Annotated in this window: 53 protein-coding genes and 1 tRNA gene (2 of these 54 cut by a window edge); 21 read left to right on the forward strand and 33 right to left on the reverse strand. The window is 57.9% G+C overall.

Features of this window, described 5'->3' with window-relative positions; translation table 11 throughout:
• The 6 genes from HP15_RS14870 to HP15_RS14895 all read right to left on the reverse strand — a co-directional run.
• Positions 1-647, reverse strand: the 5' portion of a protein-coding gene (locus HP15_RS14870) for a heme/hemin ABC transporter substrate-binding protein (RefSeq protein ID WP_081449844.1). Its footprint begins 208 nt before the window's first position; 647 of the gene's 855 nt are visible here — the first part of the coding sequence; its start codon is at positions 645-647; the stop codon falls past the left edge of the window.
• Positions 644-1,717 carry a hemin-degrading factor gene (locus HP15_RS14875; RefSeq protein WP_014578240.1) on the reverse strand — a complete coding sequence of 358 codons (1,074 nt, stop codon included), beginning with the start codon at positions 1,715-1,717 and terminating at the stop codon, positions 644-646. The genes HP15_RS14870 and HP15_RS14875 overlap by 4 nt, the downstream gene beginning before the upstream one ends.
• 4 nt (positions 1,718-1,721) lie before the next feature.
• On the reverse strand, positions 1,722-2,846 hold the full coding sequence (locus tag HP15_RS14880) for an HmuY family protein (RefSeq protein WP_041645574.1): 1,125 nt from the start codon (positions 2,844-2,846) through the stop codon (positions 1,722-1,724).
• Between the two features lie 37 nt (positions 2,847-2,883).
• A complete protein-coding gene (locus tag HP15_RS14885; RefSeq protein WP_014578242.1) occupies positions 2,884-4,893 on the reverse strand; it encodes a TonB-dependent receptor plug domain-containing protein in 2,010 nt (669 codons plus the stop codon).
• 143 nt (positions 4,894-5,036) lie between these two features.
• Positions 5,037-5,540, reverse strand: a complete 504-nt coding sequence (secB, locus tag HP15_RS14890; protein ID WP_008169324.1) for a protein-export chaperone SecB — start codon at positions 5,538-5,540, stop codon at positions 5,037-5,039.
• Between the two features lie 144 nt (positions 5,541-5,684).
• Positions 5,685-6,101, reverse strand: a complete 417-nt coding sequence (locus HP15_RS14895; protein WP_008169323.1) for a rhodanese-like domain-containing protein — start codon at positions 6,099-6,101, stop codon at positions 5,685-5,687.
• 147 nt (positions 6,102-6,248) lie between these two features.
• On the opposite strand from HP15_RS14895, the gene gpmM reads away from it, so the two are divergent.
• The 4 genes from gpmM (at position 6,249) to HP15_RS14915 (ending at position 11,266) form a co-directional block, all read left to right on the forward strand.
• Positions 6,249-7,796 carry a 2,3-bisphosphoglycerate-independent phosphoglycerate mutase gene (gpmM, locus tag HP15_RS14900; RefSeq protein WP_041645575.1) on the forward strand — a complete coding sequence of 516 codons (1,548 nt, stop codon included), beginning with the start codon at positions 6,249-6,251 and terminating at the stop codon, positions 7,794-7,796.
• A 20-nt stretch (positions 7,797-7,816) separates the two neighbouring features.
• Positions 7,817-8,950 carry a murein hydrolase activator EnvC family protein gene (locus HP15_RS14905; RefSeq protein ID WP_014578244.1) on the forward strand — a complete coding sequence of 378 codons (1,134 nt, stop codon included), beginning with the start codon at positions 7,817-7,819 and terminating at the stop codon, positions 8,948-8,950.
• Between the two features lie 97 nt (positions 8,951-9,047).
• A complete protein-coding gene (locus HP15_RS14910; protein WP_014578245.1) occupies positions 9,048-10,454 on the forward strand; it encodes a S41 family peptidase in 1,407 nt (468 codons plus the stop codon).
• Positions 10,451-11,266 (forward strand): divergent polysaccharide deacetylase family protein, encoded by an 816-nt coding sequence (locus tag HP15_RS14915; RefSeq protein ID WP_014578246.1) that lies wholly within the window; start codon positions 10,451-10,453, stop codon positions 11,264-11,266. Before HP15_RS14910 ends, HP15_RS14915 begins: the two co-directional genes overlap by 4 nt.
• On the opposite strand, the gene hisF is transcribed toward HP15_RS14915, so the two are convergent.
• The 5 genes from hisF to HP15_RS14940 form a co-directional block, all read right to left on the reverse strand.
• Entirely contained in the window at positions 11,263-12,036 is a 774-nt protein-coding gene (hisF, locus tag HP15_RS14920) for an imidazole glycerol phosphate synthase subunit HisF (protein ID WP_014578247.1), read from the reverse strand. The genes HP15_RS14915 and hisF overlap by 4 nt on opposite strands.
• A gap of 9 nt (positions 12,037-12,045) precedes the next feature.
• On the reverse strand, positions 12,046-12,783 hold the full coding sequence (gene hisA, locus HP15_RS14925; RefSeq protein WP_014578248.1) for a 1-(5-phosphoribosyl)-5-[(5-phosphoribosylamino)methylideneamino]imidazole-4-carboxamide isomerase: 738 nt from the start codon (positions 12,781-12,783) through the stop codon (positions 12,046-12,048).
• Positions 12,777-13,418 (reverse strand): imidazole glycerol phosphate synthase subunit HisH, encoded by a 642-nt coding sequence (gene hisH, locus HP15_RS14930; RefSeq protein WP_041646349.1) that lies wholly within the window; start codon positions 13,416-13,418, stop codon positions 12,777-12,779. Before hisH ends, hisA begins: the two co-directional genes overlap by 7 nt.
• Before the next feature lie 71 nt (positions 13,419-13,489).
• Positions 13,490-14,083: an imidazoleglycerol-phosphate dehydratase HisB gene (hisB, locus tag HP15_RS14935; RefSeq protein ID WP_014578250.1), complete on the reverse strand. Its 594-nt coding sequence runs from the start codon at positions 14,081-14,083 to the stop codon at positions 13,490-13,492.
• A gap of 138 nt (positions 14,084-14,221) precedes the next feature.
• Complete coding sequence (locus HP15_RS14940; protein ID WP_008169307.1) at positions 14,222-14,683, reverse strand: SRPBCC family protein; 462 nt, start codon at positions 14,681-14,683, stop codon at positions 14,222-14,224.
• A gap of 193 nt (positions 14,684-14,876) precedes the next feature.
• On the opposite strand from HP15_RS14940, the gene HP15_RS14945 reads away from it, so the two are divergent.
• The 6 genes from HP15_RS14945 (at position 14,877) to HP15_RS22770 (ending at position 19,892) form a co-directional block, all read left to right on the forward strand.
• Positions 14,877-17,042, forward strand: a complete 2,166-nt coding sequence (locus HP15_RS14945; protein WP_014578251.1) for an AsmA family protein — start codon at positions 14,877-14,879, stop codon at positions 17,040-17,042.
• Entirely contained in the window at positions 17,042-18,109 is a 1,068-nt protein-coding gene (gene mutY / locus HP15_RS14950) for an A/G-specific adenine glycosylase (protein ID WP_014578252.1), read from the forward strand. Before HP15_RS14945 ends, mutY begins: the two co-directional genes overlap by 1 nt.
• Before the next feature lie 75 nt (positions 18,110-18,184).
• Positions 18,185-18,457, forward strand: a complete 273-nt coding sequence (locus HP15_RS14955; RefSeq protein ID WP_008169302.1) for an oxidative damage protection protein — start codon at positions 18,185-18,187, stop codon at positions 18,455-18,457.
• Positions 18,458-18,578: 121 nt separating this feature from the next.
• A tRNA-Phe gene (locus tag HP15_RS14960) sits at positions 18,579-18,654 on the forward strand.
• 218 nt (positions 18,655-18,872) lie between these two features.
• Entirely contained in the window at positions 18,873-19,238 is a 366-nt protein-coding gene (locus HP15_RS21985; RefSeq protein ID WP_081449845.1) for an EF-hand domain-containing protein, read from the forward strand.
• Between the two features lie 225 nt (positions 19,239-19,463).
• Positions 19,464-19,892, forward strand: coding sequence for a TOBE domain-containing protein (locus HP15_RS22770; RefSeq protein WP_014578253.1), 429 nt, complete (start codon positions 19,464-19,466; stop codon positions 19,890-19,892).
• Between the two features lie 102 nt (positions 19,893-19,994).
• On the opposite strand, the gene HP15_RS14970 is transcribed toward HP15_RS22770, so the two are convergent.
• The gene (locus HP15_RS14970) at positions 19,995-20,435 is read right to left on the reverse strand and encodes a universal stress protein (RefSeq protein WP_041645579.1); all 441 of its coding nucleotides are present in this window, start codon (positions 20,433-20,435) and stop codon (positions 19,995-19,997) included.
• A gap of 189 nt (positions 20,436-20,624) precedes the next feature.
• On the opposite strand from HP15_RS14970, the gene HP15_RS14975 reads away from it, so the two are divergent.
• On the forward strand, positions 20,625-21,587 hold the full coding sequence (locus tag HP15_RS14975; protein ID WP_041645581.1) for a calcium/sodium antiporter: 963 nt from the start codon (positions 20,625-20,627) through the stop codon (positions 21,585-21,587).
• Between the two features lie 3 nt (positions 21,588-21,590).
• Positions 21,591-22,211, forward strand: coding sequence for a homoserine/homoserine lactone efflux protein (gene rhtB / locus HP15_RS14980; protein ID WP_008169293.1), 621 nt, complete (start codon positions 21,591-21,593; stop codon positions 22,209-22,211).
• Between the two features lie 12 nt (positions 22,212-22,223).
• Here rhtB and HP15_RS14985 read toward each other — a convergent pair whose 3' ends face one another.
• The 8 genes from HP15_RS14985 to dctP all read right to left on the reverse strand — a co-directional run bounded on the left by HP15_RS14985 (position 22,224) and on the right by dctP (position 30,394).
• Positions 22,224-22,664: a DUF4124 domain-containing protein gene (locus tag HP15_RS14985; protein WP_008169290.1), complete on the reverse strand. Its 441-nt coding sequence runs from the start codon at positions 22,662-22,664 to the stop codon at positions 22,224-22,226.
• 119 nt (positions 22,665-22,783) lie between these two features.
• Complete coding sequence (gene glcF, locus HP15_RS14990; protein ID WP_008169287.1) at positions 22,784-23,992, reverse strand: glycolate oxidase subunit GlcF; 1,209 nt, start codon at positions 23,990-23,992, stop codon at positions 22,784-22,786.
• 2 nt (positions 23,993-23,994) lie between these two features.
• Positions 23,995-25,062, reverse strand: coding sequence for a glycolate oxidase subunit GlcE (gene glcE, locus HP15_RS14995; protein ID WP_014578257.1), 1,068 nt, complete (start codon positions 25,060-25,062; stop codon positions 23,995-23,997).
• A complete protein-coding gene (locus HP15_RS15000) occupies positions 25,055-26,527 on the reverse strand; it encodes an FAD-linked oxidase C-terminal domain-containing protein (protein ID WP_008169283.1) in 1,473 nt (490 codons plus the stop codon). Before HP15_RS15000 ends, glcE begins: the two co-directional genes overlap by 8 nt.
• A gap of 39 nt (positions 26,528-26,566) precedes the next feature.
• Positions 26,567-26,992, reverse strand: coding sequence for a GlcG/HbpS family heme-binding protein (locus HP15_RS15005; RefSeq protein ID WP_008169282.1), 426 nt, complete (start codon positions 26,990-26,992; stop codon positions 26,567-26,569).
• A gap of 22 nt (positions 26,993-27,014) precedes the next feature.
• Positions 27,015-28,547 carry a TRAP transporter large permease gene (locus HP15_RS15010; protein WP_041645584.1) on the reverse strand — a complete coding sequence of 511 codons (1,533 nt, stop codon included), beginning with the start codon at positions 28,545-28,547 and terminating at the stop codon, positions 27,015-27,017.
• Positions 28,544-29,248: a TRAP transporter small permease subunit gene (locus HP15_RS15015; RefSeq protein ID WP_014578259.1), complete on the reverse strand. Its 705-nt coding sequence runs from the start codon at positions 29,246-29,248 to the stop codon at positions 28,544-28,546. Before HP15_RS15015 ends, HP15_RS15010 begins: the two co-directional genes overlap by 4 nt.
• Positions 29,249-29,347: 99 nt before the next feature.
• Positions 29,348-30,394: a TRAP transporter substrate-binding protein DctP gene (gene dctP, locus HP15_RS15020; protein ID WP_041645585.1), complete on the reverse strand. Its 1,047-nt coding sequence runs from the start codon at positions 30,392-30,394 to the stop codon at positions 29,348-29,350.
• Positions 30,395-30,738: 344 nt separating this feature from the next.
• Between dctP and HP15_RS15030 the strand changes: the two genes are divergently transcribed.
• The 6 genes from HP15_RS15030 to astE all read left to right on the forward strand — a co-directional run bounded on the left by HP15_RS15030 (position 30,739) and on the right by astE (position 35,972).
• A complete protein-coding gene (locus tag HP15_RS15030; RefSeq protein WP_008169272.1) occupies positions 30,739-31,497 on the forward strand; it encodes an FCD domain-containing protein in 759 nt (252 codons plus the stop codon).
• A gap of 154 nt (positions 31,498-31,651) precedes the next feature.
• Positions 31,652-32,422 carry an ABC transporter ATP-binding protein gene (locus tag HP15_RS15035; protein ID WP_014578261.1) on the forward strand — a complete coding sequence of 257 codons (771 nt, stop codon included), beginning with the start codon at positions 31,652-31,654 and terminating at the stop codon, positions 32,420-32,422.
• A 100-nt stretch (positions 32,423-32,522) separates the two neighbouring features.
• Positions 32,523-33,275 (forward strand): transporter substrate-binding domain-containing protein, encoded by a 753-nt coding sequence (locus HP15_RS15040; protein WP_014578262.1) that lies wholly within the window; start codon positions 32,523-32,525, stop codon positions 33,273-33,275.
• A gap of 51 nt (positions 33,276-33,326) precedes the next feature.
• Complete coding sequence (locus HP15_RS15045) at positions 33,327-34,031, forward strand: ABC transporter permease (RefSeq protein ID WP_041645587.1); 705 nt, start codon at positions 33,327-33,329, stop codon at positions 34,029-34,031.
• Positions 34,032-34,034: 3 nt separating this feature from the next.
• Complete coding sequence (locus HP15_RS15050; protein WP_008169264.1) at positions 34,035-34,757, forward strand: ABC transporter permease; 723 nt, start codon at positions 34,035-34,037, stop codon at positions 34,755-34,757.
• Positions 34,758-34,916: 159 nt separating this feature from the next.
• The gene (gene astE, locus HP15_RS15055) at positions 34,917-35,972 is read left to right on the forward strand and encodes a succinylglutamate desuccinylase (RefSeq protein WP_014578264.1); all 1,056 of its coding nucleotides are present in this window, start codon (positions 34,917-34,919) and stop codon (positions 35,970-35,972) included.
• A 16-nt stretch (positions 35,973-35,988) separates the two neighbouring features.
• Here astE and HP15_RS15060 read toward each other — a convergent pair whose 3' ends face one another.
• Complete coding sequence (locus tag HP15_RS15060; protein WP_014578265.1) at positions 35,989-39,015, reverse strand: efflux RND transporter permease subunit; 3,027 nt, start codon at positions 39,013-39,015, stop codon at positions 35,989-35,991.
• Complete coding sequence (locus tag HP15_RS15065; protein WP_008169257.1) at positions 39,015-40,094, reverse strand: efflux RND transporter periplasmic adaptor subunit; 1,080 nt, start codon at positions 40,092-40,094, stop codon at positions 39,015-39,017. Before HP15_RS15065 ends, HP15_RS15060 begins: the two co-directional genes overlap by 1 nt.
• 166 nt (positions 40,095-40,260) lie before the next feature.
• Between HP15_RS15065 and HP15_RS15070 the strand changes: the two genes are divergently transcribed.
• Positions 40,261-40,896: a TetR/AcrR family transcriptional regulator gene (locus HP15_RS15070; RefSeq protein ID WP_014578267.1), complete on the forward strand. Its 636-nt coding sequence runs from the start codon at positions 40,261-40,263 to the stop codon at positions 40,894-40,896.
• 22 nt (positions 40,897-40,918) lie between these two features.
• Here HP15_RS15070 and astB read toward each other — a convergent pair whose 3' ends face one another.
• The 6 genes from astB to HP15_RS15100 form a co-directional block, all read right to left on the reverse strand.
• Positions 40,919-42,259, reverse strand: coding sequence for an N-succinylarginine dihydrolase (gene astB / locus HP15_RS15075; protein ID WP_008169251.1), 1,341 nt, complete (start codon positions 42,257-42,259; stop codon positions 40,919-40,921).
• 14 nt (positions 42,260-42,273) lie between these two features.
• Positions 42,274-43,749, reverse strand: coding sequence for a succinylglutamate-semialdehyde dehydrogenase (gene astD / locus HP15_RS15080; RefSeq protein WP_014578268.1), 1,476 nt, complete (start codon positions 43,747-43,749; stop codon positions 42,274-42,276).
• Complete coding sequence (astA, locus tag HP15_RS15085) at positions 43,737-44,837, reverse strand: arginine N-succinyltransferase (protein WP_014578269.1); 1,101 nt, start codon at positions 44,835-44,837, stop codon at positions 43,737-43,739. The genes astD and astA overlap by 13 nt, the downstream gene beginning before the upstream one ends.
• Positions 44,838-44,898: 61 nt before the next feature.
• Positions 44,899-45,918, reverse strand: a complete 1,020-nt coding sequence (locus tag HP15_RS15090) for an arginine N-succinyltransferase (protein ID WP_014578270.1) — start codon at positions 45,916-45,918, stop codon at positions 44,899-44,901.
• Positions 45,919-45,927: 9 nt separating this feature from the next.
• On the reverse strand, positions 45,928-47,142 hold the full coding sequence (locus HP15_RS15095) for an aspartate aminotransferase family protein (protein ID WP_014578271.1): 1,215 nt from the start codon (positions 47,140-47,142) through the stop codon (positions 45,928-45,930).
• 99 nt (positions 47,143-47,241) lie between these two features.
• A complete protein-coding gene (locus HP15_RS15100; RefSeq protein ID WP_014578272.1) occupies positions 47,242-48,702 on the reverse strand; it encodes an exonuclease domain-containing protein in 1,461 nt (486 codons plus the stop codon).
• A 162-nt stretch (positions 48,703-48,864) separates the two neighbouring features.
• On the opposite strand from HP15_RS15100, the gene HP15_RS15105 reads away from it, so the two are divergent.
• A complete protein-coding gene (locus HP15_RS15105; protein WP_014578273.1) occupies positions 48,865-49,998 on the forward strand; it encodes a DcaP family trimeric outer membrane transporter in 1,134 nt (377 codons plus the stop codon).
• Positions 49,999-50,329: 331 nt separating this feature from the next.
• On the opposite strand, the gene aceF is transcribed toward HP15_RS15105, so the two are convergent.
• Positions 50,330-51,994 (reverse strand): dihydrolipoyllysine-residue acetyltransferase, encoded by a 1,665-nt coding sequence (gene aceF, locus HP15_RS15110; protein ID WP_014578274.1) that lies wholly within the window; start codon positions 51,992-51,994, stop codon positions 50,330-50,332.
• Between the two features lie 10 nt (positions 51,995-52,004).
• Positions 52,005-54,668 (reverse strand): pyruvate dehydrogenase (acetyl-transferring), homodimeric type, encoded by a 2,664-nt coding sequence (gene aceE / locus HP15_RS15115; protein ID WP_014578275.1) that lies wholly within the window; start codon positions 54,666-54,668, stop codon positions 52,005-52,007.
• A 660-nt stretch (positions 54,669-55,328) separates the two neighbouring features.
• Between aceE and HP15_RS15120 the strand changes: the two genes are divergently transcribed.
• Positions 55,329-56,693: a KamA family radical SAM protein gene (locus HP15_RS15120; RefSeq protein WP_014578276.1), complete on the forward strand. Its 1,365-nt coding sequence runs from the start codon at positions 55,329-55,331 to the stop codon at positions 56,691-56,693.
• Between the two features lie 56 nt (positions 56,694-56,749).
• On the opposite strand, the gene HP15_RS15125 is transcribed toward HP15_RS15120, so the two are convergent.
• The 3 genes from HP15_RS15125 to trxA all read right to left on the reverse strand — a co-directional run.
• Positions 56,750-56,983 (reverse strand): hypothetical protein, encoded by a 234-nt coding sequence (locus HP15_RS15125; protein ID WP_014578277.1) that lies wholly within the window; start codon positions 56,981-56,983, stop codon positions 56,750-56,752.
• Positions 56,984-57,046: 63 nt separating this feature from the next.
• Positions 57,047-57,373 carry a hypothetical protein gene (locus tag HP15_RS15130; protein ID WP_014578278.1) on the reverse strand — a complete coding sequence of 109 codons (327 nt, stop codon included), beginning with the start codon at positions 57,371-57,373 and terminating at the stop codon, positions 57,047-57,049.
• 85 nt (positions 57,374-57,458) lie between these two features.
• A protein-coding gene (gene trxA, locus HP15_RS15135) for a thioredoxin (RefSeq protein WP_014578279.1) crosses the window boundary here: on the reverse strand, positions 57,459-57,671 show its 3' end. Its footprint extends 651 nt past the window's final position; the window shows 213 of its 864 coding nt (coding positions 652-864); its start codon lies beyond the right edge, outside the window; it ends in the stop codon at positions 57,459-57,461.

The raw sequence follows: 57,671 nt of genomic DNA on the forward strand, positions 1-57,671 counted from the left end.
TCCGGTCGGGAAGCGAGGATGGCCTCCCGGTTCGCCGGCTTGTAGCCCTGGATCCCCGACACGGCATTGACCGCGCCGACAGCGTCCAGCAATGCTGAGGCAGAGGTCCCTTCCCCCGCCAGCATCACGGAATGATTTCCGGCAGCGAGAATGAATAGCACCGTGGGCGGCTTTTCCCGGTTTGCCGATGCCTGCTGAATACGGTCGATCTTCGACCGGAGTTCCGAGGCGAGGACTTCTGCCTTTTCCTCCTCACCTAGCAATTCCCCCACAGTCACAATCCGCTTCAGCGCAGCCTCCGGCGTCCGTGCCGACGGCAGCTTCTCGATCTGAACACCGGCCCTGGCCAGGCGCTCCAGATTTTCCTCCGGAGCGGCCTGCTCGGAGGTAATCAGCAGATCCGGCTTCAGGGCCAGCACCCCTTCAAAAGGCAATGCCCGCAGGTAGCCAATTTTGGGCAGGGACTCGGTCTGTGCCGGATACCCGCTGGTGGTGTCCACACCTACCAGCAGGGACTCCAGGCCCAGTCCGTACACAATCTCGGTGATTGCTCCGTCAGCCGTCACAACCCGCGGCGAATCCGCCGCCTGGGCGGTAGACGCGAAAGCGGTAGCCAACAGGAGGCACGCAAGAACCCTGGATATCATGACAAAGCCTCCAGGGTCGCCGCCTGCTCCCGCCAGAGTTCGGATTCGGGGATGCCGGGCTTGCGCTCGCCAAACACGGTCAACACCAGCTCACCGTCGGCATTGAAGGCCTCCACTGACGTGATAATGCCATCTGCGGAGGGACGCCGGACCAGCCACCAACACCGGATAGATTCGGTATTGGCATGGAGGTTGAAACCGCTGTCCAGAACGTTCATCCAGGGACCGGTGCGGCGCAGATTGGCCACCTTGCCTGTGAATATCTGCACGATGCCGGGATTGCCCACGAAGAACATGGCCGGGCATTGATTATCCCGAAGCAGCTCCAGTAGCCGGTCCAGCACGTCGCCTTCGGTACGCTCAAGCTCGGTAGCCCATTCGCCTCTCAGGAGCTCCAGCGCCGTCAGCCGATCGGTGCCGGCCCGTTTCAGAAGCGCACCGAAATGATGGACATCCTTGAGCTCACACCAGCCTTGGCGAAGAACCTCTGTTTTGACCGCCTCTGGCGCCACCCGCTGCGGAACTGGGCGCGCGCCCTGAGGCTTGAACGGCCTCAGCTCTTGATCGGCGAAGGAATGGATCAGGCGCTCCCATGCGTCGCCATCGGTATCGGCAACCCTGTAGATCTTGTGGACCGCAGCCCCGTACTGATCGAAGAACTGCAGACTCTCCCTTAACCCGGAGCGAACCTTTTCCTGCACCCGGTAGCCATAGGCCCAGTGTTTGAAAAAGACCCGGATATCGATTTCACCAACGGCCAGCCCCATGGCCCCGGACCTGCCACTGGTGAAATCCTTGAAGGTGCCGGTCACTTCATGAACCACCTCGTTGTTGCGGCTCAGAATCATCACCGGCCCGACGTCTTCAAGGGCCTTGAGAAGATCCGCGAAACTGTCCTTGAGAGGAATCAGTTCGTCGCCGCCACGCAGCAGAACCAGCTCCATTTCGCTGACACCCAGCTTATCCGCCATCTGGCGGATCCTCATGTTTGGCTCTGCTTCTTGCAGTGTCTGCCAGCGCGCTGCCAGTGAATCGGCTGCCGTGCCTGTTGCCATCGCTGTCTGTTGCATGGGTTTACTCCTGCGCCTGCTGGGGTTCAACGGGCAGCCAACTTACCGTAGGCTGGCCACTGGTTCCGTTCTGGTCGTAGTAGCCGACAATCTGCAGCGCCCAGACCGTGGACTGAGGATCATCGGTATCCGCTTTGATCAGGAAGGTCCGGAAGTTCGGCCAGATCTTGTGTTGATTGGTCAGGTTGTAGGCATACCAGGTGTTATCCGTGAATACGCCGCCGGTCGAGTCGGTGTTGTAGATCTGGGGAACGCCCGGATCGCTGTCATTGCCGGCAAGTTCGCTCCACGTCATCTGGTCAGAGGCGCCGCCACTGCCGTTACCGGATACCCCGCTGTTGGATTTCAGGTACCAGTCGCGACCGGAGAAACCGACCTGGACATCCCAGACCTCGCTGGAAGCGCAATCGACTGCGGATGCCGAGTCAAAATCGAAACATGCGTCGCCGCCGTCGTAGCCTGTGGGCGTCGTGAACGAAATGGGTGTGGGACTGAATTGCGACGCGCCTGAAGCCTGCACGTTAAACTCGAATGTGAAACCTTCGATGCCCTGGCCCTTGCGGGTGGGGAAATTGAAGTCGACAACCCGCATTCGGGCGTAGCTGTCGCCCTCGGCAGAGCGCACCAGGTAGCCCACATCAGCCTTTTCGGAGATGATCCCTGTAGCGGAATCGTACTGGGACCAGGCGTCAGAGGCGCCGAACGCGCTGGCGAATTCGTCTGCTTGCCAGCTTGCCGGTTCCTCAAGGATACCCAACAAATGCTCTTCCTCGGAAATGGCGGTCGCGTTGGTGAACACATTCGCGTCGGGATCACCGTTGCCGTCGTAGAAATCGTCCTGGGCAACGGACAGGGCGCCGACAACGCGGCCACTTCCGGAGGCACCGCTGTTCACCTTGAAGTTCAAACGGTTGGCAGCGATGTGCCAGTCGTCGTCTTCTTCCACCATCGCTCCGGTTTCCAGATTCAGGTAGACCGTCTCTGTTGCCGCGGGCATCAACTGCTCGGAAAAGCTGCTGACATCAGTCGCATCGTCCTCTGCAATGGAGTTGTCACTGCCTCCGCCACAGGCCGTCAAAGCCAGGGCAGCCAGCACAATGGCCGGGGGTCTGGTATCGAAAAGATCCATGGATATCTCCTTCATATGGTTTTTTGGTGGTCAGGCATCATTCGCCAAAGGAAACTGTGAGCCCGGCGTAGAGGAAGCGCCCGGCGACTGGTCTGAAATCTTCACTGGCATTGGAAAAGTCGCGCTGCTCGTCGGTGATGTTGTCGGCACCGGCAAACAGTCGGAGCTGGTCCGAGAACTGGTAATTCAGCTTCAGATCGGCCGTGGTATACCCCGGAGATTTGGTTCCTGCGGCAGCATCCACGAATTCTTCACTCTGGTAGCGAAGCCGCGCGCCCCAGGACAGGCCGGCCAGCAAAAGTGGTCCGTCCAGCCCAAGACGCGCCTGGTGCCTCGGGCGACGGTTCAGCTCATTGCCTGTTGCTACCTCTTCGGTTCGGGTCAGGGTATAGCCGGCGGTAAGCCGCCAGTGCTGGGAAGGCTCCCAGCCAGCCGTGGTTTCGAATCCCCAGGTCCTCGCCTCGGCGAGATTTTCGTAGGAGAAAACCTGAACGCCGTCGTTCCGCGCCCGGGTAGCCTCAGCATCCGGTGAGGTCTGGATCAGTTGCTCGATGTCATTAAGGAAGGCGTTCACTTCCAGCCATGCAGTCCGGTTCCAGGACAGCCCTCCCCCAAACTGGTAGCTGACGGATTCTTCCGGTTGCAGATCCGGCGTTCCTTGCACGATGTAGCCAAGCTGGCTGTGGTCAAAGGTGAAGTACCTTTCCTTCAGATTCGGCACCCGGTATCCGGCGCCAACGCCACCACGCAGGAAGCCCGTCAGCGAATCCGTCCGGACCAGGTCGTAGCGTGCATTGATCTTGGGTGCTGTGTAGGTTCCGAAGTCGGAGTCATTCTGGAACCGGACGCCGGGCACCAGCTCAAGATGTTCAGTGGGCATCCAGGTGTCCTGAACCCAGGCTTCCTGGCTTTCACGCTGCCGACGAGGTTCCGCGCCGAGTTCGGAAGCGCCATCTTTGGTCTGCTCGAGGGTTTCACGGTTGAAATCAACGCCACCCTGCAGGTGGTGAGTGAACCCCACCGGCTTGCCCAGATGAGCCGAAAAACGGGACAGCGTGGATTCGGCACGACGGTCATCAAAGACCCCGCTGCCGGTATACTTCAAGGTATCGTCGTTCAGGACCTCGTGGACGGCAGACCAACCGGCACGCAGATCCGAATTCCGACCATGATCCCCGGCCAACGTATAGCGGGTACGGGTGACTGTTTCATCCTTGCCCTGATTGATAACAAAAGGCGGATTGCGCTCGGTGAATCGTGACCCGGACTCCTCCTCGAACCGGGCGACCGCAGCGCTCAGTTGATGGTTGGCGTTCGGAGACCAGTCGGTGCGGAAGCTGAGATCGGTCCGATCGTATTCATCACCCGGCCGGGCCCAGGTGTCCGGCTCCGGATCGATGCCATCGGAATGCTGGTGAGATGCAGAAAGACGCAGGGCAAGCTGTTCACTACCTCCCTGGACCGTGGCTCGGGCCGAATATCGCGCAGGGTCGGCTTCATCGCCCGAGGGATTCTGCTCACCATAGGTACCACCATCCGTGGTAAATTGGCCGGAAAGCCCGGAAGCCGGCGGACGGGTGATGATATTAACCACGCCACCGATACCGGAGCTGCCATACTGGGCAGAGACAGCGCCCTTGACCACTTCCACCCGCTCGATATCGAGCACGGCCAACTGGCTGACGTCCACCGTCGATCCGGTGGTGGCCGTCATTGGCATACCATCGATCAGAACCAACACACGATCAGATTCAATTCCCTGGAGCCAGACCTCGTATCCGGGCTTGCCGTGGATTTCGCGAAGCTGCAATCCCGGGACGTTTTCCAGAGCCTCTTTCAGGTTGCGAGCGTGGGTTTTCTCAAGCTCTTCGACGGTAACCACTTCCGTTCGGACCGGCGTGTCCAGCAACTTTCGCTCGCTGCGGGTTCCGGTCACAACAAGTTCGTTCAAGTAGCCGGTTGGCTGGCTGTCAGCGATCGCGTCGCCAGAGGCCAGAACCGCCAGAGAAAGACAAAACAGAGACAGATGAGATTTTCGTGAATACATGGAGCAACCAAACGACAGATATTTAATGCGAACGATTATCGTTTGATTTTAGATTTATATCAATGCCTCACCCGGAATTTTTGTATAGGCACAAAAAAACCGGCCGGAGCCGGTTTTTCTATTTCTGCTTGATCTGCCGCAGATCAGTGAGTCTGCTGTTCTTCGCTTGCCTCACCAGCAGCTTCTTCCTGCTTGCGCTTGAGCGCCTGGGCATAGATGGCGTCGAAGTTCACCGGCGCCAGCATCAGGGCCGGGAAGCTGCCCTTGCTCACAATACCGTCGATCGCTTCGCGCGCATACGGGAACAGGATGGTCGGGCAGTAGGCGCCCAGCATCTGGCCCAGCTGCTGGCCTTCGATGCCCTGAACCAGGAACACGCCGCCCTGCTGGATCTCGACGATGTAGGCTACCTTTTCACCCACTTTCGCGGTGACGGTCAGGGAAAGCACAACTTCATACTGGTTGTCGCTGACCTTGTTGTGAGACGTATTCAGATCCAGATTCACCTGCGGCTTCCACTGCTCCTGAAATACCAGCGGAGAGTTGGGTGACTCAAAAGACAGGTCCTTCACATAGATGCGCTGAAGGGCAAACTGGGGTTGGTTCTGGTTGTCACTGCCTGCTGCGGCTTGCTGATTCTCAGCCATTTTCAATCCTTTCGTTCTCGATCATGGGCTCGGGGCCCGTTGTTATGGGATGTTATGAAGTGTGCTGCCGGGACATTCTACGTTGGCGCCGGGCCGGCTTATGTGAAACAGTGCGGCAGAATGATCTTCAGATCAAGGGCCGCTCTATTTCTTCACCAGCGGAAGATTGCTGGCTTTCCAGTCGGCAACACCGCCGTTCAGGCGAACCACATTGCTGAAGCCTTCCGCGTTCAGCTGTTTAACCGCCATGGCAGAATGCTGGCCCATCTTGTCGGCAACGATGATCTGTTTGTCCTTGAACTTGCTCAGCTCACCAACCCGGCTCTTCAGGCTGTTCAGGGGAATGTTGATCGAGCCGGTAATGCGGCCCTCACCAAACTCCTTGCGGTCCCGGATGTCGACTACAACGGCTTCATCCTTGTTGATCAGATTGACCGCACCCTGGGCCGAGATCTTGGCACCGCCACGACGGGACTCCAGAATGAGAATGGCAACCAGGAATGCCACGAACAGCGACACAAGAATGTAGTGGTTAACGACAAATTCAAACAACCGGTCCATGAATTTACCCTGATAATGAGTTTGGCGGAATTATACACAGCCTGCTCCCCGGACAGAAGGTGACGAAAGTGGCCAGTAAATGCGAAAATAGATAAACTTCGTTTTCGTTTTAGTAAATTTACTAACATTTTACTTCCGGACTTAATGATGACTGCAATGCGCAAGCCGACTGCACTGATTATCCTGGACGGCTGGGGCCATCGCGACCCGGCTGAAGACAATGCCATCAGCAACGCCAGCACCCCGTTCTGGGACAAACTCTGGCAAAACCAGCCCAAAACCCTGATCAATACATCGGGCATGTTTGTCGGGCTGCCGCAGGGGCAAATGGGTAACTCGGAAGTTGGCCACATGAACCTGGGCGCAGGGCGCGTGGTCTATCAAAGCCTTACTCGTATCGACAAAGATCTGGAAGAAGGCACTTTCCAGCAGAACGAAGTACTCTGCTCAGCGATCGACAAGGCTGTTCAGAGCGGCCGAGCCGTTCATCTCATGGGTCTGATGTCGCCCGGTGGTGTACACAGCCACGAAGACCACATTATTGCCGCTGCCGAACTTGCCGCCGCACGTGGCGCGAAGGAAGTTTACATCCACGCCTTCCTCGATGGCCGCGACATGCCGCCCCGCAGCGCAAAACCATCCCTGGAGAAGGCCGCGGCCAAACTGAAGAGCCTCGGCGTCGGCCGCGTTGCCTCGATTGTGGGCCGCTACTATGCCATGGATCGCGACAACCGCTGGGACCGCGTGGAAGCGGCCTATAATCTGATGACCCAGGGCACCGCGGAGTTCACTGCGGCCGATCCGATATCCGGGCTGGAACAGGCTTATGAGCGCGGGGAAAACGACGAGTTTGTAACGCCAACCCGGATCCACGCTCCGGGCGAGCCCGAGGGAACGATCAACGATGGTGACACGGTGCTGTTCATGAATTTCCGTGCCGACCGTGCCCGGGAAATGACCCGCACCTTTGTGGAGAAGGACTTCGACGGATTCGAGCGCAAGAAGCACCCGGAACTGGCCGACTTCGTGATGCTGACCGAGTACGCGGCGGACATCAAAACTTCCTGCGCGTACCCGCCCGAGCAGCTCACCAATGGCCTTGGTGAATATATGGCGAAGCAGGGCAAGACCCAGTTGCGCATCGCCGAAACCGAGAAATACGCCCACGTAACCTTCTTTTTCAATGGCGGCCTGGAAACACCGTTCGACGGTGAAGAGCGCATTCTTGTGCCCTCGCCCAAGGTGGCGACCTACGATCTGCAGCCCGAAATGAGCGCACCAGAGGTAACCGACAAGCTGGTGGAAGCGATCAAGAGCGGCAAGTACGATCTGGTTGTTTGCAATTACGCCAACGGCGACATGGTTGGTCACACGGGCAAGCTGGACGCTGCAATCAAGGCGGCCGAATGCCTGGACGAATGCGTGAAACGCGTTGTCGAGGCCCTGGATGAGGTAGGCGGCGAAGCTCTGATCACGGCTGACCACGGCAACTGCGAACAGATGACCGATCCGAATTCAGGCCAGGTTCACACTGCCCACACCATCGGCCCGGTGCCGCTGGTATACACCGGCCACCGCAAAGTTGTGTTGAAGAACGACGGCAGCCTGAGCGACGTTGCACCCTCTTTGCTCGCCCTGATGGGAATGGAGCAACCGAAGGAAATGACCGGGCACAGCCTGGTTGAGATCGGCTGATCCGGGAACGGAACCAACCCTTGCAACTCCACGCGATTCTGGCGCTCGCCCTCCTTCTGGGCGCAGCGCCGGCAACAGCCCAGCAGGATGTAACCCCGGCTCAGATCGAGGAACTCAAGGAACGCATTGAGGACATCGACGACTGGCTGGAGGACGCCGAAGAGGACCGCTCCTCCCTGGAGCGGCAACTTGCCGCGACCGAAAAGAATATCAGCCGCCTGACCCGTGAACGCCGCTCCCTGCGCCAGCAGGCCGAACAGCAGCAGCAGAGGCTCCGTGAACTGGAAAGCGAGGCGCAGGAGCTCACCCAAACCCTTGACCGCCAGCGGGAGAGTCTCAAAAAGCAGATCCGCGCCGCCTGGATGGAAGGCGATGCGCCAGCCGTAAAGGTACTGCTTAACGAAATTGATCCGGACAAGATCGCCCGGACCATGACCTACTACGAATACCTCAGCAAGGACACAGTCGACCGCCTGGAGGCGTTCAGACAAAGCCTGCAAGAACTCAGAAGCACACAGGCTGCCGTGCAATCAACCCGGGTTGAACTGGCCAGAACTGAGGAAAACGTCGCCAAACGCCAGCAGGAACTGACAGCATCGAGGAAGGAGCGCCAACAGACACTGGCCGCCCTCAATGCCGACATCCAGAACCGGCGCAGCGAGCGGGAAGAACTGGAATCCGACCGCAAACGGCTTGAAAACCTGCTGGCAGAAGTGCAGCAGGCGATCAACAACATCCCCTCACCCAATGAATCCCAGCCCTTCGCCTCATTACGTAACAAACTGCCCTGGCCCGTAAAGGGACAGGTCCTGAGTCGCTACGGAGAGCGCTATGCCGACGGCAAACTCCGTCGCAACGGCCTGCTGATAGGCACCGGGGACGAAGCGGAGATCCGTGCCATACACTATGGCCGGGTGGTGTTTGCCAACTGGCTTCGGGGCTTTGGCCTGATCACCATCATCGACCACGGCGACGGCTACATGACCCTGTACGGCCACAGCAGCAGCCTGTTTACCAGCCCAGGCGACTGGGTGGCTGCCGGCGAACCCATTGCCCAGGCGGGCCGTACCGGCGGCACAGATTCCCCGGCGCTCTACTTTGAAGTCCGGCACAATGGTAAACCCGACAACCCTGGCCGATGGCTGGCAAACTGAGAGCCCCCGGGAGGGCTGACAAACGCCGCAGGTAACGCCATACTGTCCGGAGTCAGGGAAACCAGTCCAACTATCGGAATAAAAACGGGATATGTGAATGAAACGGGTCAGAAGTACACTCCACGCCTTGCCATTACGCAGCATTGCTCTCGCTACCTGTTTCGCAACCGCTTCCGGACTGGTCTGGGCCCAGGATAAAGACGCCGCCACCGAGCAGCTGCTGGAAGGCATCCAGAACGGCGAACGTGTGGAAATAAGCCTGCCGGATCCGGAGAAGCAGCTGCCACTGGAAGACCTCCGCAAGTTCACCGAGGTATTCAGCCGCATCAAGGATGCGTATGTCGAGGAAGTAAGCGATCGCAAACTCCTCGAAAGCGCCATTAAAGGCATGCTGTCAGACCTCGATCCTCACTCCACCTACCTGGCACCAAAGGACTACGAAGAGCTCGAAGAGAGCACCTCCGGCGAGTTCGGCGGGCTGGGCATTGAAGTGGGCATGGAAAACGGCTTTGTGAAAGTGATTGCCCCCATCGACGACACGCCAGCGCAGAAGGCAGGCGTTCAGGCGGGGGACCTGATCATCAAGCTGGATGAAAAACCGGTTAAAGGCATGAGCCTGGAAGAGGCTGTCCAGCTCATGCGGGGCAAACCCGGCTCGATCCTGACGCTCACCATTATGCGTGAGGGGGAAAGCGCTCCCATCGAAATCGAAGTGGAACGGGACGTTATCAAGGTCACCAGCGTGAAATCCCGAATGCTGGAAAATGGTTACGGTTATGTTCGCATTACCCAGTTCCAGGCGGATACCGGCTCGCAGTTCAAGGATGCCCTCAATGGACTGGAAGACGAACTCGGACGCGATCTTGACGGCCTTGTTATCGACCTGCGCAACAACCCGGGCGGGGTGCTGCAGGCGGCCGTAGAGACCGCAGATGCCCTGCTCGATGACGGACTGATCGTCTACACCGAGGGCCGCATCCAGAGTTCCCGCCTGCGCTTCAGCGCGCGATCGGGCGACATCATGGAAGGCACGCCTATTGTCGTGCTGATCAACGGCGGCTCCGCCTCTGCTTCAGAAATCCTCGCCGGCGCGCTTCAGGACCATGAACGCGCTGTGGTGATGGGCACCAAATCCTTTGGCAAGGGCAGTGTCCAGACGGTCATTCCGCTGGATGAGACCCACGCCATCAAGATGACTACCGCGCGCTATTACACACCGGATGGCCGCTCCATCCAGGCCACCGGCATCAAACCCGATATTGAAGTACGTCCGGCGGAACTCAAGGAGCTCGACAGCAAGCCGTTCTTCACCGAAGCGGATCTGAGCGGGCACCTTGAAGGGCAGAACGAGGGGCAGGACCAGGATGGAAACGATGATGCCCAGAACGCAACCGGTTCTCTTGCCGACCGTGATTATCAGCTACGCTCGGCACTGAACCTGCTCAAGGGAATCCGGATTCTGAACCCGAACAAGAGCGCCAACGCAGAAGGAAGCGATCAGTGAGGGTAGTCAGTACTCTGCTGGCCGTAGCATTCTGTTTTACCGCCGGCACGGTGTTCGCGGACCCGGCCCGAAAAGCACTGCCGCCCACCATTGCCATCATTATTGATGACATGGGCCACAGCCTTGTTGAAGGTGAGCGACTGGCAAACCTGGATCAGCCGCTGACACTCGCTTTTCTGCCCTACCGTCCACACACGGACAGCCTGGCCCGGCTCGCCTACAAGCAGCACAAGGAAATCATGCTGCACGCCCCCATGGCCAACACCCGAAACTATGGCCTGGGTCCAGGCGGCCTGACCCCCGAGATGGACGAACAGAGCATGGCGACCACCCTTCGCCGTGCCTTGCAGTCGATTCCCCATGTCCAGGGCGTGAACAACCACATGGGCAGCCTGCTGACCCAGCAACTGCAGCCCATGGACTGGGTCATGAAAGAGCTGTTCCGCTACCCGGTGTACTTTATCGACAGCCGCACCATCGCCTCATCCGTGGCCGGTGATGTCGCGGCGGCGTACCGCATTCCGACCATGACCCGGGACGTGTTTCTCGACCACGAACAGACCGAAGAGTTTGTGGATCGCCAGTTCAAACTGCTGATCAAGCGCGCCAAAGAAAACGGCAGCGCCATCGGCATTGGCCATCCTCACAAAGTCACCGTGGACTACCTGGAGAAGCACCTGCCCAAACTGGATGAGCAAGGCATCGCCATTGCCACCGTCAGCGGCCTTTGGGCCATGCGCAACGGCAATCGGGAGATGTTTGCGGAAGGAGAAAAGCAGGCCATTCGACCTGCTTTTGCAAAGAAGGATTAATCGCGGACTTCTATGCCCTGGGCCTTCATGAAGGCCTTCGCTTCAGGAATGGTGTGCTGTCCGAAGTGAAAGATTGACGCCGCCAATACCGCATCGGCACCGCCCTGAGTCACGCCATCGGCCAAGTGCTGCAGCTCTCCGACACCGCCTGAGGCAATCACCGGCACAATCACAGCATCGCTGATGGCTTTGGTCAGCCCGAGATCAAATCCGATCTTGGTGCCGTCCCGGTCCATGCTGGTCAGCAGTAACTCACCAGCGCCCATTTCCACCATCTTGCGGGCCCATTCCACGGCATCCAGCCCGGTGGGCTTGCGGCCACCGTGGGTAAAGATTTCCCACCGGGGCTCCTCGCCCTCTTCACTCACCCGCTTGGCATCAATGGCCACCACGATGCACTGGCTGCCAAAGCGATCCGCCGCTTCCCGGACAAACTCCGGGTTGAACACGGCTGCGGTATTGATCGACACCTTGTCTGCGCCAGCATTCAGGAGCTTGCGTATGTCATCCACGGTACGCACACCACCGCCGACAGTCAGCGGAATGAAGACTTCCGCCGCCATTCGTTCAACGGTCTCGTAGGTGGTGTCACGGCTCTCATGGCTGGCCGTGATGTCGAGGAAGGTGATTTCATCGGCTCCCTGCTCATTGTAACGACGGGCCACTTCCACCGGGTCGCCGGCATCACGGATATCAACGAAATTGACGCCCTTCACCACGCGGCCTTTATCGACATCGAGGCAGGGAATGATGCGTTTCGCCAGAGCCATAAGCCGCCCTTACCCCTTCAGACCGTCGCAGAAAGCCTGCGCTTCAGCGACATCCAGGGTGCCTTCATAGATCGCACGACCCGTGATGGCACCAAGGATGCCCTTGTCCGCCACGGTAGCCAGGCGTTTCAGATCATCCATATTGGTCACGCCACCAGAGGCGATAACCGGAATACCACCCTCTTCTGCCAGTGCAGCAGTCGCCTCCACATTGACGCCCTGCATCATGCCGTCTCGGCTGATATCGGTGTACACAATCGCGTCCACGCCGTCGTTGGCAAAGCGCTTGGCAAGATCGGTAGCCATCACTTCCGAGACTTCCGCCCAGCCATCGGTGGCCACGCGGCCGTCTTTGGCGTCCAGGCCGACGATGATGTGACCCGGGAATTTTTTGCACATCTCAGTTACAAATTCCGGCTCCTTCACCGCCTTGGTGCCAATGATGACCCACTGCACACCGGCCTTCAGGTAGGCTTCGATGGTTTCTGCCGACCGGATACCACCGCCGATCTGGATGGGCAGATCCGGGTATTTGCGGGCAATGGCCTGGACAATCTCGCCGTTGACCGGCTCACCGGCAAAGGCGCCATTCAGATCAACCAGGTGCAGGCGCCGCGCTCCGGCTTCCACCCAGCGGGTGGCCATATCGACAGGGTCGTCACCAAACACCGTGGAGTCGTCCATCCGGCCCTGACGAAGGCGTACGCACTTGCCGTCTTTGAGATCGATCGCGGGAATTATCAGCATGTTCCAGTCCAGTTTGTAAAATTCTCAAGCAACTGCAGGCCCGCCCGTGCACTTTTCTCCGGGTGGAATTGCACTGCAAAAATATTGTCTCGCGCGACTGCTGCCGCAAGGTCCACCCCATAGCGGGTGCGGCCAGCCATATCAGCGTTGCCCTCGGCTTCTGCGTAGAAGCTGTGCACGAAGTAGAAACGGTCACCCTCGGGAATGTTATGCCAAAGGGGGTGATCAATGGTCTGCTGCACCTGATTCCAGCCCATGTGGGGCACTTTCAGGCGCTCGCCGTTTTCCGTGAGGTGGTCACCGAAATAGCGTACTTGCGAAGGGAACAGGCCGATGCAGTCAACACCGCCGTTCTCTTCACTGCGGGACATCAGGGCCTGCATGCCCACGCAGATGCCAAGAAACGGGCGATCCTGAGAGACCTCACGAACCAGATCCACTACCCCGAGACGATGCATTTCGGCCATACAGTCGCGAATGGCACCAACGCCAGGGAGGATGACACGATCGGCTTCACGGATTTTTTCGGCGTTGTCGGTGACCAGCACGGTGGTGTCCGGGGCAACGTGCTCCACTGCTTTTTTGGCAGAGTGAAGATTGCCCATGCCGTAGTCGATAATGGCAACGGTTTTCATGGTTGTTGCGGTGTCCTTGATTGACCGGTCAAACATGACCGGTTAAAGCGAGCCTTCTGGCGACGAGGCGTTTACAGCGAACCCTTGGTAGACGGTGTAATACCGGCCATCCGCTCGTCCATTTCAATCGCCATACGCAGGGCACGGCCGAAGGCCTTGAACACGGTTTCAATCTGATGGTGGGTGTTTTTACCCTTCAGATTGTCGATGTGCAGGGTCACCATGGAATGGTTCACGAAGCCGTGGAAAAACTCCTCGAACAGGTCGACGTCAAAGCCACCCACGGCACCGCGAGTGTATGGCACATCCATCATCAGGCCCGGGCGACCGGACAGATCGATAACGACTCGGGAGAGCGCCTCATCCAGCGGGACATAAGCGTGGCCGTAGCGGCGAATGCCCTTTTTGTCGCCAACCGCCTGCTTGAAGGCCTGGCCAAGGGTGATGCCGATGTCTTCCACGGTGTGGTGGTCATCAATGTGCAGGTCGCCCCTGGAAACGATATTCAGATCCACCAGACCGTGGCGGGCGATCTGGTCCATCATGTGCTCCAGAAACGGCACGCCGGTATCGAAACTGGATTTACCGGTTCCGTCGAGATCAATCTCAACGGTGATCTGGGTTTCAAGGGTATTTCTCTCTACCCGAGCCTTGCGTTCGGCCATGGGGACTCCGTGACAATTGAGCGGCATAAAGCCGGAAAAATTCGATCCGGCGATTATACCTTTTATGTCGGCTGGAGTCCCACAACCGGTTTAATCGCTACGATAGCGAAGTGCAGGTAGATGGCAGAGAGGGCTGCGTCAGAACGCCTTCTTCAGATTGTTCATGTAAGTGTCTACGAGGCTGTTGAACTCGTGCTTGATAACCGGGCTGATGGCCAGCTTGAGCAGGCTGGGCAGGGGCACAGTCAACTCTGCGCTGGTCTGGAACTTCACGGCGGTGGCATTGTCGCCCTTGGACTTGATGGTCCAGGAACCACTCACGACGCCATTGCCCTCACCCTTCACCGGCTCCCAGGTAATCTTGCCGGCGTCTTTGTCCGAATGGTATTTGCAGGCGTACACCGACTGGATGGCGTGTTTGTCGACGCCCACTTTTTCCATTTCCCAACGGTAGGCGTTATCGCCGAGGTCGGTCAGTTTGTGGACTTTCGGGAAGTGACTGGCTGAACGTGGCACATCCGCCAGCAGATCGAACACTTCATCATAGCTGCCCGGAATCTCAAGTTCGCGGTTCAGCTCAATCGAAACGGTAATAGCCACGGCCAACTCCTTCTTGTGTTTATAGGTATCAATGTAGTCGGAAAATCAGGGTCGTGTATTTTGGCCCAACACTACCGCATTGTCATACTCCCGCGCTGTTAATTTGTTAACCCTGCGTTATCCTTTGGATCATTAGCGTCGGTATTCACAGCGAATACTGCAAGCTCCTAAAAATAGGAAGGAAGCCTGAATCATGAAAGCCGTCCGTTATGTGCTGATTGCCATCGTTGCACTGATCGTTCTTGCCGTGGCTGCCGTTGCCATCGCCATGGCCGTGATCAACCCCAACGATTACAAACCGCAGATTGAACAGGCCGTTGAGGATGCCACGAACCTGGATCTGGTCCTTGAAGGCGACATCGGCTGGTCTTTTATCCCACTTGGCCTTGAGCTGAATTCCGTAGAGGCCACCCTGGAAGGTGACCGCTTTGTTGCCCTTGAGCAACTGGTGGCCCAGATTGATTTCTGGTCACTGATTGCCATGTCCCCGAGGGTGAATACCTTCGTACTGGACGGGCTGGACGCCCGACTCGAAGTGGACGAACAGGGCAACGGCAACTGGACCCGCATCATGCCCGAGAAGGCTGCGGGAGCGGCAACCGAGGAAACGGCCGGAACCCAGGATGAACAGGCACAAGAGAGCGAGGGCGGCGGCGGCGAGCCTCTGAACTTCAACGTTGAAAACGTTCAGATCAGCAATGCCCAGGTGCACTACACCGACAAGAGCACCGGCCAGTCGGTCACGCTGGAGAATTTCACCGTCAACGCCAGCAACATTACTCTGGGCTCCGAGTTCCCGCTGGAAATCGGGTTCCGGGTAGCCACCACCCAGCCCACGTTTGAAGTGGATGGCAATATCAGCGCCCGCCTCGCCGCCAACGAGGCTCTCAACGAGTTCGCCGTATCCGGTCTGAATGCCGTGTTCGACATGACCGGAGAGCCGTTCGGTGGCAAAGAGGTCACGGCTGAACTGGCGGGCTCTGCCAGGGCGAACCTGGAAAACGAGACCGCTAACCTGAGCGGCTTTACCGCCAGCCTGGCCAACCTGAACCTGTCGACCGATCTTGACGTTACCGGATTCGGCGACAAGCCAACCCTGAGCGGCGAGATCTCCATCGCCGAGTTCTCGCTGAAGGATCTTCTGAACAACCTCGGCCAGCCCCCGGTGGAAACCAGCGATCCGGACGTACTTGAAGCCATCGCCTTCTCCACCGGTATTGGCGGTCCGGCCGGCAAGGTGGAGCTCACCGACCTGACCATCAAACTGGATGACACCACCTTCACTGGTTCCGGCAGTTACAACCTTGCCGACACAGGCGTTGTCTTCCAGCTCCAGGGCGACCAGTTGAATGCCGACCGATACCTGCCACCAAAAGCGGAAGGAGAGGCGGAGGAAGCACCCGCATCCCAGGAAACCGCTGCAGCCGGACCCGAAGGCGACCTTCTGCCCCTGGAAACCATTCGCAGCCTGCTGCTGGATATTGATCTGGGACTCGGCCAGCTGATCGTCAGCAACCTGACTATCAACGAAATCAAAGCCAGCACCACCGCGAAAAACGGCATGCTCAAGGTTGATGAGTTCAGCGGCAAACTGTACGAGGGCAGCTTTGGTGCCAACGTGACCATCGACGCCCGCAGCGACAATCCGAAATGGACCGTTGGCTCAGACGTAACCAATGTACAGACCCTGCCTTTGCTCACCGATCTGGCAGAAGTGGATATGCTCGCCGGCGGGGCAAATCTCAAAGTGAACGCCAACACCTCTGGCAACCGGATCTCGGCACTGCGCAGCAATGCTGACGGACAGATCAGCTTCAACCTCGCAGAGGGCGAGTTCCGCCGAATGAACCTCACACGCATGGCCTGCCAGGGCATCGCTCTGGTCAACCAGGATGAGCTGACGACCACCGACTGGGGCACTACCACACCGTTCAACGACATGCGCGGCACCCTGGAAATCAACGGCAACACCCTCAACAACACCGATCTCGTGGCGGCGCTGGCCGGCATGCGCCTCGAGGGCAATGGCACGGTGGATCTTGCCCAGAGCGAACTGGATTATGAGGTTGGGCTAAGAGTCGTTGGTGAGATCCACCGGGACAACGCCTGCCGCGTTACCGAATATGTAGAAAACGCGGTTATTCCCGTGGAGTGCCGTGGCAACTTCGCCGAGGACCCGGCAGGACTTTGCTCCTTTGACGGCTCCCGCTTCCGGGACACCCTGAAGACCATCGCCGAAAATGCCGCCAAGGCGAAAGCCCGGGAGGAAGTGGACAAGGCAAAAGCCAAGGCGGAAGAGAAGGTTAAAGAAAAGGTGCAGGAACAGATCGGCGACAAACTCAAAGGACTGTTCAACTGATGCCGGACAGCTTCGCCAACAAACTGCTCCAATGGTACGACTGCCACGGCCGGCATGACCTGCCGTGGCATCACAACCGGAACGCCTACCGTGTGTGGGTTTCCGAAATCATGCTGCAGCAGACACAGGTAACCACGGTTATCCCCTACTTCGAAGCGTTCATGAAACGCTTCCCGGACGTTCATGCCCTGGCCGAAGCCCCGGTGGATGATGTGCTCAGTCACTGGTCTGGCCTCGGTTACTACGCCAGGGCCCGCAACCTGCAGAAAGCCGCGCAGACGGTGGTACGCGAGTTCGATGGTGAGTTCCCGCAAACCCAGGAGAAGCTTGAATCCCTGACCGGCATTGGCCGCTCCACAGCCGCCGCCATATTGGCCCAGGCTTTCGGCATTCGCGCCGCCATACTGGATGGAAACGTTAAACGGGTGCTGGCACGCTACCATGCCATACCCGGCTGGCCCGGCCAGACAGCCGTGCTTAACCAGCTGTGGCAACGGGCCGAAGAGCACACTCCGAAACAGCGGGTGCGCGGCTACACCCAGGGCATTATGGATCTCGGCGCCATGGTGTGTACCCGCAGCCGCCCGGCCTGCGAGAGCTGCCCGCTGCAAGAGGGCTGCAGAGCCTACGCCCAGGGTGAAACCTCACTCTACCCCGGCTCCAAACCGAAAAAGGCCAAGCCGGAGAAATCCACCTGGATGGTGATTCTTGAGGACGGCGAGGGGCGAATTCTGCTTGAGCGTCGCCCGCCCAGTGGCATCTGGGGCGGCCTCTGGAGCCTGCCGGAACTGGACCCGGCCTACGGAGCCGATGAGCTTCAGGAAGCCTGCGAACAGAGCCTGGGGCTGGATTGCGCAGAACCAGAGCTTATCAGCGGCTTTCGACATACCTTTTCCCATTACCACCTGCACATACAGCCCGCCCGGCTGAACGTCACCGGCGGCGCCAACACCGTTGCAGACAAAGATCATCTGAAATGGCTACACCGCCATGAAGCCCTGAACCTCGGCCTGCCTGCTCCAATCCGGTCGCTGCTTACCGAACCGGAGCAAGCAGCTCTGCTTTGAACCAGTTCGCTGGCCCCCTCAGCCGCAACGATCTGTTATCATCACCGCCAGCAACATTTGCCAACAGGAGCCACCATGAGCCGTACTGTTTTCTGCCGCAAATACCAGAAAGAACTGGAAGGCCTGGACTTCCCGCCCATGCCCGGCGCCAAGGGCCAGGATATCTTCGAGAACATTTCGAAACAGGCCTGGGAAGAATGGCAGGCCCAGCAGACCATGCTGATCAACGAAAAACACCTGAGCCTGATGGACCCGAACACCCGCAAGTACCTGCAGGCGCAGATGGAACATTTCTTCAACAACGAACCGTTCGACAAGGCCGAGGGCTACGTTCCACCGGAACAATAACCCCGGATTGATCAAAGCCTGAGCACGCCTGAAAAGATTCAGAAATTTTTCAGGCCTAGCCTTGACTCAAAACATCGAAACCGGTTTAATAGCGCCCCGTTGCACAGCAGTAGCGCAACATGCCCGGATAGCTCAGTTGGTAGAGCAGGGGATTGAAAATCCCCGTGTCGGTGGTTCGATTCCGCCTCCGGGCACCATTAAGAATTCAGACAGAACCCGCCTTGTGCGGGTTTTGTTGTTTCCAGGCCACCCTACGGGACATCCACCACAAACACTTCATATTTCTCCCTGCCAACCACTGGTCTCTCAGCCCCGCATTTACAGCACAGGTATGTCTGGCGCCCCTAGCGACATTGGCCTATCCTTTGTTTTTGGCTCCCAACACCAGTAATGCAACGTTTCAGAGGGCATTACCATGAGAAATCTCCACCTGACCCTATCTTTAGCGGTTTCTCTTTTGGTAGCTGGATGCGTCAATAACAACATCGAACCAACGCTTAAAACTTCCAGCGCATCTGTGAGCTCCAAAGGGCTGTTTGAATGCATTAACCGCAATGGTAACGGTTACATCGACCGTTCTGAACACGTATACCTGCGCCCATGCGGAATCACCGAAGACCTCGCCTGCGGTAATGTTCCAGACTCATTTGACGAAAGCTCTAACACTGACACCGTGCAATTCGGATCGAGATTTCTTCAACTTGCCGACGCAGATGGTGATGGGAGGATAAGCAGTCTGGAGCTCCGCGCCCACTGCAATAACATGACCGTGAAGAAATAAATTCTGGGTTCGCCTGGGCGCAATTTGATGAGAAAAGAAAGTGGTGCCGCCTCCGGGCACCCAGATTCAACGACTTAGCCCGCCTTGTGCGGGTTTTGTCGTTTCTGGCATTCCTGAAATGAGACCAGAGGCTGCTACAGCCAGTGGCAGGAACATTGACGGCCATTTTTGGTCATTCCCCCATGTTATGATGCGGAAATTGAACCCAATCCCAGGAGGCGACCTATGAAAGTCAGTGCACGCAATGCGTTAAACGGCAAAGTGGTTAGCATCAAAGAAGGTCCGGTAAACTCCGAGGCCATCGTAGAGCTGGCCGGAGGCGAGCAGTTGGTTGCCGTTGTAACCAGCGAGAGCGCGAAACACCTTGGACTGGAATCAGGCAGTCAGGTTACTGCGCTGATCAAGGCACCCTGGGTCATGTTGATGACCGAATGCGACGATATTCGCCTGTCAGCACGCAACTGTCTCAAAGGTAAGGTGGTCAGCGTCAGTGATGGTGCGGTCAATGCCGAAGTTGTTCTTGAACTGGCCGGTGGTAGCCGACTATGCGCCATCGTGACACGCGATGCCGTCGAGGAATTGGGACTAGAATCCGGCGTGGATGCCTCGGCTGTTATCAAGGCATCAAACATTATTCTGGCCGTACCCGCCTGATCATTGACCATATCAGTCGTCGGCAGCAATCAGCGTTGCTGCCCGGACAACGCACAAAAAACCGCGACCATGATCGCGGTTTTTTTGACTTCAGAAATAATGTCACTCGCTTACGACAGTCACCGGCCGGTGAGCATGCCTGACGACCTTCTCGCTCACACTGCCAAGAGTGAGGCTTCTCAACGTAGAGTCGCCGCGCCGCCCCAGAAACATATGGGAGCCGGGATGTTCATCAAGGTATTCAACGATCTCCTTGGCCGGATCACCCTTTAGCAGGACTTCTTCCGCCGGCTCAACAATCCCGCTTACCGCCTGCTTCGCGGCATCAAATGCCTTGCGTCCGTATTCGCTGGCTTGTTCGTCAATGTCACTCTGCGGTATGCCACTTACGATCAGTCTCTCGAGCTTGGTGCCAGGGAAGACGGCAAGCAGTTTGAGTGGCTGGTTCGTCGCTTTGGCAAACTCCGCTGCCATTTTGGCGGCGTGCGATGAATGCTCCGAACCGTCACACGCGACTACGATGCTTTGATTTCCATTTGCCATGTCATCAACTCCTTTCCTGATCAATGTTTAACCAACCTAACATTGCTGCGGCCATACGAGGGTTGATTGAAATCAATTACAGCGGGATCGGTTTTATGGTCGAAGCGCATTTGTACCTATTGCCGGAACCTGTGACACCATTAATCCTTGCGCTGCCGAGACGGCAATTGACGACAAGGAGTGATTGAAATGCTGATGGCCATTGGGGCGATCATCGCGGGTCTGATTCTGTTGGTGTGGAGTGCGGACAAATTTGTGGAAGGCTCGGCTACCACCGCCAGCCATTTCGGAATGCCCCCGCTGCTTATTGGTATGGTTGTGGTGGGTTTTGGCACGTCTGCGCCAGAGATGGCCGTGTCTGCACTGGCGGCCTCGCAGGGTAATCCCGGTCTGGCTCTGGGCAACGCCTATGGCTCGAATATCACCAACATTGCGTTGATTCTGGGCATCACAGCCCTGCTGGCGCCGATCGCCGTTCACTCCCAGGTCATGCGAAAGGAGCTACCCATTCTCATTCTGGTCACCGCCTTTGCCGGCTGGCAACTGTGGGACGGGGATCTGAGCCGGATGGATGCCATCGGGCTGATGCTGGCGTTTGTTGCCCTGATTGGCTGGAGCATCTACCAGGGCCGTCGGCAGCCAGACGATGCTCTCGCTACAGAGATGACCGAAGAAGTGCACGCAATGCCAGTGCGCAAAGCCATTTTATGGCTGGTGGTCGGACTGCTGCTGCTGATTGTCAGCTCCCGCATACTGGTGTGGGGTGCGGTTGATCTGGCAACTACCTTTGGCATCAGCGATCTGGTTATCGGCCTGACCATCGTGGCCGTTGGCACATCACTTCCGGAACTTGCCTCATCCATCATTGCCGCCCGCAAAGGAGAGCATGATCTGGCCCTGGGCAACATTCTGGGTTCCAACCTGTTTAACACCCTTGCCGTCGTGGGGATTGCAGGACTGATTGCCCCCATGCCGGTGGCGCCAGAAGTGCTCACCCGTGACTTCCCGGTAATGGCTGCCCTCACCCTGGTTCTGTTTGCCATGTGCTATGGCTTCCGCGGGCCCGGACGTATCAACCGGTTTGAAGGGAGCGCCCTGCTACTTGCCTTCGTGGCTTATACCGTGTATCTCTTGGCTTTTTCGGGAGCGTAAATCATGTCACTTGCAGCCTGGCTGACCTTCCTTGTTGCAGCCGTTCTGATCAGTGTGTCCCCGGGTGCAGGGGCGATCAATACCATGAGTAATGGTATGCGTTACGGCGTTCGCCGATCGCTGCCGGCAATCATGGGGCTGCAGCTTGGTTTTGGCATCCAGATTCTGCTGGTGGGTGCCGGCCTCGGCGCCATCATCGCGTCCTCCAACATCGCCCTGTCGGTTATCAAATGGCTGGGTGTTGCCTACCTGATCTGGCTGGGCATTTCTAAATGGCGAGAGCCTGTGATGGAATCCATGGACGATGACCGTCAGCCCGTTAGCGGGTACAAGCGGTTCTGGAATGCCGTGTTCGTGAACCTCACCAACCCCAAGGCCACGGTCTTTCTGGTGGCCCTGTTTCCACAGTTTCTGGTAGCAGGCGCACCCCATGGCCCGCAGTTGCTCACCATGGGCATCACACTAATTCTGGTGGATTGCTTGGTAATGCTCGGCTACGCCCTGCTGGCAAGCCAGCTGTTCCGGTTTATGACCACAGCCCGGCGCCAGCGGCAGATGAACCGCGTATTTGGCGGCCTGTTTGTGACCGCCGCTGTCGCCCTGGCCAGCTTCAAGCGCGCCTGATATCAGCCTGAATCAGCGCAGGATGCACTCGCGGCTCAGCTTTTGGCTGAGCGTCCTGCGCTGCTGCCGGAGACTGTTCCCCCGGTCGTTGCTATAGCCCGCCCGCAGTTTAGACTGGATCCGCTCCAGTTTGCTTCTATAGGTTGCGCAGGTCTTCTCCAGCTCGGCATCGGCCTTTTCTTTTGCCGTTGCTCCGGAGCCCGTCGGGCGACCGGAGGCAAGCAGGCCTTCAACCTCTTTGCGGATTCCTGACACGCGTTTGCCTTGCCCGAGATTCTCGGACATCGGCACCGTGACAGGCGCCTGCACGTCAAGCTGCTTATGGGGAATTTCTCCCGGCGGGTAATCGGAAAAATGCGCTACGCCCCGGCTGTCTATCCAGGTGTATACCTCGGCACTGACTGCTGAAGTGAGAAATAAAGACAAAACAAGACCAGCCATCATCCTTGGCATACGGTTCCACTCCCTGTGGTTCGGTAATTTGGTGGGGCAGTATAGCGAAAAAAGCCCCGGGCTTGGGGGCAGATAGGCTAGGGGCCAGATGAACACCTCATCCGACCCCGATTTCGGTTTTACTGGTCGAGAAGCTCGATCCAGTGCTGCACCGGCACCGGCGACTTGGTTTCCAGGTGCATCTGGCAACCGATATTGGCGGTCACGATGCGGTCCGGATTGTCGACGGTCAAAGCCTTCAGTTTGTTACCAAGCAGCTTCTGGCTCATCTCCGGCTGGGTCACCGAATAGGTGCCCGCAGACCCACAGCAAAGGTGCTTGTCCTTGGTCGCAGCCAGGTTAACACCCGCCCGTGTCAGCACCTGCTCCACCACACCGTTCTGCTTCATTGCGTGCTGCAGGGTGCAGGGACAATGGAATGCCACCTTGCCCGGATCCTGCCGGACCTTGAGCTTTTCCAGATCCTGTTTCAGCAAAAAGGCGCCTAGATCGGTGCACAGTTCGCTCACCTTCTGGGCCTTGGCGGCATAGACCGGATCGTCCTTCAACAGATGACCGTAATCCTGAACCATCGCCCCGCAACCGGAAGCCGTCATGATGATTGCCTCAGCACCCGCCTCGATAGCGGGCCACCAGGCATCAATGTTCTGGCGCATTCTTTCCAGGCCTTTCTCGTGCTCGGAAAGGTGATAATTCACGGCACCACAGCAGCCAGCCTCCGGGGCTTCCACCATGGTAATGCCGAGCCGATCCAGAACCCGGGCGGCGGCTGCATTGGTATTCGGAGTGGCCGAAGGCTGCACGCAACCGGCCAGTGCCAGCACAATACGGCTGTGACTGGCTGCAGGCCAGGGGCTGGCCTGCTTTCTGGGCGGCACTTTGGTGCGCAGTTTTTCCGGCAATACCGGGCGGAAAACCTGCCCCAGGCGAAGCAGAACACCGAACAACTGGCGGTTGGGAATCACCCGCGCCAGGGCCCAGCGCAGCCACTTGTCTTTCGGCTCCCTGGGCATCTCCTTTTCCATCAGGCCGCGGCTGATGTCCACCAAGCGGCCATACTGGACACCGGACGGACAGGTGGTCTCACAGCTGCGGCAAGTCAGGCAGCGGTCCAGGTGCTCGCGGGTTTTCTCGGTAACTTCCGCCCCTTCCAGGAACATCTTCATCAGGTAGATCCGGCCACGAGGACCATCACGCTCGTCGTTCAGCTCCTGATAGGTCGGGCAGGTCGCGGTGCAAAAGCCACAATGCACACAGGCCCGCAGGATCGACTCGGCTTCCTGGCCTTCCTTGGTGTTAGCAAATTGTTGAACCAGATTCGTCTGCATAATTACAACCAGCTGTATAAACGTCCGGGATTGAAGATATTGTCCGGATCAAAGGCATTCTTGATGCGGCGCTGAATGCCCTTCAGGGCCTCCGGCTGGTGATGCATCACCTCACCGGTGCGATCGCCACCACGGAACAGGCTGACCTGGCCACCGGCAGCACGGGCCGCAGGCTCTAGATCTTTCAGCTCACCGGCGCCACGGAACCAGCGCTGGGAACCCGCCCAGTCGATAAACCAGTTACCTTCCAGTTTCGGTGTGGCAGCTGTCGAACCAACGGAGAAGCGCCACAAAGGCACGTCGTTACCGGCAAAAAATTCGTGGTGCATATCCTGCACCTGTCGCCAGAAGTGGTCGCCCTCTTCCATCACTTCGCCGGACCACTTTTCAGCGGTGGCTTCCACACCGGATTTCGCACCGGCCAGACGCAGGTAAACCTTGCCGTCAACCCAGCAGGCGGCAGTGATGGGCTTGGGCTCGGCTGCCCGGCTATTCATATAGTGAACCACCTCGTCCATGCCCATCTCCTGAACCAGCGTCAGGGAAGCGGCCGGTTTCGGCATCACTTTCATGCTGATTTCAGTGATTACGCCCAGGGTTCCCAGGGCACCGGCCTGAAGACGTGATACGTCATAGCCGGCCACGTTTTTCATTACCTGACCACCAAAGCGAAGATGTTCGCCCTTGCCATTGAGCAGCCGGATACCCAGCACCTGATCACGCACCGAGCCGGCCCAGGGGCGTCCCGGACCGGAAAGGTTACAGGCCAGGGTGCCGCCGATGGTGGAGGCGGCACCAAAATGGGGTGGCTCAAAATGCAGGCACTGACCTTCTTCAGCCAGAGTCGCCTCGATTTCGCTCAGCGGCGTGCCGGCACGGACGGTCAAAACCAGCTCCACCGGGTGATAGTCAACGATACCGGTATGCTCGCCCACGTTGAGGGTTCCGGCATCGGTGTCGGCTTCCCGGCCCATGAAGGCCTTGGTGCCACCGCCGACAATATTGAGTTTGTGCCCGCTGTCCCGGGCCTGGAGCACTTGCTCCTTCAACTGTTGGGAAATATCAGCCATGGGCGGCTTCCGTATGTTCGTGCGTGTGTTGTTTGTGCTCAAGGGAGCGGTATTCCTGACAGAACCGGAGGGCCGGTACGCCCTTGCCCGGGTTCAGGATACCGGCGGGATCAAACGCGGCCTTTACGTCGTGGAACTGCTGGAGCTCCTCATCGTTGAACTGCACCGCCATCTGGCGAATCTTTTCAACGCCAACGCCGTGCTCACCGGTAATGCAGCCACCTACCTCCACACACATTTCCAGGATGCGTGAACCGAAGGCCTCCGTGCGCTCGAATTCGCCGGGCACATTCGCATCAAACAGGATCAGCGGGTGCAGGTTGCCATCGCCGGCATGGAACACGTTGGCGACGCGAAGACCAAACTCCTCGGACATCTTCTCCATTTCCGTCAGAACATAAGCGATCTCGCGACGGGGAATGGTACCGTCCATGCAATAGTAGTCCGGTGAAATCCGGCCCACCGCCGGGAACGCAGACTTACGGCCTTTCCACAGCAGGGCTCGCTCTTCCTCGCTCTGAGAGGTCCGAACCGAAGTGGCACCCAGCTTGCGGAAGACTTCTTCGGCCTGGGCAATGTGTTCGTGAACTTCCTCCTCGGTGCCGTCCACTTCACACAACAACAACGCCTTGGCATCCCGCGGGTAACCGGCCTGGGCGAAGTCATCCGCTGCGATGATGGCGTGGCCATCCATCATTTCAAGGCCACCAGGGATAATGCCGTGGGAGATAATCCCGCCCACTGCATCACCGCCTTTCTGAACGTCATCAAACCCGGCCATGACAACCTGGGCTACTTCGGGTTTCGGCAACAGCTTCACTTTGACTTCCGTCACCACACCCAGCAGCCCCTCAGAGCCGGTCATCAGCGCAAGCAGGTCCATCCCACAGCCGTCCAGACCATCACTGCCCACGGTCACGACATCACCCTCGGCGGTGACCATTTCCACGCTCAGGATGTTGTGAACGGTCAGACCGTACTTGAGGCAATGCACGCCGCCCGAGTTCTCGGCCACGTTACCGCCAATGGTGCAGGCGATCTGCGAGGAAGGATCTGGCCCGTAATACAAACCATACTGGGCCGCTTCTTCGCTGATGGCGAGGTTACGCACCCCAGGCTGCAGTCTTGCCGTTCGGGCCAGCGGATCAATCTCCACGATGCGATTGAACTTGGCCAGCGACAGCACCACGCCCTCCTTGTTGGGCATGGCACCGGCACTGAGTCCCGTTCCGGCTCCACGGGCCACCACAGGTACCGCGTTCTCGTTACAGATGCGCATCACCCGCTGCACCTGTTCAACGGTTTCCGGCAGCACCACCAGCAACGGCATTTCGCAATACATCGACATGCCGTCGCATTCGTAGGGCTTCATGGTTTCGTCATCGGTGATGACGTAGTCCGGGTCGATAAACGCCCGGAACTGCTCCGCCAGCTCGGCTTTGCTGACTTTCGGCTTGGTAGTCATAGCACTCTCTGGGTTCGAATTACGTCAGTGTGACAGTCATCAACCGCGTTTTGTTTCAAAGTGGTCAAGACCGGCCTGGGCACAGTCCATATCCTGCTGGGGGGTACCGGAACTGATTCCGATACCACCCACCACTTCGCCGTCGACGATCACTGGCAGACCACCGCCAACAGAGCTGATGCGCCCGCCAACTTCGGTGTGGATACCGAAAGCGAGACTGCCGGGCACGTTCACCTTGTTGTAGTCATGGGTGGCTTTCTTGGCCGCAGCCGCCGTGAAGGCCTTGTCCTGGGCAATGGTCACGCTGGTGATCTTGCCGCCATCCATGCGCTCGAAGGCCACCAGATTGCCGGACTCGTCCACCACAGCGATGCACATAGGCACACCGATTTCACGGGCCTTTTCAGCCGCGCCCTCAATGAGGATGCGCGCCTCGGCAAGGTCCAGTCGTTTGATCGTCAACATAAAGCTTTACTCCTTGATTTGATTAACCGTAAACCAGCCCTGGCAGCCAGGTTACGATGCCGGGGATCAGGACACACATGAACAGTCCGAACGCCTGAATCGCCAGGAACACCAGGGAAGACTTGAAGATGGTACCCATGGAGATTTCCGGAGGACAAACGCCGCGGATGTAAAACAGTGCGTAACCAAACGGCGGACTCAGGAAAGACATCTGCATGTTCACCAGGTACAACACACCGAACCAGAGCACCACGTCGTCACCGGCAACCGGCGGGAAGCCGAACAAGCCAGGGAATTCCAGCGCCTTCACAATCGGAATGAAGATGGGCACTGCCAGCAGCAGGATACCAACCCAGTCAAGGAACATACCCAGAACCACCAGCAAGACCATCAGCAGGAACAGGATGCCGTACGCCGACATGCCGGTTCCAAGTATGGCGTCGGTGACAAACTGCTGACCACCCTGGAGGATGTAGAAACCGACGAATACCGATGCACCGAACATGATCCACAGAACCATGGCAGACGCCTTGGCCGTGGTCACGGAGGCTTCGCGAAGGCCGGCAATCGAGAACTTCTTGTGCATCATTGCAACAATAATGGCACCGAAAGAGCCGATACCAGCCGCTTCAACCGGCGTGGCAATACCACCGAAAAGCAGGCCCAGAACCAGACCAACCAGTGCAAGGGGTGCAATCAGGTTGCCCAGAAGCTTGAGCTTTTCTTTCAGACTGATCCGGTCTTCCACCGGAATGGGCGGGCCCAGCTTCGGATTCAGCCAGCTGCGCACCAGAACATAAGTCAGGTACAGACCGGAGAGCATCAGACCGGGCAACAGAGAGCCCAGATAAAGCTCGCCCACAGACTGCTGTGCAACAACGGCATACAGAATGGCCAGAATCGAGGGCGGAATGAGGATACCCAGGGTTCCACCCGCCATGATGGAGCCGATGGCAATCTTATGGTCGTAATGACGCTTCAACATGGCCGGCAGTGCGATGATGCCCATGGTTACAACGGCGGCACCGATAACACCGACCATCGCAGCCAGAATCGTAGAGGCGACAATGGTTGCAGCAGCAAGGCCGCCACTGATGCCACCCATCCACTTGTAAACCACGCTGAACATTTCTTCGATCAGGCCCGCGCGTTCAAGCATCGACGCCATGAAGATGAACAGAGGGATCGCAGCAATGTCCGGGTTTGCCATCAGCGGGAAGATCCGGCCGGGGACAATGTTCAACATCATGGCGTCACCCACCAGGTAGATGAACATGACACCAAGACCACCGGTCACGAAAGCAAGCGGCAGCCCCATCATCAGGGCCACAGCCAGAGATCCGAACATCAGGTAGGTCAGCGGCCCGATTTCGACGCCGGACAAGCTACCCGAGAGCTTGAAGAGGAATTTCTCATCACTCCATGGGTCATAAAAGAGAATGTTGATCAGTTCAACACAGATGACAAACGCCAGACCCACGGTGGCGATGATCATTAACCATGTACCCAGTTTTCCGGCCATGCCGCTGCTGGGCGCTGCAGTTGTTGTACTCATGATGTGCGCTCCTGACCGAGACGGATGAACAGTACGATGTCTTTAAGCAGCTTCGAAAAGCCGGCGAGCAGCAACAGGATTGCGCCCACAAACATCACGCCTTTCACGGGGTAATACTGGATACCCCAGGTCTCGACAGTGGTCTCTTGCATCATTATGGAGTCCTGGAAGAAGGTCCAGGATGTGGTGGCCAGAACGGCTGCAAATATGAAGAAGAACATGGAGGTGAAAATATCCATGCCCACGCGCCCGCGAACCGGCAGGAAGTTGTAGACGACGTCTACCCGAACGTGCGCTCCGTGCAACAGCGCAAAGGCACCGGCAAGGATGTACTGCATACCGAAGATCAGGAAGCTGGCCTCATGCACCCAGATCGTTGGCATGTTAAAGATGTATCGCATCACCACTTCAAAGAAATAGAAAAGCACGGCGTTGATGGTCCAGAACGCAACGAAAAGACCTGACTTCTCGCACATCCAGTCAACGATTTTCGTAAACCAGTTACCCTCGTACTCAAAGTGAGCAAGAGGATCATCTTCTTCAGACTGCAGCTCGGAAACCGTTTTCTCGGGCTCGGCGTCATCTCCGCCGTGCTTACTGCTCCACTTATCCCAAGCCATCATGAGCAATGGCATTACCGCAAGCCAGCCCCAGTAGAACCAGTGCGGCAAAACAAAGCCAAAGGAACTCAGATCAGACATGTTGTTACCACCCAGATCAAAGAGCGAGGAAGGGAGGGCTAATCCTTAGTCGGCTAACCCTGCCTTCCTCGTGTGTCGTTTTTATTTGAGCTTTGGAACTTAGAAGCCCTTGATGTCTTCTTCGGTTATGTAGCCAACCGTGTCGTTCATCATGTACTTCAGCTGGATATCCAGGATGGCGCGCGCGTCATCATTCTTGTTGGCCCAGTTGAACCAGATGGGGATCGCAGCTTTACGCCAGGTTTCCAGATCTTCCTGGCTCAGGCGGGTAACCGTGTCGCCATCCGCCTTGAACTTCTCCATCGCCTCGATGTTGCGCGCCTGGATGGCCAGGTAGTGCTTCTGGGAGTAAATCCGAACCTCATCCTCAACCAGCTGCTGAAGCTCAGGCGAGATAGAGTTCCAGGCACGCAGACTGACGGTCAGATCCATCAGGTCCACCGGCTGGTAGATAGACATGACGCCGGGAGGTCCAAAGATGATGTAGTCAGTAACCTGGGAGAAGCCCAGCTCGTAGTTGACCGCAGGACCTACAAAGTCCGCCGCGTCAATAGTGCCTTTCTCGAGAGCCGGGAAGATATCCGAGCCCGGCAGACTGACCGTGGACACGCCAAACTGCTGGAAAACCTCGGCAACCATGCCTCCGGGTACACGGATCTTCATACCTTTCAGGTCGTCAAGACTGTTTACCGGCTGCTTGGAATGGATGATGTTGGCGTCATGCTGGATCGGGCCAACGTAGAACAGGCCGAACTTCTTATAGATTTCCCGGGTCTTCTCCAACATACCCATGGAGTAGAACATGGTGTCCCACTGATGGGGCTGATCCGGACCCGCTGGGTAGGAAGACAGGAACACAGAGGCAGGGATCTTGCCCGCCCAGTACAGGGTGAACGGGTTCATGCCCTGCAGCACGCCGTTACGAACAGCGTCAAACAGCGCGTTGTTGTCAGCAGCAACCGCCTTGGCCGGGAAGCACTGGAACTTGAGCTCTCCGCCGGACTTGGCCTCAATACTCTTACACCACTCCTCGAAGAGCGTGTAGCCCACCGTACCCGCGTCCCAGGTCGACTGGATTTTCCACGTGGTAGCAGCTTGGGCCTGACCTGCGCCCATGAGCATTGCGCCTGCCAAAGTGGCGCCCATGGCGATTGTCTTGAGGAAACTTCTGCGAGGTGGGGTCTCGCCAGTGTCACAGCTATTTCGGATGTTATTCTTCGAATTCATCGAAACGTCTCCGTTGGCTTTGTTTTTATCAGCGTCTATGGCAACGCCGGCGCAGGCCGACATTAGAATGATATTCGTAGCCAATCCGGGTTTAGTCCAGTTCGGTGAGCACTGGTCTGACCAGTTTTTGAAGTATTAAAAATGGACGAAATACTCTGAATCGGCCATATTTAACGGGCTCGGACGCACATCAGCTGAGAACGGAAACACCTACAATCAGAAGCATTCACTGGTCAGACCAGAGAGCATAAACAGGCCCCCAAATGGCAATCTCCCAGGAAATCTCATATCGGCTGGAACGCCTTATTCTCGACGGCGGGCTGGCTCCGGAGCAGAAGATACCGTCCGAGCGCCAACTGGCGACCCGGCTGGGTGTTTCCCGCGCGGTGATCCGGGAAGCCCTGCATGAGCTTCAGGGCCGCGGCGTTATTGAGACCCGCCACGGCAAGGGGTCGTTTGTGGCCAGCATGGTGCCCGGCGCAAGCGAGCTGGGAGAACAGAGTCCGCTGATGCATCTTTTCGAGGGACATCCCCGCACACTTTTCGACCTTCTGGAAGTACGCGAACAACTGGAAGGCCAGGCCGCCTATCTCGCTGCCCTGCGGGCAACCCGGCTCGACCGGCATCGCATCACGAAGGCGTTCCGGGCGCTTGAGGATACCGACCCGCTTCGTAACGCCCGGCTCGACCATGGTTTCCATCTTGCGATTGTCGAGGCATCCCATAATCCGGTACTGGTGCATGTGCTCAACAGCCTGAAAAACATGATGTTGTTGACCGTTCAGGCCTCGGTTGCCAACCTGAACCCGAGAGAAGAAATGCGGAAGAAAATCGTCCGCCAGCACCGGCAGCTGTATGAGGCCGTCATCGCTGGCAAGCCGGCCAACGCCCAAAAGGTGGCGATGGCCCACGTACGGTTTGTCAGTGAGGCCATGAGAGACATGGAGAAAGACGGAGGCAAACTGATCAGGCTGCCCATTGAACAGGACAAAGCGAATGATCATTTGCGGGCAGAAGCCTAGCATGGCAAAAAGCTTGCATTGATCAATCATTCGACCACAATGTCATGCAGCGAACGGCGGTGAAATTCGGTAAAACGCTCCCTTAAAGGGATTGATTTCCGCATCCACAGTCCGTAAAACATGCGCCTTTGAATTACAGCCCCAGGAGTCACCCATGGCGGACCAATCGCCTTTGATCTGCAGGGACATTTACAAGACCTTTGACCAGCTTGAGGTGCTCAAAGGTATTTCACTGGAGACCCGCAAAGGCGACGTGGTTTCCCTCATTGGCAGCTCCGGCTCCGGCAAGAGTACTTTCCTGCGTTGCATCAACCTGCTGGAAACACCCACCTCCGGCGACATTATCGTGCACGGCGACCCAATAAGGTTCACAACCAACCGCAAGGGCGAACGTATTCCGGCCGATAACAAACAGGTTGAACTGATTCGCGCGAAACTTTCCATGGTCTTCCAGAGCTTCAATCTCTGGTCTCACATGACCGTTCTGGAAAATATCATTGAAGCCCCGGTTCACGTGCTGAAGGTACCCAAGAAGGAAGCCATCGAGCGCGCCGAAGCCTACCTGAACAAGGTGGGTATCTACGAGCGCAAGGACTACTACCCGGCCCAGATGTCCGGCGGCCAGCAGCAACGGGCGGCCATTGCGCGGGCACTGGCCATGGAACCGGAGGTCATGCTGTTTGACGAACCCACTTCGGCACTGGATCCGGAGCTGGTAGGCGAAGTGTTGAAGGTCATGCAAGGGCTGGCTGAGGAAGGCCGCACCATGATCGTGGTTACCCACGAGATGGCATTTGCAAGGGACGTGTCGAGTCAGGTCCTGTTTTTGCATCAGGGCGTGATCGAGGAACAGGGTACCCCCGAGAAAGTGTTTGATCATCCGGATTCGGAACGCATGAAGCAGTTCCTGACTCCCAACTTCTGACACTCGGTGCTATCTTGAACCGGTGAAGAAATAAAATGTTGGAACCAAAAACTTCCATCAAAAATAAAGCCCAAAAGGCAAACCACTGGAGAAGTGACACATGAAAAAAATGATTTTTGCAGCAAGCTGCGCACTCGCCCTGATTGCTGGTGGCGCACAGGCCCAGGAGCGGGATCTCCGCATCGCGTTCGACGTGCCTTACGAGCCGTTTGAGTACAAGGACGAGAATGGTGAACTGACCGGTTTCGAAGTGGAACTGGCCGAAGCCATGTGTGAAGAAATGAACGCCAACTGCGAATTCGTGATCCAGGCGTGGGACGGAATGATTCCGGGCCTGCTGGCGCGTAAATTCGATCTGATCATGTCTTCCATGTCCATTACGCCGGAGCGCGCAGAGCGGGTTCTGTTCTCAGAGCCGTACTACAACACCCCGGGTGGCTGGTTCGGCCCTGAGAGCTTCAACACCGACGTCACTGACATGAGTGCGATGGAAGGCAAGACCGTTGGCGTTCAGCGCGGCACCACCATGGACACCTACGTGACTGAAAACATGGGTGGCATTGTCACCATCAAACGCTACACCACTGCAGATGACATGGTTCTGGACCTTGAAGGCCAGCGCCTCGATGTCGTGTTCGTAGACTATCCGGTGGGCGAGCAGACTGTTCTCACCAAGGAAGGCTTCAAGGAAGTTGGTGAAGCGGTCAAGCTTGGCGAGGGCGTAGGTGTTGCCATGCGTCAGCGCGACACCGACCTTGCAGAAGAAGTGAATGCGGCCCTTCGCACCCTGAAGGAAGATGGTACCTACGACACCATCATGCAGAAGTACTTCGCTTACGACATCAAGATGTAAATCTGCCGAGGGGTGGCCCGTCAGGGCCGCCCCTGCTTACCGGACATTCCCATGCTTGATCTGAAAGGCTATGGCCCGGCCCTGATGGATGGGGCAATAGTCACCATTGAACTGGCCTTCCTGTCTCTTGCCCTCTCGGTTGCCCTGGGACTGATTGGCGCGTCTGCCAAACTGTCGCAAAGCCGGGTTGCCAAAGGTATCGCGACCACCTACACCACGCTGATTCGTGGCGTGCCAGACCTGGTCATGATGCTGCTGTTCTACTATGGCGGCCAGGTGGCAGTGAACATGCTTTCGGATTACATCTGGGAAGCTTACGAAATCGACTTTTTCTTTCAGTTCGACCCGTTCATCTCCGGCGTTGTAACGATCGGGCTGATTTTCGGCGCCTATATGACCGAAACTTTCCGCGGCGCTTTCCTGGCGGTTGAAACCGGTCAGATCGAGGCTGCCCGAGCCTATGGCTTTACCCGTTTTCATACCTTCCGCAGAATCATGCTGCCACAAATGATGCGCCATGCCCTGCCCGGTCTGGGCAACAACTGGCAGGTTCTGCTAAAGACCACCGCCCTGGTTTCCATTATCGGCCTGACCGACATGGTTCGTGTGGCGGAGGAAGCTGCCAAAGCGGAGCGCATGCCCTTCCACTTTTTCATTCCGGTGGCGTTTGTTTACCTGGCCCTCACGGCAGGGTCTGAATTGTTTATCAAGTGGCTCGATAAACGGGCCAATGTCGGCGTGGTTCAGGGGAGTTAACGTATGCCTGATTTCATTGCCGAGTGGCTGAACCAGAACGAAATCTTTACCGCCATGACCATCATGGAATACTGGGATGGCATGGTGACCACCGTGCATCTGGTGTTTCTGTCCCTGGTTATCGGTTTGCTGGTGGCGGTTCCGCTGGCCATCCTCCGGACGGTTCGCAACCCCTTCGTCTCCGGCCCGGTGTGGCTTTACACCTATCTGTTCCGCGGCACACCATTGCTGATCCAGCTTTACATCATTTATTACGGGCTGGCCCAGATTGAGGGCATCCAGGAGACCTTCTGGTGGGAGATTTTCCGGGAGCCTTTCTACCCGGCCCTGCTGGCTTTCACACTGAACACAGCGGCCTATACCACGGAGATTATCCGCGGTGCGATCATATCTACGCCCAACGGTGAAATTGAAGCAGCCAAAGCCTATGGCATGAACTGGTTTATGCGGATGCGGCGGATTGTGCTGCCAAGTGCAGCGCGGCGGGCGGTGCAGGCCTACTCCAACGAGGTGATCTTCATGCTGCACGCCAGTGCGATTGCGAGCGTAGTCACCATCGTGGATCTGACGGGGGCGGCCCGTAATATTTACTCCCGGTTTTATGCGCCGTTTGATGCGTTTATCTTTGTGGCACTTTGCTATATGGCGCTCACGTTTATACTGGTTTTTGCCTTCCGCAAACTCGAAACTCATCTTCTGAAGCACCAGCGGCCGGTGAACGGCTAAGCCCCCAGGCTTCCAGTTTGGTGCCGGGCCGGTTGGCGGGTGTCTTCCCGGGAGACGCTACGAGCACATCCATGTGCGCTTGACTGAGGCCATCCATGGCCTCAGACACTCCCGGGAAGACACCCGCCAACCGCCCTCTGACTTTTCCGTGGAGTCCCCATGACCGTTAGTTCGGATCTATTTGGCAGTTCCCATGATTGGCTCTCACACACCCTCGACAACGCGGATGCATCACTCCCAGAAACCAAAGCCTTCCTCCCTGACGGCACGCGTATCAGCCGCAAAGCCGTAGGCGTTCTGGACATTGTCCCCCCGGCGGCACGCAGCAATCCGAATGCCGAAGCCATCATCGTTTCTGCAGGTGTTCACGGGAACGAAACAGCGCCCATTGAGGTTCTTAACAGACTGGTTTCCGAACTGATTGAGGGCGAATGGGAGCTGGCTTGCCCGGTCTTGCTCATTATGGGTAACCCGCCCGCGATGGTCGCTGGGAAGCGCTTTCTGGAAGTGAACCTCAATCGGCTGTTCGATGGCGCGCATAGTCGGAACGAGTATGAGGGGCTGGCCGAGGCTGCGCGGGCGCAGGAACTTGAGGAGGCTTGCCGGCAGTTTGCCATGGCCAATCCCCAGGCGCTTTATCACTACGACCTGCACACCGCCATTCGGCCGTCGCACCGGGAGCGGTTTGCGCTGTATCCGTTTGTTGAGGGCCGGACGGTTCCGGTCGACCAGTGTGATTTTTTGCTGGAGGCAGAGGTGGAGACGCTTCTGCTGCAGCACAAGGCGGGCACCACGTTTTCGTCGTTTTCCTCGTCGCTGCTGAAAGCCGAGAGTTTTACCGTGGAGCTGGGTAAGGTGCGGCCGTTCGGGCAGAATGATCTGGGGCGTTTCTCGGGTATACGGGATGCATTGCGGCGGCGATTCAAGGGGCAACCCTCGCCTGCCCCGCAGCCGCCGTTTGATCACCTGACGGTGTTTGAGGTGGTGCATGAGATTCTGAACACCGGGAAGAACTTCCGGTTCCATATTCCGGACGATGTCGCCAATTTCACCGAGTATCAGCCCGGCACAGTCATCTGGGAGGACGACGAGACCAGTTATCGGGTGGGGCATTCACCAGAGGCGATTGTGTTCCCCAATCCGGAGGTTCCGGTGGGCCATCGAGTCGGGCTGATGATCCGGCCAGAAACGGGGTCAGATGAAAGTTTCATCTGACCCTCGTTCCGGCTGATCAGGCCGGGGCGTTTTCGGGTTCCGGCACGCTGACTTTGATCAACTGGGTGCAGACAGCCGGGATGACCAGCAGCGTCAGCACCGTTGAGGCCAGCAGGCCGGAGATGATGGCCCAGGCCATGGGTGGCCAGAGCGTGGAGCTTGAGAACGCCAATGGCAGCAGGCCGGCCACGGTGGTTGCTGTGGTCAGCAGGATCGGGCGGGTGCGCTGCTCTACCGCGTTGCGCATGGCGTCGCGGATGTCTCTTCCTTTCTCCAGTTCCCGATCCATCACGTCCAGCAGAACGATGGCGTTGTTCACCACGATTCCCACCAGGGCGATCACGCCGAGCAAAGACTGGAAACCGAAGGGTGAGCCAGAAAGCACCAATCCGGGGAAAATACCGACGGTAGCCAGCGGCACCGTCAGGAGGATAATGCCGACCCGGCGGAAGGAGTTGAACTGCAGCAGCAGGAAGAACAGCAGCAACAGCATCCCGATGGGGGCTGCGGTGAGCAATGCGGTGTTGGCTTCACCGGAACCCTCGGCATCACCGCCCATGGCCATGCGGGTACCCGGTGGTAACGGGTTTTTCTCAAGCCCTGCGTAAAGGCCGTCCAGAGCCTGGCTGAAGCTGTAACCGGTTTCGAGGTTAGCCGTGACAGTATTCATTCTTACGCCATCACGCAGGTATCGAGCCGCCGGTTCCCAGGTGGTATCCACTGTTGCCACTGCTGAGAGCGGTACGGCGTCGCCCCGATCGTTGTAGATGTTCACTGATAGCAACCGTGACAGCGACAGGGCCGTGCCCTCGCGGGAACGCAGCACCAGGGGGATGGGATCCTCTTCCTGGCGATAGCGCTCAGCCACCACACCAAAGCTCTGGCCATAGAGGCTTTGGGCCACATCGGCCCGGGTCAGGCCGTAGCGGGCCGCCGTGGCATCGTCGACGTTGATGGCAATACTGGGAACGCCAATATCCAGGTCATGGCGAACATCAACCGTGCCCTCAACGCCTCTCAGAATGCTGAAGATCCGCTCCACCGCTTCGATCCGGGCACCATCATTGACATGGTAGACACGGATTTCCACCGGTGCAGCCCTGGGCGGTCCCTGCCCGAGAATACCCACGGTCACATCCAGTTCCGGCATCTGCTCTTTCACGTGCGCGCGAATCCAGCGGATCATGCCGGTAGTGTCTTCCAGTGTGGGTGTGGTAACCACCAGCCGTGCCCGGTTCGGTGCCTGGGGGGCGCGCTGCAGGTTGTAATAAAATGAAGGTCCGGTGAAGCCTACGAACCGGTGGACCTTCAGGGCATCCGGCTGCGAACGGATAATTCGTTCCAGACTTTCCGTGGCCTCTGCCGTGCGGGCCTGGTCGGTGCCCTCGGGCATGTAGACTTCGACAATCACCCTCGGGCGATCGGCATTCGGAAAGAACTGCTGGGCCATAAAGGGGGTCATCGCAAGACTGATGCCCACAAGTATGGCGCCGGCGGTAATCAGCCGTCCGGGGTAACGGGATACCAGGCCACCCAGAAAACGGGCTACTCCGATCAATCGGTCCTGGCCCGCCTTGCGGCGGGGCTTCAGGAATCTGGCCGCCAGCAAGGGAACGGCGGAGATAGCCAACAGATAGCTGACGGACAGTGTCAGCATGATCATAACCGGCACGCCACGGGTGAAATCCGCAGCACCGCCCTTGGCCAGAAGCAGGGGTGCGAAGGCCGCCAGTGTCGTTCCCGTTGAGGCACCCAGCGGGCCGGCCAGCTCGCTGACGGCCTGGCGCAGGGCATCCAGCCGCCGCATGCCCTCATCCAGGTGCCCCTGGATGTTTTCGACGATCACGATGGCGTTGTCGATCAGGATGCCCAATGAGATCACCATGCCAATGACGGCGATCTGATGCAGCACGCCCCCACCGAGGTCATAGAGCCCGACACTGATCAGGGCAACCATGGGCAGAATGGACGCGACCAGCAGCCCCATACGAATGCCCATGCCGGTAAAGACCACCGCCACGATGATCAGCACTGAAAGCACCAGGCTCCAGGCCAGGTTATCGAGCCGTTCCTGCACCTTGTCCGGCTGGAAGAACATCTCCCGGATCTCGTAGGGTTCAAAGTCTCCGCGAATCTGCTCCATGCGTTCGCGCACCCGCTGACCAAAGCGGATCGCATCGGTGGTGCCCTCTTCCATAATGATGGAGACCAGCACCACCCGTTCGCCGTCGTACCAGGTTTCCGGCTGTCTGGGTTCTACTGGTCCACGCCAGACATCCGCTGCCGCGGCCAGGGGCACCTGTGAGCCATCCGGAAGTTCAATGGGCGTGGCGCGGATGGCGTCAATATCGGCAAACTCGCTGTTGGGAAGGACCGACAGGCGGCGGCCATTGACCACCACGAAGCCGCCGGGAATGGTCTGGTTTCGCCGCGCCAGCGTGTCCAGCACCCGCGCCGGTGAGATACCAAGCCGGAAGAGCGCGGCATCGTCCAGTGCCAGGGTAATCTGCTCGTCTGCATCACCTTCCAGCTCAATCCGGGAAACCCCCGGCAAATCCGAGAGGTTCTGCTTCAACCGTTCAGCAACGTCGGATAGTTCCGTTACCGAGGGCGAGCCACCTACGGCCATGACGATGGCAGGAATATCGATTAGACGGTCATCAAGTACCATCCGGCCCACATCGTCCGGGAAGTCCTGCTTCGCGCGCTCCATGGCCTGGCGCACTCGGTCCCAGGCGGGGTCGGTGTCGTAGATGTCGTCATTCAGGCGCAGGCGCACGATGGCAACGCCGGTACGGGCGGTGGACTGGGTATAATCCACCCCCTCCACCTGCCGAAGTTCATCCACCAGGGGCCTGAGTACGAGCCGTTCAACGGCCTCGGCGCTGGCACCCGGATAGTTGATGCTGATCAGGCCGGCCCGGTAGGGAAACGACGGGTCTTCCTGGCGTGGCATGGTGCTGTAAGCCGCGATACCCAACAGGCAGAGCATGGTCACCACCATGCCCAGCAGGCGCTGGCAGTTCAGAAGCCGGCGGGTCATCAGCGCACCTCCACGGCATCACCGTCCGCCAGACGCGTCATGCCGGCATAAACCACCAGGTCACCCGGGGACAGATCGCCGGAGGTAACCACCACCCGCTCGCCCACGACCCGGTCGACTTCCACCGCAACACGGGAGGCCACATTATCCCGGACCCGGAACACACTGACGCCCTCGGCATTGCGGATCACCGACAGCAGGGGCACTGTGATGGCAGATTCCCGAACAGGCGTGATGCCCACTTCTACCGGCTGGCCGGGCTCCAGGGTGTTTACCGGCAGGCTCACCAGAACCGGATGCAGCTCGCCGCGAATGGCGCTGGCCTGGGCAATCTCGACCACCGAACCGGACTGTGGCGGGCGGCTGCGGTCCTGGACGGACCAGACAGGCAAGGTTTGCTCCAGCTCAACATGATCCAGCAGATACGCCGGTACCCGCACCTCTACCTCACGGCCCTCGGGCGAGGAAAGCCGCATCACCGGCTGTCCGGCCGCCACGAATTCGTCCCGCTCCACCAGCAGGGCTTCAACCCGTCCGGAAAAGGGCGCCCGAAGTGTACTCTCCTCGAGCAGCTGGGTTGCCTCCGCCAGGGAGGCCCGCGCCGTTGCGACGCTCGCCTCCAGGGAGTCCCGCCGAGCTGCGAGCTGCTCCAGCGTCTGTTCGGATACCACACCGCGCTCGTGCAATCGGCTGGAGCGCTCCCACTCCCGCTGAGCCTGCTGATACTGGGTTCTCAACTCTTCCAGGCGGGCCCTGGCAGAATCCCGGGCCGGCTCCAGGCCAGGATTGTAGACACGGGCAAGCAGATCACCGGCCTGCACCTTCTGCCCGAGCTCCACCGCCTGCTCCTTGAGGGTGCCACTGACCTGGAAGGTCAGTGTCGCTCGCTGGGTAGCACGAACAATTCCGGAAAACCGCAGCGGCATATCCTGGCTCTCGCCGCCGGAAACTTCAGACACACGCACTGAAACCTTCTGCTGCCCGGGCTCCGGGGCTACGTCACTGGCTTTACAGCCCGACAGAAACAGTGAAAAAACCGCAAGAGAAACGATGGCAACGGGGATTCGAAGTGGTGTCATGACTCTTCCTTTCATCCTTGCTTGTGTAGTTGGCGGGGTCCTGTCCCTGGAGAAACCCGATGATTGATTTAGACATCATGTCATTCTTTGACATTTTGTCAATAATCGGGTTTGATTCGATTTCAGGTATCCTATGCGTGCTTTTGCCAACTAACCGGATGATTGAATGAGCGAACCGCTGAAAACCCGTCGCGAGCGTGAGAAACAGGCCCGTTACGACACCATCCTGGACGCCGCCGAACTGGTGTTCTCGGAAAAGGGCTACGAACGCACGTCCATGGACGACATCGCCCGTACCGCCAGCCTCAGCCGGGCCTTGCTGTACGTGTACTTCAAGGACAAGGCTGCGATACAGAGGGGCATTATGCTCAGGGCGGGCCATAGCCTGTTCCGTCGATTTGAAGAGGCAAGACAGACCGCGGATAACGGGCTGGGCCAGATCCGGGCGATGGGAGAATCCTATTATCGCTTTTATCTGGAGGAACCGGATTACTTCTCGGCTTTGACCAAGGCGTCCACGGCCATGGCGGAGGCAGACGAAAGCCAGGCAGAGGAAATGTTGTGCTCCAAATCAGACCTGATGGAGCTGATGGTGGGGGCCATCGAACTGGGGCTACGAGACGGCACCATGAACCGCGACCGGATCAACGACCCCGTACAGACTGCACTGTACCTGCGCGGGGCCCTGCACGGGGTGATCTTGCTATGCCAGTCGGAAATGGGCGAGGGTAACCCGGCGTTTCCGGCCGAGCAGCTGATCCGGCACACCATGGATATGCTGACGTCGTCGATTTCTGCCTGACAACTCGCAGCCCGGCAGGCTGCTAGAGCTGGAAATCGTAGATGGAGCCTAAGCCCATGATCCCGGTGAGTTCGTCCAGGGCTTTGCGAACCTCTTCGAGCAACATCGGATCGCCAAGCTCGTTCTGGCTGAGTTCATCCCGGTAATGGGCTTCCACCCAGGTGGTCAGGCGCTCATAGAGTTCATCGGTGAGCAACACACCCCGGTTGATGGCTTTCAGCTCATCGTCGTTGAGCACCACCCTCAACCGCAGACAGGCCGGGCCACCGCCATTGCGCATGGACTGCTTGACGTCGAACACTTCCACCGCGGTGATCGGCCCGCCAGACTTCACCAGGCCATCCAGATAACGGCTGACCGAAGCCACTTCACGGCACTCGCCGGGCACCGCCAGCAGCATGCCGTCGGGTGTGTTCAGCAACTGACTGTTGAACAGGTAGGAGGCCACCGCATCTTCCAGTGGCACATCGGCACTGCTGACCCGAACCGCTTCCAGCTCGGCACCGGTGAGCCGCTCCCTGATGTCCGCCAGCACCTGCGCTTCGTTGAGAAACGCCATTTCATGGTAGAAAAGCGTATTACCGTTGCCCACCGCTATCACGTCGTTGTGGAAAACGCCGCCATCAATGGCGTCCGGATTCTGTTGGGCAAACACTGCATTCTGGTCTCTGAGACCATGCAGCCGTGCCACCGCCTGGGATGCCTCAAGCGTTTGCCGTGCCGGGTATTTCTTCGGAGCCGGAGCCTGCTCATTGAACGCCATCTGGCCATACACAAACAGTTCCACGCCGGGCTCACCATAACCGGCACACAACCGGGTGTGGTTGGCCGCGCCCTCATCGCCAAAGTGGCTCACTGATGGCAGCGCCGGATGGTGCGCAAAGTAGCTCTCGTCGGCAAAAATGGATTTCAGTGCCCGTCCGGTCACCGCATGCTCGATGGAACGGTGGAACTTGGCGCTCAGGTTGGCCGGGGTGAAGTGCACGCGATGGTCAGAGGTATCGGCACTTGGCGATACCGTGGCCGCATTTGCCGTCCACATCGGCGACGCAGAAGAGACTGCCGCCAGGATCGACGGACTGGATTTGGCCGCCTGCTCAAGAACGCGAGCATCCGGGCCTTCGAACCCCAGGGCCCGAAGTGTCGGAATATGCGGCCGCTCATGAGGAGGCAGAACGCCCTGCACATAGCCCCGGTCCGCAAGGCGCTTCATCTTCGCCAGGCCCTGCAGTGCCGCCTCTTTCGGATTCGAGACGGAACTGACATTGGATTTGGAGGCTACATTACCCCAGGACAGTCCCGCGTAGTTGTGGGTGGGACCGACCAGACCATCGAAGTTTGCTTCAACCGCGTGTTTCACCATGGCACTGGGTTCCGTTAATCGAAATTGAGGCCGGGTGCCAGAGACTCTGGCATCTCACTCTTGCCGGCCTCCAGAGAAGCCATGGGCCAGGCACAGTAGTCGGCAGCGTAGTAGGCGCTCGGGCGATGATTGCCACTGGCGCCAACACCACCAAAGGGCGCCGCGCTGCTGGCGCCGGTCAGCGGCCGGTTCCAGTTCACGATACCGGCGCGCACTTCTTCCACCAGCCGTTCATAGAGTTTCCGGTCGTCCGTCAGGATGCCCGCTGACAGCCCGTAGTGAGTATCGTTCGCCAGTGCCAGTGCATCATCAAAGCTCTTGTAGCGATACACCTTCAGCAAGGGGCCAAAGAACTCTTCATCGGTCACATCCAGACCTGTGGCATCCACGATACCCGGCGACAGCAGTCCGGTTCCGGACTTCAGGGACTTCATCTCCAGCAGGGACTTGCCGCCCTTCTCCAGCAGGCTGGCCTGTGCCGCCAGGAGTTTTTCGGCGGCCTCCGAGGAAATCACGGAGCCCATAAACGGCTGCGGATCGGCATCGAACTCGCCGACCTTGATGCGGGCGGAGACTTCCACCAGCCGGTCGATGAACGCGTCACCTTTCTTGCCCTTGGGTACCAGCAGGCGGCGTGCACAGGTGCAGCGCTGACCGGCCGACAGGAACGCCGACTGCAGGGCATGGTGCACTGCACCATCCACATCAGCCACATCCTGAACGATCAGCGGGTTGTTGCCGCCCATCTCCAGGGCCACGATTTTCTCAGGCTGGCCTCCGAACTGTTTGTGCAACAGATGACCCACGGTAGAACTGCCGGTAAAGAACAGGCCGTCAATCAACGGGTGGCCGGCCAGGGATTTGCCCGTGGCCGAGGCGCCCTGAACGAGGTTGATCACTCCATCAGGAATGCCGGCCTTCCCCCAGAGTTTTACCGTCAGCTCGGCGACCCCCGGGGTCAGCTCACTCGGCTTGAACACCACCGTGTTACCGGCGAGCAAAGCCGGCACTATGTGGCCATTCGGCAAATGCCCCGGAAAGTTGTAGGGGCCGAACACCGCAACGACCCCGTGGGGCCGGTGCCTGAGCACGGCATGACCACCGGCAACATCGGATTCAGACGTCCCGGTACGGTCGTTGTAGGCTTTCACGGAAATACCAATCTTGCCGATCATCGCCGCCACTTCCGTGCGGGATTCCCATAGCGGCTTGCCGGTCTCCAGGCCAATCTGGTGTGCCAGCTCTTCCTTGTGAGCCTCAAGCAGCTCACCAAAGGCTTCAACAACGGCCTGGCGTTCGGCGAAGCTCTTGCGCTGCCACTTCACGAAGGCATTGCGGGCCTCACGAACGGCCGCATCCACATCCTCCAGATTGGCGCTTTCGCCATCCCAGAGTGTTTCACCGGTCACCGGCTGGACAGATTCGAATACAGGCCCATGGCCCGGCAGCCAGAGCCCGTCGATAAACAGTTCACCCGTCAGCTTTGCCATTTCGATGCACCTCCCGGTACTGAGCTTCTATAACTATGTTTGGTCAGCAGCCCCGAGTCTTTCAAGGGGGCCAGGCGAACCGGATCGCCAGATTCAATCTGCAAGGCTTCGGCGACTTCAGGTGGCAGGCTGACGGTATCCGGCCCGATGCAATCTATCGGCACGGTAGTCACCCGGAAATCCCGGAATGAGCGGTTCGAAACCATGACCCGCTCCTCAGATGGCACGTCCAGGTTGACCGGTTTGCGAGTGACCATGGCGTGTCGGTTCATGCCTTCCCGAACCGTCCGGACATTGTGAACGAAGGCTTCAACCACGGGACCACCATCAAAGATGTCTACCAGTCCGTTGAAGTTGAACCCCTCGGACTGAAGCATCCGAAGTGCCGGAGCGGTGTTGTCATGGACCCGGCCGATCACGGCACGGGCGGAATCCGGCAACATGGACAGGTATATCGGATACTTGGGCATCAACTCGGCAATAAACGACTTGTTGCCCAGCCCCGAGAGCATGTCCGCCTCGCTGAACTCCATGTCGAAGAACTTGGTTCCCAGCGCGTCCCACAGAGGGCTCCGGCCGTTGGCATCCGACACACCCCGCATTTCCGCGAAGATTTTTTCCGAGAAGTGTTTGCGGAATTCATCCAGGTACATGAACCGGCAGCGGGAAAGCAGCAGGCCGCTGCCTCCGCCTTTGTACTCATCGGAGAGCAGCAGGGAGCAGATTTCGCTGGTATCGGTCATGTCGTTTGACAGATGCAGCGTTGGAGTCCGCACGTGCACACCCAGCTCTTTCGAGGCATTGACGGTGACGCTCAGGCGGTAATTGTAGAACACTTCATCCAGACCAACGCGAGCCTGGATACCGCTGATACCGACCGTTTTCTTGCGTTCGGTATCCTCCAGAGCGAAGAGATAGAGCCCTGCTTCCGGCGCAATGCGCTGGTTGAAGGTCTCCCGGGCGTGGTTGATCTTCTTCTGCAGCAGCTCGCGATCCGCCGGCAGGGTGGTCAGCCCCTTCCCGGCGCTTTGGGCCATGGCATACAGGTCGTCCAGATCGTTTTCCTGCAACGGGCGAATTACCAGCATGGTGTCGCCTCCGTGATCCCGGCGGGTTGATACTTAACTGCGTCCTCGGTTCCCGAATAGGTCATAGCGGCGCGATCCTTACCCGGTCACCCGCGGTCCGGTTCAGCGTATTCCAGGTCGAGACCGGCACCTTTAGTTTGTCGTCCAGTGATTCGGCGACCGGTGTCAGGGTGCAGCGAAACTGTTCACCCTCGCCAGCGGCAATCAGGCAGGTTTCGCCGGTGTCCTCGTTGGTCCCATGAAGTTCCTTAGGGTGACTGGTCACGAGGGTTTTCAGGCTGTCGGTACGAGCTTCAAGAACCGGACCGGCATCAAAAATGTCCAGATAGTTTCCGGGCTGGAACCCTTCCCGCTGGAGCAACTCAAAGTTGGGTACGGTAATCTGGTGCGGCTGCCCCATCGCCTTCTGAGCCGCTTCACTCAGCAGCGTCACATAAATGGGATTGGGCGGCATGAGCTCGGCAATGAAGGTTTTGCTGAGCTGCCCGGAGTACTGGTCCGCCGTTTCAAAATCCATATCAAAGAAATGCCGGCCAAGGCTGTCCCAAAAGGGCACGCTCCCGTCTTCGAGCTGAACGCCCTGAATTTCGACGGCCATACGCTGGGTAAACCATTCACGGTGATCAGCAATAAACAGAATCCGGGCCCGCGACAGCAACTCGAACGCATCCGTGCCCTGCAGCTCCGGGCGGATCGAGAAAGAGCACAGCAGCGATACATCGGTCAGCGAGTGGGAGGGGTACAACACCTCCACACGGCGGGACACTCCCAGTTCATGGGAGGCATGGATCAGGGCATCCCGCCGGTAACTGTAAAAAGGCTGGCCATTGCCGGCATGGGCATCGATACCGGCCGTGCCGGCGATGTCTCCGGTTTCAGTATCCTCAAGCACGAACAGGAACCTGGGAGGGTCATCCTCTGCGCTGATCCGGCCGGCAAACGACGCCAGGGACTGCTCGATCTTGTAGGCCAGGGCGTCGCCCTGTTTGGGCAGGGTGGAAGAAAGACGGGCACACTGGGTGCCCGCGATGGCGAGAATCTGGTCCAGATCATCCGGCTCAGCCGGACGTACCAGCCACATAAGATCTCCTTAGGCCGTCAGTTTTTTCACTGCCGCTTCGAAACGCTCGAGGGCTAATTCAATGTCCGGTTCCGGGATAATCAGGGATGGCGCCAGACGAATCACGTTTGCACCGGCCACCAGAACCATCACGCCCTCTTCCAGCCCGGCGTTCAGGAAGTCCTTGGCCTTGCCCTGCCATTTCTCGGTAAGCACGCAACCGAGCAGGAGGCCGGCACCGCGCACTTCGGTGAACACGCCGTAGCGTTCGCCAATATCCATCATGCCCTTGCGGAGCTTGTCGGAACGGGCTTTCACGCCCTTGAGAATCTCCGGCTGACTGACGGTATCCACTACCCTCTGCGCCACGGCGCAGGCCAGTGCGTTACCGCCGTAGGTACTGCCGTGAGTACCCACGCCCAGGCTGGCTGCAACCTTGGCCGTGGTCAGCATGGCTGCGACCGGAAAACCGCCGCCAAGCCCCTTGGCACTGGAGAGAATATCCGGCACCACGCCATACATCTGATAGGCGTAGAAGTGGCCGCTTCGACCAACGCCGGACTGAACCTCATCAAACACCAGCAGTGCGTCATTTTCGTCGCACAGATCTCGCAGCCCCTGGAGGAATGCCTGGTCGCCGGGCATAACACCGCCCTCGCCCTGAATGGGCTCGACCACGATGGCACAGGTTTTCTCCTTCGAGATCAGTTTCTTCACGGATTCCAGGTCGTTGAACTCGGCATGGTGAATGCCGCCGGGTGCCGGCTCGAATCCTTCCAGGTACTTGGGTTGGCCACCGACGCTCACGGTAAACAGGGTGCGCCCGTGAAAGGAATTCTTGAACGAAATGATCTCGTTCTTCTCTTTACCGTGATGCTCCCAGGCGTACCGACGGGCCAGCTTGAACGCCGCTTCGTTGGCCTCGGCTCCAGAGTTGGCGAAAAACACGCGCTCGGCAAAGGTGAGGTCACACAGGGTTTTCGCCAGACGCAGGGCTGGTTCGTTGGTCATCACGTTGGAAAGATGCCAGATTTTCTCAGCCTGATCGTGCAACGCGCCCACCAGCCCCGGATGGGAATGGCCCAGGCAGGTCACTGCGATGCCGCCCTGGAGATCAATAAACTCGCGGCCTTCCTGATCCCAGATCCGGGAGCCCTCTCCTCGCACCGGAATGATGGAACCGGGAGCGTAGTTGGGCACCATGACTTCATCGAACAGTTCGCGGCTGACGGGTTCTTTATTCATAAATCTCTCTCGGGAAAGCGGCTAAGCAATTAAAAATAGTAGAGTGGCCGCACCAAACAAGTAAGTAGGTGTGCGGACTCCTGCACCATAATACGCCACTCACGGCATAAGAACATCCGGTTCCCCGATGGCAGGCAATTCGATCACCCGCTGCTGTTCGTGCCCGCCCTTTTTTCTGTCCATGAGGGCGCCGATCAGAAGTTTGTAGGAATCCAGGTCAAAGGTGACTGCCTGGCCACTGAGTGAGAGATCCGCCAGCGCCTCCTCTTCATGCAGGGTGGCGACATGCATCCAGTTATAAACCACCAGGATGTCCGTGCGCCCGGACCGCTCATCCCGCTCAACGATCCCGACCGGCCCTTTCCAGGGCCAGGTTTTCAGTCGCAGGCCGTGGAAGGCAATCTGCACCCTGAGGTTATAGCGCTCGACATTCTCGAGTTCCTCACAGGCACCCTTGCAGCGCCCCAGCGCGCGCTGGAAACAAGGACCCTCGTGCTCGGGCTCCAGGCCGAGCAGCCGGTTGCACAGTTCATTCTTGGCCGCGATGCCGCTCAATGCCCGCTCGGCATCCCGTTTGCTGCGGAACAACCCGAAATAATCCCCCAACCGGTGGGGCTCGATTTCACGAACCAGGCGCGCCTGGAGATACCCCGCCTCGTTTCTCGACAGCTCAATGCTCACCAGATTCTTGGCCGCCCGGGAGCGACGGTTGAACAGAGGCTTCAGGGTTTTGATCTGCTTGAGCTCCAGCAAGAGCGCGCCAAGCTCGCCGGCAGTTTCCGTCCACTCAACACGGCGCAGACTCTCGGACATCCTTACACCACGGGCAGAGTTATGATCGCCGGAAAAGTGCGAGGCCACCCGCTGGGCAATATTGGTGCTCTTGCCCACATATAAAAGCACATCGTTTTCGCCGTAAAACCGATATACCCCAGGGCCCCGGGGCAGGTCCTGAAGCGTATCCGACGGAAGATGAGATGGAATACTAGGCCGTTGCAGCAGCTCTCGGAGGGCCTTATCGAACTTCCCGTCGCCTTTTTCCGAACGCGCATGCTCAAAGAACGCCAGCATGGCGGACACATCGCCCATGGCCCGGTGGCGCTGAACCCGGGCAAGGCCATGGCGGGCTATCAGCGCGTCCATGTTATGCCGCCGGAATTCCGGATACAGCCGCCGGGAAAGCTTTACCGTGCACAGCACCTTCGCTGAGAAAAGGCGCCCCAGTCTGCGGAACTCGGATTTGATAAAGCCGTAATCAAAGCGGGCGTTGTGAGCGACAAACACCTTGCCCTTGAGTTGCGCCTCCAGCTCATCCGCCACCTCTTCAAACAACGGGGCATCGGCGACCATCTCATTGGAAATGCCGGTAAAGTTCTCGATAAACGGGGATATCCGCGTTTCCGGATTCAGCAGCGTCTGCCACTCACCCACCACCTCGCCGGCCCGCCAGAACCGGATACCAATCTCGGTAATCCGGTCCCGGGCTGAATTACCGCCGGTGGTTTCAATATCAAGAAACGCGAACGTGGCTGACTCAATAACTGTACTTTCGGACGTCATGGAACAACTTTACGCCTCATTGGCAACTGCAGATGTCTGTATATGAACGAAAAGCTGTTATAGACATTCGTCTAATTTCTGCATGAATTTATTTGAATTGTCACGAATTCGTAACTACCTTGTTTTTGGGTCCAACAACAAAAATGTGTGGAGACAACAACGATGCAAAGCAACAAACTGAGATTGGCAATTCGTGCGACGGCAGCAACAGTAGTAATGGGGGTTGCCTCTCAAGCGAGCGCACTTACGCTGAACGTAGGTGACGATACCGAAGCGAGCCTGTATGGCTACGCTCGTCTGAACATGAGCTATGACCTGGACGGCAACCGCGCCGTATCCACCCGTGCAGGTTCTTTCACTCCCGCTAACGAAGACGTAACTGGCCACTTCGGCGCTGACGTACAGCAGAGCCGTCTGGGCGTTAAAGTCAAGCACGCGTCTGGCGTTGCGATCACCGTTGAAGGTGACTTCCGTGGTTCCGGCAACGGTGCAGGCAGTCTGCGTATGCGTCACGCGTACGGTGAATACAACGGTTTCATGGCCGGCCGTAACTGGTCCAACTACACCAGCTTCGTAGGTAACACTCCGACTCTGGACTTCGACAGCCTGGCAGGCACAGCTGGTAGCCAGGATCGTACCGAGCAGGTTCGTTACACCACTGGCGCTCTTTCCTTCTCCCTTGAAGATCCGAGCTCACAGGGTGTTCTGGGTGCTGGCGGCAACACTCGCACCTCTGCACCTGCCCTGACTGCCCGCATCCAAGATTCCGCTGATGCTCTGTCCTACTCAGCTGCAGCGCTGATCAGCCAGGTTACCGCTGACGACGGCACCAATGACGACAGCGCCATGGGCTACGCAGTGTTTGGTGCGGCCAAGTTTGCTCTGAGCGATATGATCTCCATTCAGGGTGCAATCAACTACACCGACGGCGCCAACGGGTATCTGTGGCGTTCAGGCAGCAACTACTTTGGCCCAAGCGCCTATGTAGATGGTAACAGCATTGAAACCATCGCAGGCTACGGCGGCTCGATTGGTACCAGTGTTGCCCTCGGCGGTGGTCGTAGCATCAACCTGGGCTACGGCACCACTACTCTGGACCTGGACGACGCGATTGCAGCTGGTGCAACTACCAATGCTGATGCTGAAACCAACCAGAATATCTTCCTGAACTACATGTGGTCACCGGTACAAAACGTCATGATGGGCGTTGAGTACGGTTACTTCGATCAGGAAACTGTGGCCGGTGACTCCACTGACGCAAACCGCATCATCTTTGCGGCGCAGTACGGCTTCTAATTCTTCCGTTAGAAGTTAGTTAACTCAGCAGAAACCCCGGCTCCGGCCGGGGTTTTTGTTTGTGCCGAATTTATAACGGACCTCTCTGAACATTGCTGGCCCAGAGTGCTAGTGAATGGCAATCATTGGAAGACCATTGTCGGCACTGAAGGAAAGAGAAGAACAGGAAGGAGCTAAAACGAGAGAGGCGGGCAATACGATTCAGGACTGTAGAGGGCCAGGGATGGCCCGAAACAAGCCCCCATGGATGGGCTCGTAGCGTGTCCTGAATCGTATTGCCCGCCTCTCGCCGCCCCCAAACCTCAAAGGCTGGGAGCGGATCTAGCAGCTATCACAGCAGAAGGGTACGAATGTCCCCAAGAAGCTGACTGAGCACCGTGGTAAACCGGGCCGCATCGGCCCCATTCACCGCCCGGTGATCGTAAGACAGCGACAACGGCAGCATCAGGCGGGGCTGGAACTCCTTACCATCCCAAACCGGCTTCATCGCCGCCTTGGACACCCCAAGAATCGCCACCTCCGGCGTATTCACAATCGGCGTAAACGCGGTGCCGCCAATACCACCCAGACTGGTGATGGTAAAACAGGCACCCTGCATCTCTGCCGGCTTCAACTGCTTGTCCCGGGCTTTCTGGGCAAGCTCGGCGCTCTCGGCAGCAAGCTCCCACAAGCCCTTCTTGTCCACATCCTTGATCACCGGCACCATCAGCCCGTTGGGCGTATCCACCGCAATCCCGATGTGAATGTACTTCTTGCGAACCACCTCCTTGCGCTCCATGTCCAGAGACACGTTGAACTGGGGCAGTTCTGCCAGCGCCGTGGCACAGGCCTTCAGCAGGAACGGAAGCGGCGTCATCTTAACGCCCTTCTTCTCGCCGGCTGCCTTCTGGGCCTTGCGGAAATCCTCCATATCGGTGATGTCCGCATCCTCGAACTGGGTGACGTGAGGCACGTTAAGCCAGCTGCGCTGCATGTTGTTGGCCGTGGCGAACATCATCCGCGACATGGCCTCACGCTTCACTTCACCAAACTGGCTGAAGTCTGGCAGCTTGACCCCGGGGATACCGGAGCCGGTGGCAACACCGCTACCCTGCTGAGCCTGCTTTAACTGGCTCTTCACATAGGCGTGGACATCGTCCTTGATAATCCGGCTCTTCGGGCCAGAGCCCTTGATGCGGGCCAGATCGGCACCCAGCTCACGGGCCAGCTTGCGAACAGCAGGGCCAGCATGGACCTTCGCGCCAGGCGTGGGCGGCTCATAGGTTGCACCCTGAGGTTCAGGGGCAGACTCTGCTTGCTGCTTTGGCTTCTCTTCGGACTTGGGCTCCGACTTCTCTTCCTTCGCCGGCTCTTCAGACGCCGGCTCGGAGTCGTCTTCCGCTTCGCCGCCCTCTTCCTGGACGGTCATCTCCAGCAGCTCATGGCCCTCGGAGAGCTTGTCACCCTCTGACACCAGGATCTTGCCCACTTTGCCCGAGTACGGCGAGGGAATCTCCATGGTGGCCTTGTCCGATTCCACGGTAACCAGCGGATCGTCAGCCTCGATGGTATCGCCTTCGGCAACATTGATTTCGATAACCGGAACATTGTCGAAGCCATCCAGCGCAGGAACCTTCACGGTCTCCTTGCGTGAGCCCCCGGAAGCCTTCTTCGGCGCCGGCTTGCTCTCTTCGGATTTCTCCTGCTTATCGGCTTCGCTCTTTTCCTCGGCTTTTCCTTCCGGCTCTTCCTCGGAATCGTCAGAGCCACCACCATCGGCGCTGGCTTCCATCATCCCCACGACGTCGCCTTCCTTGACCTTGTCGCCCACCTTAACGGTGATTTTGGTGATCTTGCCGGCACCGGGCGACGGCAGCTCCACCGAGGCTTTGTCTGACTCTACGGTCAGGATCGGATCTTCTGCTTCAACCGAATCCCCTGCACTGACGGTGATTTCGATAACCTCGACCTCATCCGCACCGCCGAGATCCGGAACCTTGATTTCCTGTTCACTCATGGCGGTCTCCTTAGCTCAGCACCGGGTTCGTTTTGTTGCGATCGATTCCGTACTTGCGCATGGCTTCGAGAACCACATCGTTCTTCACCTCACCGTCCTTGGCCAGAGCTGACAGCGCCGTGACTGTTACGTAGTAACGGTCGACTTCAAAGAAGCTGCGCAGCTTTTCCCGGGTGTCGCTGCGGCCAAAGCCGTCGGTGCCCAGGGTCAGGTAGGTTTTCGGGATGAACGCCCGGAGCTGCTCGGAGTGCAGCTTGATGTAATCGGTGGAAGAAACCACTGGCCCGGTCTGTTTCTCCAGGCACTGGGTAACATACGCCTTCTTCGGCTTGTCATCCGGGTGCAGGCGGTTCCAGCGCTCTACGTGCAGGCCTTCACGGGCGAGCTCGTTGAAGCTGGTAACACTCCACACATCGGACGCGACACCCCAGTCGTCTTTCAGCATCTGGGCGGCAGCACGCACCTCGTTGAGGATAGCGCCCGCACCAAGCAACTGAACCCGAGGCGTCTTCTTGTTGCCCTTGGTTTCGACAGACTCGAACTTGTACATGCCCTTGATAATGCCGTCTTCGCAATCCTTGGGCATTGCAGGCTGTTCGTAGTTCTCGTTTTCGATGGTCAGGTAGTAGAAGACGTTCTGGTTGTCCTCGAACATCTCCTTCATACCCTTGCGGAGCACGACCGCCATTTCATAACCGTAAGCCGGATCGTAGGCTTTACAGTTCGGAATGGTGTTAGCCAGCACGTGACTGTGGCCGTCCTGGTGCTGCAGGCCTTCGCCGTTCAGGGTGGTCCGGCCGGCGGTACCGCCGATCAGGAAACCACGGGCCTGGATGTCACCGGATGCCCACGCCAGATCGCCAACCCGCTGGAAACCGAACATGGAATAGAAGATGTAGAACGGAATCAACGGGAAGTTGTTGGTGCTGTAGGAGGTCGCGGCCGCCATCCACGCTGCCATGGAGCCGTCTTCGTTGATACCTTCCTCAAGAATCTGGCCTTTCTTGTCTTCCCGGTAGTACATGATCTGATCACGGTCTTCCGGAACGTACTTCTGGCCTTCGGCGGTGTAGATGCCGAGCTGGCGGAACATGCCTTCCATACCAAAGGTACGGGCTTCGTCGGGCACAATGGGTACCACACGCTTGCCGATGCGCTTGTCCTTGGTCAGGGCTGTCAGGATACGGACGAAGGCCATCGTGGTGGAGATCTTCCGGTCGCCGGAGCCTTCCAGTACCGCTTTGAAGATGTCCAGATCAGGAATCTGCAGCGGCTGGCAATCCTTGCGGCGCTTGGGATAGAAACCACCCAATTCCTGCCGGCGCTTCTTCATATAGACAATTTCCGGGCTATCCGGCGCTGGCCGGTAGTAGGGAACGTCCTTGAGCTCCTCATCCTTCAGCGGCACTGCAAAGCGGTCGCGGAACGATTTAAGCTGCTCGATATCAAGCTTCTTCAAAGAGTGGGCGGTATTCTGCGCCTCGCCGGCCTCACCAAAGCCATAGCCTTTGATGGTATGAGCCAGTATGACGGTCGGACGCCCACCGTTCTTGTTGATGGCATGATGGAAGGCTGCATAGATCTTGTAAGGATCATGGCCACCCCGGTTGAGCTTGTTGATCTCCTCATCCGACAGGTCCTCAACGAGCTTGGCTGTTTCGGGGTACTTGCCGAAGAAATTCTTACGGGTATAGGCCGGGCCATTACTCTTGAAGTTCTGAAGGTCGCCGTCACAGACCTCGTCCATGACGCGCTGCATCTTCCCTTCTTTGTCCCTCTCGAACAGGGGATCCCAGTGGCGACCCCAGACGACCTTCAACACGTTCCAGCCGGCACCGCGAAAGACACCCTCAAGTTCCTGGATAATCTTGCCATTACCACGGACTGGGCCGTCCAGACGCTGAAGGTTGCAGTTAACCACAAAGATCAGGTTGCTGAGGTTTTCCCGGCCGGCCATGGAGATGGACCCCAGGGTTTCCGGCTCGTCACACTCGCCGTCACCGACAAAGCACCAGACCTTGCGGTCGCCCATCTCGATGAGCTCCCGGCTGTCCAGGTACTTCATTACGTGAGCCTGATAAATGGCCTGAATCGGGCCCAGACCCATGGAAACCGTGGGGAACTGCCAGTAATCCGGCATCAACCAGGGGTGCGGGTAGGACGAAAGGCCGGTGCCATCTACCTCTTCGCGATACTTGTCGAGATCTTTTTCATCGAACCGGCCTTCAAGATAGGAGCGTGCATAGATGCCCGGAGATGAGTGCCCCTGGAAATAAACCAGATCGGATTCGCGCTTTTCGTCGCCACCGTGGAAGAAGTAGTTAAAGCCAACATCGTAGAGGGTCGCAGCCGACGAGAACGAGGAAACATGGCCGCCAAGATCTCCGGGACGCTGATTGGCGCGCATAACCATGGCCATGGCATTCCAGCGGATCAGGGAGCGAATACGGCGCTCCATGAAGAGGTCGCCGGGCATCGGCGCCTGCTGGGACACAGGAATACTGTTCCGGAATGGCGTGGTAATGGAATATGGCAGCTCGGTTCCGTCACGGCTCGCCCGTTCGGAGAGCCTCTCAAGAATGTATTTGGCCCGGTCTACGCCTTCGTTCTCGATCAGAGATTCCAGCGCGTCCAGCCATTCACTGGTTTCAATGGGATCATCGTCCTGGTACATCAAACCCTCCCCTTGGCATCAAAAAGTGCAGCGCCGCCACGATCAGCAGCCGGGCGCGTTGCGGTGTCGATAAGCTGCGATGAAATGCAGTGTTTTGTTGTGGGTATGTCAGCCTGACAGGTGTACCGGCTCCCAGTACACAGAACCTGTACAAAGCATAGAACAGCTTTCACACTTTTCCTGCCCGATCGCCCCCGATTTACGGGCTTTTGGCCCCACGAATGATCGGTATGCCGATGAAGCGCGCGGATCAGCCAACCCATTTCGTCGTCTTTTTACTACATTTTTAACGCTAAATTCAATTTACACCCTATCTAAATCCATTTCAGGGGCGCTCTTTGCGGTTAGTTACGGAAGAATGACCGTTTTTGGACCAGCAGACAACCAGACTGCGACCAATGTCGTAGCATTCTTATCAACCGGAAAATTGATTACCACGCTAAACGATATCCTCGCCGCAATTCGCTACACATTCGCCGCTGTTAGCGATTTTTGTTGAATATTCTGAGCCTTTAACTCTTCTACTCATCTAATTTACCGGAACTTTTTAATTAGACCTGAAAATAATCTCCCGTTTATGTATACTCGCCTGCCTGATTTTTAACCACCGAAAAGTGGTCGGACCACTTTTCTGTCATTGGCACCAACAGAGGGCGATCTATGAACTCCATCGTCACCTTTCCGAACCGAATTCCCACTACGGAGTTCGAGGAACGGCGTTTCAAGGTCTACACAGACCGCCAGCTCGACAAGATTGAAGTCATTCAGAATCTCCCTGAGGAGACGCTATTTGAAATGAAGGTGGTAGCCAGCGTGCTACCTTTCCGGGTCAACGAATATGTGATCAATGAACTGATCAACTGGGACAAGGTTCCCAACGACCCGATCTATCAGCTTGTCTTCCCCCAGAAAGGCATGTTGAAAGAAGAGCATTACGAGCGCATGGCAACAATGCACCGTGAAGGTGCCGACAAAAAAGAGATCCAGGCGGTTGCCAAGGAAATCCGGGATGAACTGAACCCGCACCCGGCAGGCCAGATGGAAATGAACATGCCCGAGCTGGACGGTGAGGTGCTCGACGGTGTTCAGCACAAGTACCGCGAGACAGTGCTGTTTTTCCCGGCCCAGGGTCAGACCTGCCACTCTTACTGCACCTTCTGTTTCCGCTGGGCACAGTTTGTCGGTGACAAGGACCTGAAAATGGCCAGCACCGAAGCCGAGAAGCTCCACGGCTACCTGCAGGAGCACACCGAGGTAACCGACCTGCTGGTGACCGGTGGTGATCCAATGGTCATGAAAACCAAGAACCTGGTGCAGTATCTCGAGCCATTGCTGGAGCCCGAGTTCGACCACATCCAGACCATCCGCATCGGCACCAAGGCCCTCACCTTCTGGCCCTACCGCTTTGTGACCGATAAAGATGCGGATGAGCTGATCGATCTGTTCGCCCGTCTCGTGGACGCCGGCAAGCACGTGGCCATCATGGCCCACTACAACCACTGGCAGGAAATCACCACCGAGATCGCCGAAGAGGCCATCCGACGTATCCGCGCCACCGGCGCCGAGATCCGAGCCCAGGGCCCGCTGATCAAGCACGTCAACGACGATGCCGACGCCTGGGCAAAACTGTGGAAGAAAGAAGTGCAGCTGGGCATCATCCCCTACTACATGTTTGTAGAGCGGGACACCGGTGCCAAAAACTACTTTGAAGTACCTCTCGCCGAAGCCTTCCACATCTATCGGGAAGCCATGAAAAAGGTCAGCGGCCTGGCCCGGACCGCCCGCGGCCCCTCCATGAGCGCCGGCCCCGGCAAGGTGGAGATTCAGGGTATAACTGAAATCAACGGCGAGAAGGTGTTCGTCCTGCGCTTCCTGCAGGGTCGTAATCCGGACTGGGTTCAGCGCCCGTTCTTCGCCAAGTACAGCGAGACGGCCACCTGGCTACACGAACTGGAACCAGCCTTTGGCGAAGAGAAGTTCTTCTTTGAGGATGAGTACGAAGAGATGAAGAAGGGTAACGGCTAAAGGCCGGCCCTGGCGTGATAAAAAAAGCGGCCCCAGTGACGGGGCCGCTTTGCTTTTCAGCGATTGGAACGACGCGCTTTCCAGTTGGGAATAACCCAAAAGACCAGGGCTCCGAACACAGCCCCGATAATGCCAATCAACGCTACCTGCAGACCACCATTACCCAGAACCCCGTCCTGGACGTTCTCCATCGCCAGCAAGCCGGCAATGAGGATCCATGGAGTGAGAAGAATAAGGGCGCTCAAAGCCAGGAATCGCTGAATTCGACGATCATCTTTTCGACTACGCATAACGACCTCTCCCAATAAATGAGCCTATGAATACTGCATCTATTAGTCATTGGATCAGGTTCGTTATTTTTGCCTCACAAACTTGGGCACAAACCCCTCTGGCTTGTCCCTGAGCCACTCAACAAACGTCCGCAACTCCTCCAGCTGCAGCAGCTTTTCCCGGGTGTTGAAGTACAGACCCAGTTCGTATTCCGAGCGAGCTTTATGAATGGCGTTGTGACAGGGTCTGCACACCCACAGGGTTCGGGTGATCAGATCTTCTTTGGTGAACAGTTTCTGGAAGCGCTTCTTCCGATGCAGGTGCTTGGGGATAAGGTGGTGCCGGGTGAGCCTGGCAACCGGGCGTTCGCAGAGTTCGCAATTGTCTGGCTGGGGTGGGAGCTTGAGCATTGTGTTTGCTTGAACGAGGGCCGGATGAACACATTCACCCGGCCCCGGATTCAACCTCGGGTTCTGATCTCCCCGAGCAACCTAATCAGTGCATCAGGGTATAGAGCTTTCGCCGATAGGTCCGCACATCCGGGTTATTGTTACCCAGCTTGTCGAACAGCTCGATCAGCGTTGTCTTGGCCACTTCGTCCTTGTATTTACTGTCCACCTGCATCAAACGGATCAGAAGATCCATGGCCTCGGCGTTGTTCTCCTGTAATACGTGGTGGAGCGCCAACTGATGCAGAGCGTTCGGGTC

The organism is Marinobacter adhaerens HP15 (genome assembly GCF_000166295.1).
Lineage (GTDB): Bacteria > Pseudomonadota > Gammaproteobacteria > Pseudomonadales > Oleiphilaceae > Marinobacter > Marinobacter adhaerens.

Bases quoted from the DNA above. Each gene is read 5' to 3' on its own strand.
- HP15_RS14875 (WP_014578240.1), bottom strand. From the start codon at position 1,717: ATGCAACAGACAGCGATGGCAACAGGCACGGCAGCCGATTCACTGGCA.
- HP15_RS14880 (WP_041645574.1), bottom strand. From the start codon at position 2,846: ATGGATCTTTTCGATACCAGACCCCCGGCCATTGTGCTGGCTGCCCTG.
- HP15_RS14885 (WP_014578242.1), bottom strand. From the start codon at position 4,893: ATGTATTCACGAAAATCTCATCTGTCTCTGTTTTGTCTTTCTCTGGCG.
- secB (WP_008169324.1), bottom strand. From the start codon at position 5,540: ATGGCTGAGAATCAGCAAGCCGCAGCAGGCAGTGACAACCAGAACCAA.
- HP15_RS14895 (WP_008169323.1), bottom strand. From the start codon at position 6,101: ATGGACCGGTTGTTTGAATTTGTCGTTAACCACTACATTCTTGTGTCG.
- gpmM (WP_041645575.1), top strand. From the start codon at position 6,249: ATGACTGCAATGCGCAAGCCGACTGCACTGATTATCCTGGACGGCTGG.
- HP15_RS14910 (WP_014578245.1), top strand. From the start codon at position 9,048: ATGAAACGGGTCAGAAGTACACTCCACGCCTTGCCATTACGCAGCATT.
- hisF (WP_014578247.1), bottom strand. From the start codon at position 12,036: ATGGCTCTGGCGAAACGCATCATTCCCTGCCTCGATGTCGATAAAGGC.
- hisA (WP_014578248.1), bottom strand. From the start codon at position 12,783: ATGCTGATAATTCCCGCGATCGATCTCAAAGACGGCAAGTGCGTACGC.
- hisH (WP_041646349.1), bottom strand. From the start codon at position 13,418: ATGAAAACCGTTGCCATTATCGACTACGGCATGGGCAATCTTCACTCT.
- hisB (WP_014578250.1), bottom strand. From the start codon at position 14,083: ATGGCCGAACGCAAGGCTCGGGTAGAGAGAAATACCCTTGAAACCCAG.
- HP15_RS14945 (WP_014578251.1), top strand. From the start codon at position 14,877: ATGAAAGCCGTCCGTTATGTGCTGATTGCCATCGTTGCACTGATCGTT.
- mutY (WP_014578252.1), top strand. From the start codon at position 17,042: ATGCCGGACAGCTTCGCCAACAAACTGCTCCAATGGTACGACTGCCAC.
- HP15_RS14955 (WP_008169302.1), top strand. From the start codon at position 18,185: ATGAGCCGTACTGTTTTCTGCCGCAAATACCAGAAAGAACTGGAAGGC.
- HP15_RS21985 (WP_081449845.1), top strand. From the start codon at position 18,873: ATGAGAAATCTCCACCTGACCCTATCTTTAGCGGTTTCTCTTTTGGTA.
- HP15_RS22770 (WP_014578253.1), top strand. From the start codon at position 19,464: ATGAAAGTCAGTGCACGCAATGCGTTAAACGGCAAAGTGGTTAGCATC.
- HP15_RS14970 (WP_041645579.1), bottom strand. From the start codon at position 20,435: ATGGCAAATGGAAATCAAAGCATCGTAGTCGCGTGTGACGGTTCGGAG.
- HP15_RS14975 (WP_041645581.1), top strand. From the start codon at position 20,625: ATGCTGATGGCCATTGGGGCGATCATCGCGGGTCTGATTCTGTTGGTG.
- rhtB (WP_008169293.1), top strand. From the start codon at position 21,591: ATGTCACTTGCAGCCTGGCTGACCTTCCTTGTTGCAGCCGTTCTGATC.
- HP15_RS14985 (WP_008169290.1), bottom strand. From the start codon at position 22,664: ATGCCAAGGATGATGGCTGGTCTTGTTTTGTCTTTATTTCTCACTTCA.
- glcF (WP_008169287.1), bottom strand. From the start codon at position 23,992: ATGCAGACGAATCTGGTTCAACAATTTGCTAACACCAAGGAAGGCCAG.
- glcE (WP_014578257.1), bottom strand. From the start codon at position 25,062: ATGGCTGATATTTCCCAACAGTTGAAGGAGCAAGTGCTCCAGGCCCGG.
- HP15_RS15000 (WP_008169283.1), bottom strand. From the start codon at position 26,527: ATGACTACCAAGCCGAAAGTCAGCAAAGCCGAGCTGGCGGAGCAGTTC.
- HP15_RS15005 (WP_008169282.1), bottom strand. From the start codon at position 26,992: ATGTTGACGATCAAACGACTGGACCTTGCCGAGGCGCGCATCCTCATT.
- HP15_RS15010 (WP_041645584.1), bottom strand. From the start codon at position 28,547: ATGAGTACAACAACTGCAGCGCCCAGCAGCGGCATGGCCGGAAAACTG.
- HP15_RS15015 (WP_014578259.1), bottom strand. From the start codon at position 29,248: ATGTCTGATCTGAGTTCCTTTGGCTTTGTTTTGCCGCACTGGTTCTAC.
- dctP (WP_041645585.1), bottom strand. From the start codon at position 30,394: ATGGGCGCCACTTTGGCAGGCGCAATGCTCATGGGCGCAGGTCAGGCC.
- HP15_RS15030 (WP_008169272.1), top strand. From the start codon at position 30,739: ATGGCAATCTCCCAGGAAATCTCATATCGGCTGGAACGCCTTATTCTC.
- HP15_RS15035 (WP_014578261.1), top strand. From the start codon at position 31,652: ATGGCGGACCAATCGCCTTTGATCTGCAGGGACATTTACAAGACCTTT.
- HP15_RS15040 (WP_014578262.1), top strand. From the start codon at position 32,523: ATGAAAAAAATGATTTTTGCAGCAAGCTGCGCACTCGCCCTGATTGCT.
- HP15_RS15045 (WP_041645587.1), top strand. From the start codon at position 33,327: ATGCTTGATCTGAAAGGCTATGGCCCGGCCCTGATGGATGGGGCAATA.
- HP15_RS15050 (WP_008169264.1), top strand. From the start codon at position 34,035: ATGCCTGATTTCATTGCCGAGTGGCTGAACCAGAACGAAATCTTTACC.
- astE (WP_014578264.1), top strand. From the start codon at position 34,917: ATGACCGTTAGTTCGGATCTATTTGGCAGTTCCCATGATTGGCTCTCA.
- HP15_RS15060 (WP_014578265.1), bottom strand. From the start codon at position 39,015: ATGACCCGCCGGCTTCTGAACTGCCAGCGCCTGCTGGGCATGGTGGTG.
- HP15_RS15065 (WP_008169257.1), bottom strand. From the start codon at position 40,094: ATGACACCACTTCGAATCCCCGTTGCCATCGTTTCTCTTGCGGTTTTT.
- HP15_RS15070 (WP_014578267.1), top strand. From the start codon at position 40,261: ATGAGCGAACCGCTGAAAACCCGTCGCGAGCGTGAGAAACAGGCCCGT.
- astB (WP_008169251.1), bottom strand. From the start codon at position 42,259: ATGGTGAAACACGCGGTTGAAGCAAACTTCGATGGTCTGGTCGGTCCC.
- astD (WP_014578268.1), bottom strand. From the start codon at position 43,749: ATGGCAAAGCTGACGGGTGAACTGTTTATCGACGGGCTCTGGCTGCCG.
- astA (WP_014578269.1), bottom strand. From the start codon at position 44,837: ATGCTGGTAATTCGCCCGTTGCAGGAAAACGATCTGGACGACCTGTAT.
- HP15_RS15090 (WP_014578270.1), bottom strand. From the start codon at position 45,918: ATGTGGCTGGTACGTCCGGCTGAGCCGGATGATCTGGACCAGATTCTC.
- HP15_RS15095 (WP_014578271.1), bottom strand. From the start codon at position 47,142: ATGAATAAAGAACCCGTCAGCCGCGAACTGTTCGATGAAGTCATGGTG.
- HP15_RS15100 (WP_014578272.1), bottom strand. From the start codon at position 48,702: ATGACGTCCGAAAGTACAGTTATTGAGTCAGCCACGTTCGCGTTTCTT.
- HP15_RS15105 (WP_014578273.1), top strand. From the start codon at position 48,865: ATGCAAAGCAACAAACTGAGATTGGCAATTCGTGCGACGGCAGCAACA.
- aceF (WP_014578274.1), bottom strand. From the start codon at position 51,994: ATGAGTGAACAGGAAATCAAGGTTCCGGATCTCGGCGGTGCGGATGAG.
- aceE (WP_014578275.1), bottom strand. From the start codon at position 54,668: ATGTACCAGGACGATGATCCCATTGAAACCAGTGAATGGCTGGACGCG.
- HP15_RS15120 (WP_014578276.1), top strand. From the start codon at position 55,329: ATGAACTCCATCGTCACCTTTCCGAACCGAATTCCCACTACGGAGTTC.
- HP15_RS15125 (WP_014578277.1), bottom strand. From the start codon at position 56,983: ATGCGTAGTCGAAAAGATGATCGTCGAATTCAGCGATTCCTGGCTTTG.
- HP15_RS15130 (WP_014578278.1), bottom strand. From the start codon at position 57,373: ATGCTCAAGCTCCCACCCCAGCCAGACAATTGCGAACTCTGCGAACGC.